This is a genomic window from Algoriphagus vanfongensis DSM 17529 (genome assembly GCF_000429465.1).
In the GTDB taxonomy this organism is placed as follows: domain Bacteria; phylum Bacteroidota; class Bacteroidia; order Cytophagales; family Cyclobacteriaceae; genus Algoriphagus; species Algoriphagus vanfongensis.
In genome coordinates this window covers 1-57,671 of sequence record NZ_AUBX01000017.1, presented here as the reverse complement: position 1 = coordinate 57,671, position 57,671 = coordinate 1, and the positions used below count along the sequence as shown (strand labels likewise).

Annotated in this window: 49 protein-coding genes and 1 rRNA gene (1 of these 50 running past the window's edge); 26 read left to right on the top strand and 24 right to left on the bottom strand. The window is 43.0% G+C overall.

All coding sequences use genetic code 11. From position 1 onward, the window contains the following. The 4 genes from G460_RS22075 to G460_RS0117425 all read left to right on the top strand — a co-directional run. On the top strand, window positions 1-225 hold the 3' portion of the coding sequence (locus tag G460_RS22075; protein WP_051316096.1) for a hypothetical protein. It extends 156 nt beyond the left edge of the window; 225 of the gene's 381 nt are visible here — the last part of the coding sequence; its start codon lies beyond the left edge, outside the window; its stop codon occupies window positions 223-225. Between the two features lie 63 nt (window positions 226-288). Further along, window positions 289-1,827, top strand: a complete 1,539-nt coding sequence (locus G460_RS0117435) for a YifB family Mg chelatase-like AAA ATPase (RefSeq protein WP_026956566.1) — start codon at window positions 289-291, stop codon at window positions 1,825-1,827. A 129-nt stretch (window positions 1,828-1,956) separates the two neighbouring features. Continuing rightward, a complete protein-coding gene (locus tag G460_RS0117430) occupies window positions 1,957-3,045 on the top strand; it encodes a type I restriction enzyme HsdR N-terminal domain-containing protein (RefSeq protein WP_026956565.1) in 1,089 nt (362 codons plus the stop codon). Between the two features lie 83 nt (window positions 3,046-3,128). Beyond that, entirely contained in the window at window positions 3,129-3,869 is a 741-nt protein-coding gene (locus G460_RS0117425) for an MBL fold metallo-hydrolase (protein ID WP_026956564.1), read from the top strand. Here G460_RS0117425 and G460_RS0117420 read toward each other — a convergent pair. Both G460_RS0117420 and G460_RS0117415 read right to left on the bottom strand, forming a co-directional pair. Then, window positions 3,866-4,699, bottom strand: coding sequence for an MBL fold metallo-hydrolase (locus tag G460_RS0117420; protein WP_026956563.1), 834 nt, complete (start codon window positions 4,697-4,699; stop codon window positions 3,866-3,868). The two genes, G460_RS0117425 and G460_RS0117420, sit on opposite strands and share 4 nt — an antisense overlap. After that, window positions 4,696-5,091, bottom strand: coding sequence for a transcriptional regulator (locus G460_RS0117415; protein ID WP_026956562.1), 396 nt, complete (start codon window positions 5,089-5,091; stop codon window positions 4,696-4,698). The genes G460_RS0117420 and G460_RS0117415 overlap by 4 nt, the downstream gene beginning before the upstream one ends. Before the next feature lie 211 nt (window positions 5,092-5,302). Here G460_RS0117415 and G460_RS22070 point away from each other — a divergent pair, with 211 nt between their 5' ends. Then, window positions 5,303-5,722 (top strand): rhodanese-like domain-containing protein, encoded by a 420-nt coding sequence (locus tag G460_RS22070; protein ID WP_051316095.1) that lies wholly within the window; start codon window positions 5,303-5,305, stop codon window positions 5,720-5,722. On the opposite strand, the gene G460_RS0117405 is transcribed toward G460_RS22070, so the two are convergent. Then, entirely contained in the window at window positions 5,719-6,828 is a 1,110-nt protein-coding gene (locus G460_RS0117405) for a trans-sulfuration enzyme family protein (protein WP_026956561.1), read from the bottom strand. The two genes, G460_RS22070 and G460_RS0117405, sit on opposite strands and share 4 nt — an antisense overlap. Before the next feature lie 138 nt (window positions 6,829-6,966). Here G460_RS0117405 and G460_RS0117400 point away from each other — a divergent pair, with 138 nt between their 5' ends. The 3 genes from G460_RS0117400 to G460_RS0117390 are packed head-to-tail and all read left to right on the top strand — an operon-like array spanning window position 6,967 to window position 8,952. Next, complete coding sequence (locus G460_RS0117400) at window positions 6,967-7,497, top strand: RNA polymerase sigma factor (protein ID WP_026956560.1); 531 nt, start codon at window positions 6,967-6,969, stop codon at window positions 7,495-7,497. After that, the gene (locus G460_RS0117395) at window positions 7,494-8,168 is read left to right on the top strand and encodes a hypothetical protein (protein WP_026956559.1); all 675 of its coding nucleotides are present in this window, start codon (window positions 7,494-7,496) and stop codon (window positions 8,166-8,168) included. The genes G460_RS0117400 and G460_RS0117395 overlap by 4 nt, the downstream gene beginning before the upstream one ends. Window positions 8,169-8,196: 28 nt before the next feature. Then, window positions 8,197-8,952 carry a hypothetical protein gene (locus tag G460_RS0117390; RefSeq protein WP_026956558.1) on the top strand — a complete coding sequence of 252 codons (756 nt, stop codon included), beginning with the start codon at window positions 8,197-8,199 and terminating at the stop codon, window positions 8,950-8,952. A 68-nt stretch (window positions 8,953-9,020) separates the two neighbouring features. Here G460_RS0117390 and G460_RS0117385 read toward each other — a convergent pair whose 3' ends face one another. Further along, on the bottom strand, window positions 9,021-9,503 hold the full coding sequence (locus G460_RS0117385; RefSeq protein WP_026956557.1) for a DUF4293 domain-containing protein: 483 nt from the start codon (window positions 9,501-9,503) through the stop codon (window positions 9,021-9,023). A 103-nt stretch (window positions 9,504-9,606) separates the two neighbouring features. On the opposite strand from G460_RS0117385, the gene truA reads away from it, so the two are divergent. The 6 genes from truA (at window position 9,607) to hemE (ending at window position 15,033) form a co-directional block, all read left to right on the top strand. Continuing rightward, window positions 9,607-10,365: a tRNA pseudouridine(38-40) synthase TruA gene (gene truA / locus G460_RS0117380; protein WP_026956556.1), complete on the top strand. Its 759-nt coding sequence runs from the start codon at window positions 9,607-9,609 to the stop codon at window positions 10,363-10,365. A 6-nt stretch (window positions 10,366-10,371) separates the two neighbouring features. After that, the gene (locus G460_RS0117375; protein WP_026956555.1) at window positions 10,372-12,144 is read left to right on the top strand and encodes an ABC transporter ATP-binding protein; all 1,773 of its coding nucleotides are present in this window, start codon (window positions 10,372-10,374) and stop codon (window positions 12,142-12,144) included. 45 nt (window positions 12,145-12,189) lie between these two features. Next, window positions 12,190-12,774: a hypothetical protein gene (locus G460_RS0117370; protein ID WP_026956554.1), complete on the top strand. Its 585-nt coding sequence runs from the start codon at window positions 12,190-12,192 to the stop codon at window positions 12,772-12,774. Window positions 12,775-12,778: 4 nt separating this feature from the next. Further along, a complete protein-coding gene (locus G460_RS0117365; RefSeq protein ID WP_026956553.1) occupies window positions 12,779-13,294 on the top strand; it encodes a hypothetical protein in 516 nt (171 codons plus the stop codon). Window positions 13,295-13,374: 80 nt separating this feature from the next. Beyond that, window positions 13,375-13,896 (top strand): hypothetical protein, encoded by a 522-nt coding sequence (locus tag G460_RS0117360; RefSeq protein WP_026956552.1) that lies wholly within the window; start codon window positions 13,375-13,377, stop codon window positions 13,894-13,896. A 114-nt stretch (window positions 13,897-14,010) separates the two neighbouring features. Further along, entirely contained in the window at window positions 14,011-15,033 is a 1,023-nt protein-coding gene (gene hemE / locus G460_RS0117355; RefSeq protein WP_026956551.1) for a uroporphyrinogen decarboxylase, read from the top strand. Between the two features lie 17 nt (window positions 15,034-15,050). Here the strand turns inward: hemE and G460_RS0117350 are convergent, their stop codons facing one another. Beyond that, window positions 15,051-15,875 (bottom strand): MOSC domain-containing protein, encoded by an 825-nt coding sequence (locus G460_RS0117350; protein WP_026956550.1) that lies wholly within the window; start codon window positions 15,873-15,875, stop codon window positions 15,051-15,053. 49 nt (window positions 15,876-15,924) lie between these two features. Beyond that, on the bottom strand, window positions 15,925-16,089 hold the full coding sequence (locus G460_RS23230) for a hypothetical protein (RefSeq protein WP_157366955.1): 165 nt from the start codon (window positions 16,087-16,089) through the stop codon (window positions 15,925-15,927). Window positions 16,090-16,329: 240 nt separating this feature from the next. Between G460_RS23230 and dnaK the strand changes: the two genes are divergently transcribed. Then, the gene (gene dnaK, locus G460_RS0117335; protein ID WP_026956549.1) at window positions 16,330-18,249 is read left to right on the top strand and encodes a molecular chaperone DnaK; all 1,920 of its coding nucleotides are present in this window, start codon (window positions 16,330-16,332) and stop codon (window positions 18,247-18,249) included. Window positions 18,250-18,372: 123 nt separating this feature from the next. Next, on the top strand, window positions 18,373-18,747 hold the full coding sequence (locus G460_RS0117330; RefSeq protein WP_026956548.1) for a co-chaperone GroES: 375 nt from the start codon (window positions 18,373-18,375) through the stop codon (window positions 18,745-18,747). Window positions 18,748-18,794: 47 nt separating this feature from the next. Here the strand turns inward: G460_RS0117330 and G460_RS0117325 are convergent, their stop codons facing one another. The 4 genes from G460_RS0117325 to hemB form a co-directional block, all read right to left on the bottom strand. After that, the gene (locus tag G460_RS0117325) at window positions 18,795-19,157 is read right to left on the bottom strand and encodes a hypothetical protein (RefSeq protein ID WP_026956547.1); all 363 of its coding nucleotides are present in this window, start codon (window positions 19,155-19,157) and stop codon (window positions 18,795-18,797) included. A gap of 291 nt (window positions 19,158-19,448) precedes the next feature. Beyond that, a complete protein-coding gene (locus G460_RS0117320) occupies window positions 19,449-20,621 on the bottom strand; it encodes a porin (RefSeq protein WP_026956546.1) in 1,173 nt (390 codons plus the stop codon). A gap of 96 nt (window positions 20,622-20,717) precedes the next feature. Continuing rightward, window positions 20,718-22,013, bottom strand: coding sequence for an ammonium transporter (locus G460_RS0117315; protein WP_026956545.1), 1,296 nt, complete (start codon window positions 22,011-22,013; stop codon window positions 20,718-20,720). 514 nt (window positions 22,014-22,527) lie between these two features. Next, a complete protein-coding gene (gene hemB / locus G460_RS0117305; protein WP_026956544.1) occupies window positions 22,528-23,496 on the bottom strand; it encodes a porphobilinogen synthase in 969 nt (322 codons plus the stop codon). 124 nt (window positions 23,497-23,620) lie between these two features. Here hemB and G460_RS22735 point away from each other — a divergent pair, with 124 nt between their 5' ends. Beyond that, window positions 23,621-24,601, top strand: coding sequence for a tRNA 2-selenouridine(34) synthase MnmH (locus G460_RS22735; RefSeq protein WP_051316092.1), 981 nt, complete (start codon window positions 23,621-23,623; stop codon window positions 24,599-24,601). 188 nt (window positions 24,602-24,789) lie between these two features. On the opposite strand, the gene G460_RS0117295 is transcribed toward G460_RS22735, so the two are convergent. The 7 genes from G460_RS0117295 to rocD form a co-directional block, all read right to left on the bottom strand. Next, entirely contained in the window at window positions 24,790-26,718 is a 1,929-nt protein-coding gene (locus G460_RS0117295) for a hypothetical protein (RefSeq protein WP_026956543.1), read from the bottom strand. Beyond that, window positions 26,715-33,104 (bottom strand): hypothetical protein, encoded by a 6,390-nt coding sequence (locus G460_RS0117290; RefSeq protein ID WP_157366954.1) that lies wholly within the window; start codon window positions 33,102-33,104, stop codon window positions 26,715-26,717. The genes G460_RS0117295 and G460_RS0117290 overlap by 4 nt, the downstream gene beginning before the upstream one ends. Before the next feature lie 130 nt (window positions 33,105-33,234). Next, a complete protein-coding gene (locus G460_RS0117285) occupies window positions 33,235-36,471 on the bottom strand; it encodes a hypothetical protein (RefSeq protein WP_026956541.1) in 3,237 nt (1,078 codons plus the stop codon). Window positions 36,472-36,474: 3 nt separating this feature from the next. Continuing rightward, window positions 36,475-43,077, bottom strand: a complete 6,603-nt coding sequence (locus G460_RS22730) for a DUF6603 domain-containing protein (protein ID WP_026956540.1) — start codon at window positions 43,075-43,077, stop codon at window positions 36,475-36,477. Between the two features lie 264 nt (window positions 43,078-43,341). After that, window positions 43,342-44,547, bottom strand: a complete 1,206-nt coding sequence (locus G460_RS0117275; protein WP_026956539.1) for a porin — start codon at window positions 44,545-44,547, stop codon at window positions 43,342-43,344. Between the two features lie 262 nt (window positions 44,548-44,809). After that, window positions 44,810-45,463, bottom strand: coding sequence for an HAD family hydrolase (locus G460_RS0117270; protein WP_026956538.1), 654 nt, complete (start codon window positions 45,461-45,463; stop codon window positions 44,810-44,812). Window positions 45,464-45,534: 71 nt separating this feature from the next. Next, window positions 45,535-46,773 (bottom strand): ornithine--oxo-acid transaminase, encoded by a 1,239-nt coding sequence (gene rocD / locus G460_RS0117265; protein WP_026956537.1) that lies wholly within the window; start codon window positions 46,771-46,773, stop codon window positions 45,535-45,537. A 72-nt stretch (window positions 46,774-46,845) separates the two neighbouring features. Between rocD and G460_RS23350 the strand changes: the two genes are divergently transcribed. From G460_RS23350 to G460_RS23090, 8 genes are all read left to right on the top strand, one after another. Continuing rightward, window positions 46,846-47,001 (top strand): C1orf53 family protein, encoded by a 156-nt coding sequence (locus tag G460_RS23350; protein ID WP_169817526.1) that lies wholly within the window; start codon window positions 46,846-46,848, stop codon window positions 46,999-47,001. 104 nt (window positions 47,002-47,105) lie between these two features. Further along, the gene (gene rpmB / locus G460_RS0117255) at window positions 47,106-47,348 is read left to right on the top strand and encodes a 50S ribosomal protein L28 (protein ID WP_026956535.1); all 243 of its coding nucleotides are present in this window, start codon (window positions 47,106-47,108) and stop codon (window positions 47,346-47,348) included. Between the two features lie 32 nt (window positions 47,349-47,380). After that, window positions 47,381-47,563, top strand: a complete 183-nt coding sequence (rpmG, locus tag G460_RS0117250; RefSeq protein ID WP_014020702.1) for a 50S ribosomal protein L33 — start codon at window positions 47,381-47,383, stop codon at window positions 47,561-47,563. Between the two features lie 37 nt (window positions 47,564-47,600). After that, window positions 47,601-47,753: a DUF4295 domain-containing protein gene (locus G460_RS23095; RefSeq protein ID WP_084421393.1), complete on the top strand. Its 153-nt coding sequence runs from the start codon at window positions 47,601-47,603 to the stop codon at window positions 47,751-47,753. A gap of 91 nt (window positions 47,754-47,844) precedes the next feature. After that, complete coding sequence (gene ftsY / locus G460_RS0117240; RefSeq protein ID WP_026956534.1) at window positions 47,845-48,804, top strand: signal recognition particle-docking protein FtsY; 960 nt, start codon at window positions 47,845-47,847, stop codon at window positions 48,802-48,804. 116 nt (window positions 48,805-48,920) lie between these two features. Next, on the top strand, window positions 48,921-49,769 hold the full coding sequence (locus G460_RS0117235; protein WP_026956533.1) for an SPFH domain-containing protein: 849 nt from the start codon (window positions 48,921-48,923) through the stop codon (window positions 49,767-49,769). 2 nt (window positions 49,770-49,771) lie between these two features. Further along, a complete protein-coding gene (locus tag G460_RS0117230) occupies window positions 49,772-50,263 on the top strand; it encodes a hypothetical protein (RefSeq protein ID WP_157366953.1) in 492 nt (163 codons plus the stop codon). A gap of 3 nt (window positions 50,264-50,266) precedes the next feature. Beyond that, window positions 50,267-50,419 (top strand): type II toxin-antitoxin system antitoxin, encoded by a 153-nt coding sequence (locus G460_RS23090; RefSeq protein ID WP_084421390.1) that lies wholly within the window; start codon window positions 50,267-50,269, stop codon window positions 50,417-50,419. Window positions 50,420-50,421: 2 nt separating this feature from the next. Here G460_RS23090 and G460_RS0117220 read toward each other — a convergent pair whose 3' ends face one another. After that, the gene (locus tag G460_RS0117220; RefSeq protein ID WP_245578747.1) at window positions 50,422-51,837 is read right to left on the bottom strand and encodes a TolC family protein; all 1,416 of its coding nucleotides are present in this window, start codon (window positions 51,835-51,837) and stop codon (window positions 50,422-50,424) included. A gap of 242 nt (window positions 51,838-52,079) precedes the next feature. On the opposite strand from G460_RS0117220, the gene G460_RS0117215 reads away from it, so the two are divergent. Next, a complete protein-coding gene (locus G460_RS0117215) occupies window positions 52,080-52,844 on the top strand; it encodes a class I SAM-dependent methyltransferase (protein WP_026956530.1) in 765 nt (254 codons plus the stop codon). Here G460_RS0117215 and G460_RS0117210 read toward each other — a convergent pair. The 6 genes from G460_RS0117210 to rrf all read right to left on the bottom strand — a co-directional run bounded on the left by G460_RS0117210 (window position 52,841) and on the right by rrf (window position 57,503). Then, a complete protein-coding gene (locus G460_RS0117210) occupies window positions 52,841-53,797 on the bottom strand; it encodes a glycosyltransferase family 2 protein (RefSeq protein ID WP_026956529.1) in 957 nt (318 codons plus the stop codon). The genes G460_RS0117215 and G460_RS0117210 overlap by 4 nt on opposite strands. Continuing rightward, window positions 53,797-54,759, bottom strand: coding sequence for a glycosyltransferase family 2 protein (locus G460_RS0117205; RefSeq protein ID WP_026956528.1), 963 nt, complete (start codon window positions 54,757-54,759; stop codon window positions 53,797-53,799). The genes G460_RS0117210 and G460_RS0117205 overlap by 1 nt, the downstream gene beginning before the upstream one ends. 1 nt (window position 54,760) lies before the next feature. Next, on the bottom strand, window positions 54,761-55,309 hold the full coding sequence (locus G460_RS0117200) for a DUF4199 domain-containing protein (protein ID WP_026956527.1): 549 nt from the start codon (window positions 55,307-55,309) through the stop codon (window positions 54,761-54,763). 7 nt (window positions 55,310-55,316) lie between these two features. Beyond that, window positions 55,317-55,829 (bottom strand): DUF4199 domain-containing protein, encoded by a 513-nt coding sequence (locus tag G460_RS0117195; protein ID WP_026956526.1) that lies wholly within the window; start codon window positions 55,827-55,829, stop codon window positions 55,317-55,319. Further along, a complete protein-coding gene (locus tag G460_RS0117190; protein ID WP_026956525.1) occupies window positions 55,822-57,063 on the bottom strand; it encodes a dihydroorotase in 1,242 nt (413 codons plus the stop codon). Before G460_RS0117190 ends, G460_RS0117195 begins: the two co-directional genes overlap by 8 nt. A gap of 328 nt (window positions 57,064-57,391) precedes the next feature. Then, a 5S ribosomal RNA gene (gene rrf / locus G460_RS0117185) occupies window positions 57,392-57,503 on the bottom strand. Between the last annotated feature and the right edge of the window lie 168 nt (window positions 57,504-57,671).

Sequence of the window (57,671 nt, the reverse complement as noted above, 5' to 3'; positions counted from 1 at the left end):
ATTTTCTTGGTAGCTTGGCTGACTGGCAAAGGAGCTTTTTCCTCACTCAACTCCAAGATCACCAAAATGGACAATGAGATGAACAGACTCAAAGCCAAAATCTATGACTTTGAGCATCCGCAGACTCCTGCAAGCTCTAAGCCAAGTGCACCAAAACAAACCCCTCCCAAAACACCGGAAAGTGATGGTGGCAACTTGCCTCCACGTCAAAATTTCACGGACTGATGAAGACAAAAAGTCAAACTAACAGTATATTGAGGAAGCCAAACGGTTTCCTTTTTTATTGATATGGTAGCAAAAACTTTTGGAAGCGCTGTCTCAGGGGTAGATGCCAACCTGATCACAATCGAAGTCAACGTAGGACAAGGCACTAGTTTCTTTATGGTAGGTCTTCCCGATTCTGCTGTCAAAGAATCTCAACAGCGGGTAGAATCTGCTTTGAAATATTTTGGCTTCCGCATGCCGAGACAAAAAGTAGTGATCAACCTCGCACCTGCTGATATTCGCAAAGAAGGCTCAGCCTATGACTTACCCATTGCCATGGGAATCCTGCAAGCTTCCGAGCAGGTGGATTTTCCCGAGCTGGATCGCTATGTGATCATGGGAGAGCTTTCGCTTGATGGAAATCTCCGCCCGATCAAAGGCGTTTTGCCCATTGCCATAGAAGCCAGAAAAAAGGGATTTAAGGGTTTTATCCTTCCTGTAGAAAATGCCAAAGAGGCTTCCATCGTCAACAATCTGGACATCATCCCGGTAGAGACACTCCAGCAAGCCGCCAATTTCCTGATGGGCGAATTGGACATTGAGCCTCTGGTCACAGACACCAGGGAGATTTTTTATCATTCATTGGATGATATCGAGTTTGACTTTGCAGATGTGCAAGGCCAGGAAAACATCAAACGAGCCATGGAAATCGCCGCTGCCGGTGGACACAATGTGATCATGATAGGTCCTCCCGGAGCAGGTAAAACTATGCTTGCCAAAAGGCTCCCTTCGATTTTGCCACCGCTTTCTCTTCAGGAAGCGCTGGAAGCCACCAAGATCCATTCGGTCGCTGGAAAGCTTGGAAAAAACGCTTCTCTTCTAGCCAATCGCCCTTTTCGCAGTCCACATCACACCATTTCTGATGTGGCTTTGGTAGGCGGCGGAGGCAATCCCCAACCGGGAGAAATTTCATTGGCGCATAACGGAGTGCTTTTTCTGGACGAACTCCCAGAGTTCAAACGCACCGTCTTGGAAGTCATGCGTCAGCCATTGGAAGAAAGAAAAGTCACGATCTCAAGGGCCAAAGTTTCGGTGGACTATCCTGCCAACTTTATGCTGATCGCGAGCATGAACCCTTGCCCCTGTGGCTACTACAATCATCCTGAGAAGGAATGCGTCTGTGGGCCCGGTATCGTACAGCGATATCTCAATAAGGTCAGCGGACCCTTGCTTGACCGAATAGACCTGCATGTGGAAGTCACGCCTGTGAAATTTGACGAGATGACCTCGACCCGCAAAAGCGAATCCAGCAAATCCATCCGGGAGCGTGTGATCCAAGGGAGAGAAAGACAAAAAGATCGCTTCCAAAACAATCCTGAAGTCTATTGCAATGCGATGATGCCTTCCCATATGGTCAAGGAAGTCTGTCAAATCAATGATGCCGGAAAAATCCTACTCAAAACTGCGATGGAGCGACTGGGCCTTTCAGCAAGAGCCTATGACCGCATCCTGAAAGTCGCCCGAACGATCGCCGATATCGCCGACTCGGAAGAGATCAAAGTCGAGCATCTGGCAGAAGCGATCCAATATCGAAGCTTGGATAGAGAAGGCTGGGCGGGATAGCGAATTGAGAATGATGAATTAAAAAATTTAAAACCCGTGACTATCTCACCTTTTCTTGGACAGCTAGTCACTAGAAACAGGTAACTATAAAGAAGTTATCAACAAGCTGAAAAAACGAGAAAACCGAGAATGAACAACGAAAAATGGAATGAGGTCTGCTTTTTATTATCCGACAATATCCAGACTGATATCAGTGAAAGGGATTTTGAGCAAAATGTAATTCAAGCATTGAGAGTGTTGGACTGGAAAGAATTTTTGGGAGACCTACAAATTCGACCTTCATTTCAAATTGGAGCCTCTAATAGAATAACGCCTGATTTTGTGGTCAACTCAACAGAAAAGAAAAATCTCTTTGTCATTGAAATAAAACAACCGAGCATTCCATTAAGAATTAATTTCCAGCAACAACTTTTTTCTTATATGCGCCAGTTAAGACTTCAATACGGAGTTTTAATTGGACAAGCAGTCCAGATTTTCTACGATGGGGATTTGACTGACCATGACGACCCTGTTTTAATTGAAACTATTGAGTTTGAGCGAGACTCTGCGAAAGGATTGAAATTTGTAGAATTGTTTTCGAAACAAAGTTTTAGTTATGAAGCGCTAAAAACATTTACTTTAAACTCGCTCAAAAAAATCAATCGAAAAGCTGACCAAAAAAAATTGCAACAGAAAATCTTATCTGACGAATACCGAACAGAACTTTTGGAATTGATTAAACAAGATTTTCTAAACAACTACGATGCGGATCTGATTGACAATGTTCTTAAAGAGATCTCAATCAATATTCAGCTAAAGGCTCAACCAACAACCGAAAAACCAGCAATTCAAGCCTACGTTTCGACCCAATCCGAAAATAAAAACACAAGAGACAAAACCAAATACATAATAAACGGAACAAGTGCGAGACTTCCGAAAAACAGGTTTGTTTTGGAATTTGTAAAAGCATATTTGCAAAAGTATCCGACCGGCTTTTCATCACTAAAACGCTTTTTTAAAGATGACTATCAAGGTTCGACTGGTGTAATCAACAAATTGGACTTTGTAGAAACAAAATATGCAAACAAATCAAACAAAAGACACTTTACTGGAAACGATGAGATTCTGACAAGCGCTGACAATATTCAATTTGTAGTTTCAACCGAATGGGGAAAGGACAATATTAAAAACATTGTGGACTTGGCAAGAGAAAACGGATTTGAAATTCAAGAAGTATAATGGAAAAAGCTAGTTGCGAACAATGGCTACAAATACCTTATATTATTGATTTAAAGTATTTTGAAAAATTTAAAGACTAACCCATGAAACCCTTATTCGCATTTATTTTGATTTGCCTGACTAGCTTTGTAAAGGCTCAAGATTTGATCCCGGCAAAAAGTGGAGATGTCAAAATCACTCCTATTCATCATGGTTCGCTTGTTTTGGATTATAAAGATATGACCGTTTACGTGGATCCCTATGGAGGAGCCAGTCGCTATTCGGCACAGAATATCGCTGACATCGTATTGATCACGGACATCCATGGCGATCATCACAATCAGGAGACTTTGGACGGATTGGATCTGTCTCAAGCCATAATCGTGGCGCCTAAAGCTGTGGCCGACAAACTGCCTGCTGAAAAGTACAAAAGCATTATCATCCTTAACAATGGGGATTCTGAAAATATTTTAGGCAGCCTCGTCGAAGCCATTCCCATGTACAATCTTCCAGAAACAGACGACAGCCGCCATCCAAAGGGAAGAGGAAACGGCTATGTGATGGAACTCGGTGGCAAAAGCTTTTATTTCTCCGGAGATACGGAAGACATTCAAGAGATGAGAGAGCTGAAAAATATTGATGTCGCCTTTGTCTGCATGAATCTGCCTTTTACCATGGATGTGGAGCAGGCTGCGTCGGCAGTTTCGGAATTTCAGCCTACTGTCGTCTATCCCTATCACTACAGAGGTCCAGATGGGCTGAGTGATGTGGAAAAATTCAAAAAACTCGTCAATGAAAACGCTCCGGATGTAGAGGTCAGGCTTAAAAACTGGTACGCGGACTAAAATTCATAGACTGAGCCTTCCTTGCACATTTCGATTTCGAAACCAAAAGTTTTTCCTTCTACATTTCGCCGAAGTATCTCATCCAGCTGCTCATCGGTATTGGTGGGTTCGTGATGAAAAATGGATAGCTTTTTCACCTGACAAAGTTGAGCAAACTGAATCGTATCCCGGACGGCACTATGTCCCCAACCTACTTTTTGCTCATACTGACTGAAAGAATAGGCTCCGTCATGAAACAGTAAATCAGCCTTTACTGCGATTTCGAATCCGGATGTCCATTCCGGATCCAATGGAAAATTGGCCGAGCCCAACTGCAATTCATGATCAGGCATATAGGCCAAAACGTTTGCTCCATGTTGAATTCTATAACCAAGAGTCGGACCGGGATGACAGATGAATTCTGATTTGATTCGAAATGGACCAATTTCAAACTCACTCTGATCGAGTTCGTGGATTACAGGATGATTGGGAAGATCTGCCAATCTTACAGGAAACAAAGGCGCTGAAAAATACTTTCTGATTCTGTTCAACAAAGATTCCGAACTGGAACTAGGCCCGTATAGATGCACTTCCACATCAGGATTGTACAAGGGTGCAAAAAAGCCCAAGCCCATCGTATGGTCTATATGCAAATGGGTCAGCAATATGTGAATGACCTTAACTTTTTTGTCCAAAAATCTACCTAGTCGCTGAATCCCAGAACCTGCGTCTAGAACCAAAAGCGTGTCTCCGTCCCGGATTTCGAGGCAAGAAGTATTCCCTCCATAGCTTATATTTTCTGGGCCAGGTGCCGGCAGCGAGCCTCTACATCCCCAAACTTTGACTTTCATGGCAATTCACTTTTCCAAAACATGGCCATGGCTCCCAAATATCGATCCGGCCTACCGATGATAGGAAATGCCGTGACTGTAATGCGGATTCTTTCCCTGTTGAGATTATTGATATACATGGAGCCATGCGCTGGTATTTTGGATTGAAGTGTCTGTACCAAAGGCAATGACTCGGGAGGCAGAAGTTTTCCCTGAGCATCCATCGGTGTGAAAATGGTAGCCCACTCCTCTACTCTCATACCACCGGTCTCACCAAATTTCAAACCGAAAACCTCTTCCGCAGACTCATTGTAAAACAACAAGTTGCCTTCCGTATCCACCAAAAATCCGGGAATACTCAGACTGTCCATAAACTGTCTACCCAAGATGAGTTCGAGAGATTGTGCAGGCATAGCGCAGGGTCTTTAATGAAAAGTTTAAGTAATTTACAAAAAATCGATTAGAAATCGTCTTTTGATCAAATTATCCAAATTTTATTCCTAGCAAGACTGCATTTATTCAGTTTTGTTTTAAAATCAATCCAAATATTCCCCTTCTTATTCCTAGGAGGTGTTTGTGATCTCAGTCACGAAGCATTTCTATCCGAATCCCTATTTTTATCAAATGAAAAAATCTATCCTTCTTTTCTTTCTTTTGGCAGGCCTCTACTCCTGTGGCGAGCCCAAGCAGCAGACATCTCAAGAGATCGACTCTTCCCAGGAAATCGCTCCAATTCAAGTCTTAACTGCAGCTGAATTTAAATCCCAAGTAGATCATAAAGCAGGAATCTTAATCGATGTGCGCACTCCCGGAGAAGTAGCACAAGGAAAGATCGCAGGAGCAACAAACTTGGACATCAACAGCCCGGAATTTGAACAAGAAATCCTTCAACTCCCAAAAAATCAGGACATCTACCTCTACTGCAGCGCGGGCATCCGAAGCCAAAAAGCTGCTGATCTCTTGCTCAAAAATGGATACAAGCAGGTTTTTCACTTAGACGGCGGGCTTGCTTCTTGGATCGAGGCCGGCTATCTGACGGATTAAAGCTGCGCAAAAGCCTGATCCAAATCTTCCAATAAATCATCTGTATGCTCGAGTCCTACAGAAACCCGGATGAGATTGGGTGGCGTGGTCGTATCAGGCCCTTCGACCGCAGCTCTTCGCTCGATGATACTTTCTACCCCTCCCAAGCTGGTCGCATTGACAAAAAGCTTCAACATAGAGATCAGCAGATCAGCTTCTTTGGCCCCTCCGTTCACTTCAAATGAAACCACCCCGCCAAAGCCAGTCATTTGACTTGCAGCGATCTCATGCCCTGGATGAGACTTGAGACCGGGATAGTGCACCCGGTCAACTTTTGGATGCGAGTAAAGGTATTCTGCAAGAATCATCGCATGAGCCGCATGGCCTTTCATCCGATAGGCCAAGGTCCGCAGACTCCTGCATAGCAGATAGCAATCCATCGCAGCTGGGACAGCTCCTCCGACCTTTTGAACAGTCAAGATTTTTTCCCAGAACTCATTTTTCAGCTTGCTGACCAAAATCCCCCCGAGAATATCACTATGCCCTCCAAAATACTTGGTACTGCTATGCATCACCATATCTGCTCCCAAGAGAAGTGGATTTTGGAATACGGGAGTTGCAAAGGTATTATCACAGACCAAAAGCGCATTTGCCTGATGAGCAATCTCGGCGACTTTCCTGATATCGGTGACTTTTAGCAGAGGATTGCTGGGCGTCTCTATCCAAATGATTCTAGTAGAAGGTCTGACAGCCTTTTGCACAGCTTCCAAATCACTCATATCCACAAAAGTCACTTCATGAATTCCTTTGAAAAGTGTGACCATGGATTGATGCAAACCATGATACATGTCATGAGGTGCAATGATATGAGAGCCCGCTTCCAATGCCTGAAAAACCGCAGTTCCCGCAGCGTTTCCTGATGAAAAAGCAGCCGCACATTCTCCCTGCTCTAGTGCCGCAACCAATTCCTCCAACGAATTTCTATTCGGGTTGGACGCTCGAGTATAAAGACTTCCGCCATCATTGCCATGGGTAAAAGTCGTACTCAAAGTGATAGGCTGCACCACAGGCTGATGTGCATCTGTGATCCTATTCCCTTTATGTATTGCTAGCGTTTCAAATTTCATAACATCCAAGATTTTGGGGAAATTAAGAAAGTAATACCGAAGTGGGAAGAACTGACTGGACTTGAGCTTTTAAAAATTAGCATCTTCATTCCAACCTTTTTAGCTTGAGACTGCTCTTTAGATCAGAAAGACTTCTACATGAACCAAATCCAACTAGACAGTGAATTGATCGAGCGAGTCATCGCTCAGGATCGAAAAGCCCAGTTTCAGCTTTTCGAACAGACCAAGCGGATGGTCTATTCACTGGCCTTTCGGATGCTCGATGACGAAGACTTGGCGCATGATGTATTGCAGGACACTTATGTTCAGGTTTTCCAACAAATCAGAAACCTGAAGCATCCTGAGGCACTCTTGTCGTGGATGCGAACGATAGCAGCTCGCAATGCTATCAGAAAGGGTAAAAAGCAGTTTCAATTTGAAAAATTGGACCAAGTTGCTGAGGTCGGAGAAGACCAATTTGAAGCTTGGTTTGATGGAGAGCTACTGGACCAAGCGATCAGAAGCCTTCCTGCAGGAGCAAGAGCTGTCTTCATGCTGGTGGCGGTGGAAGGACATCCGCACCAAGAAGCTGCCAAGCTGCTGGGAGTGAGTGAAAGTACCTCCAAGTCTCAACTGAGCTATGCTAAGAAATTACTAAAAACAAGAATCAAAACTCTGCTGCAAGCATGAAAAGTCTTCCATCACATAGCCCAAAAAGCGAGAGCTGGGAAAAAATTTTGCAACAGCAGGATTTCGAATCGCAGCTCAACAAAGCAAGCGATGACCTTCCGCTTTTTGAGCCCAAGACCAATGCTTGGGAGGCTATCACCGCTCAACTTGAAACAGAGAAGCCGATTATTCCTATTTGGCAAAAATTGGCAGCTGCCATGGTTTTGGCACTGGCGATAGCCTGCGCCTGGTTGCTTTTGGGCCAAAAGCATACGACGACACTTGACACTGATCTAGTCACGGAGATAAAGAATGTTTCTATTCCATTGGAGGTAGAAAAACCAATCATCGAGAAAAAAGGCGGTACTGTCGACACTGCACCTCATGCTCCACCTGCCAAGGATCCCACCCCTGTGCAAATCAACTTGGGCATAGCAGAGGTAGATGCCCCAAGCATTGCCCTGCCTGATATTGAAATACCTAGACAGGATTTTGGGAAGATATCCAATCCAAATCAAGTCACTGCTTCTACTCAAATCAAAAGCAGACATGAAGTGGACATTTCTTGGGGATTGGACAGGAGTAAACTAAAATTCAAAACCAATTTTGGAAAGCCGAGTCCAGACTTAGAAGCAGTCCCAAAGTCTCATACAGCCTCTTCCAAAACCATTCAAATCAGATTTAAAAACTAATTCCATCACATCTTAAAACCTCTACAAAATGAAAAGATATTTTCTTCTCACAGGAATTACTATGCTTTTTTCGATCTCCCTTTTTGCTCAGGAGGTAGAAAACCAGCTAAGCAAAATAAACCAAAGTATCATCAATGAACGATCTCCCATCACGGATACACTTATATTCAATCTTCCAAATGAAGGCACATTTTTACTCTATTTTAATAATCAAGAACACAGTGTAGAATCGCTCCAGGAGATTTTTCAGCCTCTAATGGAAAGCGCTACAAAATTCCCGGAATTTGAATCGCAAGGCTATAGAATTGCAGAAAGTTTCTCAGCCACTAAACTAGAGGCTGTAAAATATGAAGTGGAAAACAGGTACGTCCAGCACTTGGATAGTCTGGAATTCTCATTTCCGGTCGGCTTGGATTTTACGGGAGGTGATTTCACTCCAGTAGTAGGGTTTAGAACCCATCTAAACCTTAGAAATTTCAGTTTTGGAGGATCAATCACCAATCACATTTATTTCCCCCCAAGAATTGAGAATAACATCAAAGTCAATAGCAGTTGGTTTGTCAATGCAGAGTTTGGCTGGGAAAAATACTCCAGAGACAACAAGAAAAACACAGTGGGAATTGGACTACTACTAAATGACTCTCAAAGTGATTTGTTTTCTGGAACAACCATTCGAGCTTTCTACAAACACCAGCTCAATAAAAATCTAGCAATTGAGGTCGGAGTAGTAGGTACCGAAAATCTAAAAACCTTTTACCCTACTATCGGAATTCGATTTTGGTAACCAAAACAAAAAACGCCAGCACCTTGCTGGCGTTTTTTGTTTTGATCACTAGACATTCTGCCTAGATTCTATCTGATTCTATCTACCGACCTTACCAAAGCCTCATCTTTTTTGATGAAGCGGTTGGCCAGCATATTGAAGACCATCGCTGCCAAGACCACCCAAAAACCGATTTGGTATGTTCCAGATGTGGTAGCGTTGAGAGCAGAATTGATTCCATTGGTGGTCAAAAATACCGCCACGACCAGACCTACCATCACGAGGCTATTAATCATATTGAACATCATCTGACGCGTTCTATTTTTATATTGGAAGATCGCAATCAAAGCCAGCAAGCCAGCAAACGATGCCAATGCGGCCAGATACCATTTGGAAGAAGATTGAACCACTTCTCCAGATGCGTCTAGATTGGTCAGCATAAATGCCGACAACTCCCAAGAGTCTCCTGAGCCAGAACCGGTCTGAGTTTGCACCCAAAGAGTCGAGCCGATGGTCACCCCCATACAGATCACCACTAGCAATAGAAATATCGTTTGAACTCGCTGAATCATTTTTTTATAAATTTTTGGCAAATAAAGGCCCAATTAGCCGCTTTCACAAGGATTGTCAAAAACTCTCCCATGGATTTGACGGGGAATTGTATCTTTGCGGGATATGAGCGGAACTCAGCGATATTTTCTGGAATTGAGCTACCATGGAGGCCCATTTCACGGTTGGCAAAAACAGAAAAACTCCCACACCGTCCAGCAAGAGATCGAATCGGCCCTTTCGATTTACCTCCAAGAAGAAGTCACCATCATGGGAAGCGGGAGAACCGACACGGGAGTTCACGCTGCCATGCAAGTGTGCCATTTTGACTATGGAGGTGATTTTGACAAAGAAAAGCTCCTGAGGGGCCTCAATGGAATATTGCCCAAGCAAGTCGCCATCCACCGGATCAGACAAGTTTATCCAGACGCACATGCCAGATTTGATGCCGAAGAGCGCTCCTATTTCTATCGGATTTTGCTTCGCAAAGACCCTTTCCAGGATGATTTGGCCTGGATTTCATTTTTCAATCCTGACTTGCAAAAAATGAATCTGGCCGCCCAAAGCCTGTTGAGACATGAAGATTTCGAATGCTTCAGCAAGGTGAAAACCGAAGTGAACCATTTTCGCTGTCAAATTAAATCCGCCTATTGGGAACAAAATGGAGATGAATTGTTATTCCATATAACTGCCAACCGTTTTTTACGTGGAATGGTACGTGCCATTGTGGGAACACTGGTGGAAATCGGCCTGTCAAAAAAAACGGTTTCGTCCATGGATCAGATCATCGAGTCCAGAGATAGAGCTTCTGCCGGAAAATCAGCACCAGCCAAGGGCTTGTTTTTATCCAAAATCGTCTATCCCGCAAAAATTTATTTAGATTAGTAGGCTTTGAGTTTAGAAAAAGAAAAAGGATCCTCCGGCGAAATCGTCGACACCAAAGTATTGAAGCAGCTGTATCGCTATGTACAGCCTTACAAGTTCCAATTTTACTTTTTGGTGTTTTTGACCATTGCCTTGGCCGTATTGGCCCCGACGCGGCCCTATTTCATCCAAGTAGCCATCGATGACCATATCGCTATCGGCGACAGCGAGGGACTGATCAAGACGATCTATATTCTCGTCGGGTTGATGATTTTACAGGCTGTGGTGCAGTGGGCTCACACCTATTATTCGGGCTGGATAGGACAGGTGATCATCCGGGACATTCGTGTTCGACTTTATGATCATTTGCTAAAACTAAAGCTGAAATTCTTTGACAACACCCCGATCGGAAGACTGGTCACCCGAAATATATCGGATATAGAAACTCTCGCGGATGTATTCAGTGAGGGACTTGCTGCTATCATTGGTGATTTGCTCCAATTGGTGACGATTTTGGGAGTGATGTTTTATATAGACTGGAAGCTCACGCTGGTCAGTTTGAGTACGCTGCCACTGATGATTATTTCCACTTATATCTTCAAGGAAAAAATCAAAGTCACCTTCAATGATGTCCGCAATGCCGTCTCGAACCTCAACACTTTCCTTCAGGAGCACATCACCGGAATGAACATTGTGCAGATTTTCAATCGGGAAAAAAGGGAGTTTGACAAGTTTAAAGAAATCAACAAAGAACATCGCTCGGCCCACATTCGGTCTGTACTGTACTACTCGATCTACTTCCCAGTAGCAGAGATCATCCAGGCCATCGGAATCGGCCTTGTCGTATGGTATGGGGCAGTGGGAGTCTTGGGAATGGAGCTGCAAGTCGGTGTCCTGATCTCATTTATCATGTATCTGCAGCTGTTTTTCAGACCTATCCGAATGATCGCCGACCGCTTCAATACACTACAAATGGGCGTAGTTAGTTCTTCTAGAATCTTCAAATTGCTAGACAGCACAGAGCACATTGCCAATGAGGGTGATTTTAAGCCAGAAAAAGTAAAAGGACATATAGAAATTAAAGATTTGTGGTTTGCGTATGTCGACGAGGAGTATGTGTTGAAAAACATCAATTTCGAAGTCAAACCAGGTCAAACCGTAGCGCTCGTCGGCGCCACTGGAGCGGGAAAATCCTCTACCATCAATCTCCTTTCCAGATTCTACGAAATCAATCAAGGGTCCATCTCTATCGATGGCACGGATATCAGAGATTTTGAGCTGAGTGTTTTGAGAAAGCACATTGGCGTAGTCTTGCAGGATGTCTTCCTTTTCAGTAATACGATCTATTACAATATCACGCTCGGCAACCCATCTATCAGTCGTGAGCAAGTGCTGGAAGCAGCCGAAATGGTAGGAGCTCGTAAGTTCATCGAGAAACTACCGGGAGGTCTGGATTACAATGTGATGGAGCGAGGAGCCACACTTTCGGTGGGACAAAGACAGCTCATCTCCTTTGTAAGAGCAATGGTATATAACCCTGAAATCATCATCCTAGATGAAGCGACTTCCTCCGTAGATACGGAGACAGAAGAGCTGATCCAAGAATCGATCGAAAAAATGATGAAAGGCAGAACCTCAATCGTGATCGCTCACAGGCTATCCACTATCCAAAAAGCCGATCAGATCATTGTCCTACACAAAGGAGAAATCGTCGAAACCGGCACTCATGACTCACTGCTCGAGCAGGATGGATATTATTCCCAATTGCATCAAATGCAACTCAAGACCATGGCAATCTAGCCTGGAATTTGCTACAAGCATCGTACTAACTAAAATTAAACCAACGTGAAATTCAGATTATTTGCGCTCGTATTCCTATTCCCTTTGATGACCATTGCACAAGAAAGAGGAGTAGGGATCCGAATCGGAGAACCATTTAGCATTACTTACAAAGACTTTTTTGACGACTACTTTTCCTGGGAAGTGATGCTGGGAAGCGGTGGCGTCAATGGAGGGAACTACTATCAGCGAGATTTTGAAAACAATCCTCCTGCCTCCAATGCATTCTACGTGAGCAATAGTGCAAAAAAAGGAGTTTCAATTCATGGACGAGTTGCCTATCATGACGATTTCACGGACATGTTTGATATATCGCAAGGCTACCTTTTGGGCTATGTGGGAGCGGGAGTGCAACTGCGATCTACCCGAGTCACCTACACCTACACGCAAGGACAAGTAGGAAGCGGCGCCACGATGTCCGAAGAGCGAAATAATATTGACTTTGGTCCGGAAATCTACGGCGGAGGGGAATACTACTTCGATGAGGTACCGATCTCCGTATTTGCCGAAATTGGCTTTTTTCTCGAGCTACTCGATCGTGTAGGGCATATCAAAGGACAGGGAGGTATTGGCGTCAGGTATCTTTTCTAAAAAAATGAAAAACAAATTAGGAATCATATTGGTGGCGGTAGTGGTACTCACTACTGCAGCCTATATTCTCTTCAATAAATTGGGAGGTGAAAAACCCATAGAGCTTTCTTTGGAGACCTCTAGACCAGAGCCGCTCTCAGGCCTCTACTACGTCGGCACTCCTCAAGACGATAAACTTGGCGCTGTATTTCAGCAAATCGAAGCTCAGAAAAACCTGCACCCGGGGACCTTTCTACATACCATCTACGAAGTGGAGCCGGCAGGTAAGCTAGACACCATGAAGGTGTTTGTGGGAATCAATCAATCATTGGGGGGAGAATTTGAAGCTCGTATATTTTCGGAATCTCGCTACATACTGGCAAAAATCAAATCCAACCGTTGGGTGATGCCCGGACCTGAAAAGGTAAAAGAGAGCATTCAGTCCTTTGCTGATTCAGAGCAGATTCAATTGTCCGGAATATTTATAGACAAAATAATCTCTGAAAATGAGGTACATGTGATCGCTCCGGTGCAAGATTAATCTCAAATTAAGATTTTTTAAATAACCCAACTTTATCTTTTTCCGTGTAAGAAATTATCTCATTCACCAAATATTATTTTATGAAAAGATTTACAGCAATACTTGGTTTGATCGGCATCATGGCATTTCAAGCCTGCGAAGGACCTGCAGGACCTCCGGGAATCGACGGGGAAGATGGAATTACGATCGTAGGAGAAGCTTTTGAAGTGGAAGTAGACTTTACCGCTGCCAACGACTTTAAAGAAGTATTTCAGTTTGATCCTGAAATCCTTGACAGCGATGTAGTCCTTGTCTATCTCCAATGGGAGCAGGATAATGGCACGCCAATCTGGAGACCATTACCTCAAACTGTATTTTTTGAGGAAGGCGTCTTGATGTACAATTATGATTTCACTCGATTTGACTTCAGTGTATTTCTAGATGGCCCTCTTGATTATTCCCTATTGGGCAGTGACTGGACTCAAAACCAGCTATATCGTGTCGTCATCGTCCCTGCTGACTTTGCCAGTGCGAGAATCGATTATTCTGACTACGAGGCAGTCACCAAAATGCTGGGATTGGATGAGGATGACTTTATCAGACTAGAGCCAAAAAGCAATTAAAAAACTATACTAAACCAACTTCTACTGCAAACAGGATTGAGGCAATGCTACGATCCTGTTTTTTTATGTCATGAATTTTCCTGCCATACAAAATTTGGCTCTTATCTTTGCAACATGCAGTTAAAAAACGACCTTCTTCTCCGCGCAGCCAAAGGCGAATCTGTCGAACGAACGCCAGTATGGCTGATGCGACAGGCAGGGAGAATCCTCCCCGAATATAGAAAAGTACGTGAAAGTGTCAGTGGATTTATCGAACTGGCCCAGACGCCAGACTTGGCCGCTGAGGTGACCATCCAGCCAGTAGACCTTTTGGGAGTGGATGCTGCCATTATTTTCTCTGATATCTTGGTGATCCCCGAAGCTATGGGACTGCCTTACGAAATGGTAGAAAAAAGAGGCCCATTGTTCCCTGAGACAGTTCGCTCAGAGGCTGATTTGAAAAAACTTCATGTATCAGACGGGTCTGAACTTCGCTATGTGACTGATGCAATCCATATCACCAAAAAAGCACTAAATGGCCGGGTTCCATTGATCGGTTTTGCAGGTGCTCCGTGGACGATTTTTGCATATATGGTAGAAGGACATGGAAGCAAGACTTTTTCCAAAGCCCGGGAAATGCTCTATACACAGCCTGTGTTTTCGCACAAACTGCTTCAGATGATCACGGACAGTACGATCAACTATCTTAAAGCACAAATCGAATCCGGAGCACAGCTGATTCAGCTATTTGACAGCTGGGCTGGAATCCTAGGTCCAGATCAATACGAAGAATTTTCACTTCGCTACATCTCTCAGATATGCGATGCCATCGATACAGTTCCAAAGACTGTTTTTGCAAAAGGAGCCTTTTTTGCCAGAGAAGCAATGAGCTCTTTGTCCTGTGAAACTATCGGACTCGACTGGAACATGGGGATCGCAGAGTCAAGAAGGCTTATCGGCGACTCCAAAACTTTGCAGGGCAACCTGGATCCAGCAGCTCTATATGGCACGCCAGAGCAAGTAGCTGTCGCCGCCACTCGAATGATGGACGAGTTCAAGGGATCTCGACACATCGCCAATCTCGGACACGGAGTCTATCCGGATATAGATCCGGAAAAGGTGAAGGTCTTCATAGAGACCGTAAAAAACTATCGCTAAGAATACGAAAAGGAGCTCTACGCTCCTTTTTTGTTTGAATCAAATGTCACCTCATCCCCTACTTTGATTTTTCCCAAAGTAAGAGCCACCACATTTTGACCGAATAATATTTTATTTCCACGCTGCCTGTAGGTTGCCAAGGTTTTGAGAGGCTCTTTCCCTTTGGCACCTGTTTCCTGATCCACAGTAGTCATTACACACCTTGCACATAATTTTATTCCTTGAAAATCCACCTTACCTATGCTGAACCTTCCGACTTCATCCTCCTGAAATGGCTCCATCCCGGCAAAAACCAAATTGGGACGAAATCGATTCATTGGTATTTTTTCATCCAATTTCGCATTAAGGTCATCCAATGAAGCCTGACTGATCAATAAGTATGGCATCCCGTCTGCAAAACTGACAGATTCCTCATTAACAGCATAGTTCGGATCTACCTTTCTTTGGGTAGTTTCAGGCATTTTCACCAACCGAACATCAAAATCCAAAAAGTCTGAAAACCAGTCATCCAATTCAGTAGAAAGATGCAAGGCGTCAAACTGGTCATCCCAGACCGACACCGAAATCCCCCCGACACCCTTCATCTTATAAGGGATAATAATGCGCATATCTGCTTTTTGAGTGTTGACCACCTCAAGACCATCCTGCTGCAAATGAACATGTAGGAGAGCTAGCTGAGGATATTTCCTTTGCGAAACAAATGTACCATTCTGATCTACCAGCATCCATCTTCGGTCATACCGGAGACCTTTCTCCTCCACTTGCGACTCATTCAGCCTGATACCTCCGAGCGATTTGATAGGGTAGATATAGATATCTTGTAAAAAGATAGATGGACTCATGACTTTTGGGATTAGATCCCAAGTTAAGATTCGTCGATCAAAAAATCTCCTAGGCGATCAAATATGTGAGATTGGGAACCATAGAGTAAAAAAAACACCAAAAAGAAGGCAATACTTCAAACTGCTCAATGCCATAGATCAGCGCCTCTCCGAGGAGGAGTACTGCAAGCCATCGCAGTTTTTCCTTTTTATTTCTGTGAAAAAATCCCTTCATACTACAGTTAAGATGAGTCTCTTTGGAAAAAGGTTGCAAACACCGTCAAAAAAACTTGCTAAACCTGTCAGGAATTCAGCCCGAAATGAAAGACGCTGTGTCAAAAACTGAAAAATCGGAAAAATCCTGAAGCCAATTTCTGCCAATCTGACACAAAACCGCTGAAAACATGGGCTGGCATACGCATTGAAGAATGGGACTTGTATTCAAAAAAAGCAACTCAAATAAAAATTTATAATCATGGGAAAAATTATAGGCATTGACTTAGGTACCACCAACTCCTGCGTAGCCGTAATGGAGGGAAATGAGCCCGTAGTCATCCAAAATAGCGAAGGTAGAAGAACGACTCCTTCCATTGTGGCTTTTCTCGACAATGGAAACGGAGAGCGCAAAGTAGGTGATCCAGCCAAACGTCAGGCAATCACCAACCCTGCCAATACAATTTCTTCTGTCAAAAGATTTATGGGCAAGAAATTCTCTGAAGTTTCTGCAGAGAAAAAACATGCCTCTTATAAAGTAGAGCAAGGATCCAATGACACCGTAGCAATCAAAATCGGTGACAGATCTTATACTCCTCAGGAGCTTTCTGCTATGATTCTTCAGAAAATGAAGAGTACAGCTGAAGACTTCTTGGGTCAAGAAGTGACTGAAGCAGTCATCACTGTGCCTGCTTACTTCAATGATGCAGAGCGCCAAGCGACCAAGGAAGCTGGACAAATCGCCGGTCTGGAAGTGAAGCGTATCATCAACGAGCCAACCGCAGCGGCTTTGGCTTATGGAATGGACAAGAAAAATCAGGACATGAAAATCGCAGTGTATGACCTTGGTGGTGGTACATTCGATATCTCTATTCTTGAATTGGGAGATGGTGTCTTCGAAGTAAAATCTACCAATGGTGACGTGCATTTGGGCGGTGACGACTTTGACCAAGTGATCATCAACTGGCTAGCTGAAGAATTCCAAGCTGAAGAGCAAATCGACTTAAGACAAGACCCGATGGCACTTCAAAGATTGAAAGAGGCAGCTGAAAAAGCGAAAATCGAACTTTCTAGCTCTTCATCCACTGAAATCAATCTTCCATACATCACTGCTACTCAGTCAGGTCCTAAGCACTTGGTGAGAAACTTGAGCAGATCTAAGTTTGAGCAGCTATCTGAGGATTTGGTAAGAAGATCTATGGAACCATGTAAGAAAGCTTTGGCTGATGCAGGCATGAGTCCATCTGATATTGACGAAGTAATCTTGGTCGGTGGATCTACCAGAATCCCAAGAATTCAGGAAGAAGTTGAGAAATTCTTTGGCAAGAAACCTTCTAAAGGTGTCAACCCGGATGAGGTAGTAGCCATTGGTGCTGCGATACAGGGTGGCGTATTGACAGGAGAAGTGAAAGACGTGCTATTGCTTGACGTGACTCCACTTTCTTTGGGTATTGAGACGATGGGCGGCGTATTTACCAAGCTGATCGAATCCAACACGACCATCCCTACCAAGAAGTCTGAAGTATTCTCTACTGCGGCAGACAATCAGCCGGCTGTGGACATCCACGTACTTCAAGGCGAGAGATCCATGGCCAAAGACAATAAGACTATCGGTAGATTCCAACTTTCTGACATTCCACCTGCACAACGAGGTGTACCTCAGATCGAAGTGACATTTGACATCGATGCCAATGGTATCCTGAATGTATCTGCAAAGGATAAAGGAACCGGCAAAGAGCAAAAGATCAAAATCGAAGCTTCCTCTGGTCTATCTCAGGAAGAAATCGACCGCATGAAAAAAGAAGCTGAAGCAAACGCTGCTTCTGACAAAGCGGAAAAAGAGAAAATCGACAAGCTCAACCAAGCGGACAGCCTAGTGTTCCAGACAGAGAAGCAATTGAAAGAGTATGGAGACAAGCTTTCCGAAGGAAATAAAACTGCCATCTCTTCAGCTTTAGAAACTCTGAAAGCTGCTCATCAATCCCAAAATATGGAGGGAATCGATGCAGCAATGGAAGGACTCAACAAAGCATGGGAAGCTGCTTCACAGGAGATGTACAATGCAACTCAGGGAGCTGGAGCTCAGCCAGGTGCTGAAGCTGGAGCTGCCGAAGGTGCAGAAGCATCTGGTGACGGTGTATCCGATGTAGACTACGAAGAAGTCAACGAAGACAAAAAATAAGTCACACTAGACCAACAATGCGGCATCTGAAATCAATCAGATGCCGTTCTATTTCTAAAGCCAAGAACCGAGAATCGCATCAAGGGGCTTGGCTTTTGTCTATCGCACCAAAACCTAGCGATTATGCAACTGACATCTGACAATAAATTAAAAAAACTCATCATCGTAGGAGATCGCGTACTCGTACGACTCAAAAAGCCAAACGAAAAAACCAGCTCTGGACTTTATCTACCTCCTGGAGTACAGGAAAAAGAAAGGGTACAACAGGGATACATCATCAAAATTGGTCCAGGATATCCCATTCCTATGCCGACGGAAGACCATGAACCGTGGATGGATCAGGATGAAAAAGTAAAATATGTCCCACTCCAAGCCAAAGAAGGGGATCTTGCTATATTCCTTCTTTCAGGTGCTCATGAGGTGATCTATGAAGGAGAAAAATACTACATCGTCTCCCAGAATTCGATTTTGATGTTGGAGAGAGAGCAGGAGTTATAAAAAAAAGCTCGGAAATTCCGAGCTTTTATACTTTTTAGAAAGTTAGATTAATGCCACCAAAACCTTCTCTTTTTCATTGATTTAGGCATGATGTAAGATGCATTACTATTTACTTTCATTCGGGAAGACTCTTCCCATACTTTTCTATTTTTAGCATCCAACCCTTTCGGATTATCAATTTCTCTCCTAGTCTGGATGAGCAATTTAGATGATTCAGAATTCCAAGTTTTAAATTGCTTAGCCTCAGCGCCAGTCACGGTCTCAGGGCTAGACTGGAATGCTACTGGAACCGTCTTCTTATTCGAATTCCAGACTTTGGCATTCTTTGCTTTAGGACCAGTTTCAAAGGTCTGAGCTTGGGTGACACCGAGTGCCAACACTGCCGTAATCATTAAAAGGGACTTTTTCATATCTCTCAAGTAAGGGTACACAAAGATATACAGTTCCCAAAGTAAAAGGTTACAAGAAATCAGTCTTTTTTACATGCTTTTTGATAAATGATAAAATTATATTTTAAATAAATTCTAAAAACTTATTATTTATCGGTTTTAAAAACACCCATTTTAGACAAAAACATGCATCAACTTTCATCAAATCACCTTCAAACCAAACATCATTTGGATGATTTTACCCTACAAAATAAAAAACCGAGGTGAAAATCACCCCGGCTTTCCTTACAACAATAGACCCTGTTTATTATCTTAAAATGCGAATACCGCTGCCAATAAAAATGATGAAAGGTTTTTGGTAGCCGCCAAATCTTTATTCATAAAGTAATCATTTCCCATCGTATCGAGTCGTAGTTCTGGAATGATGGTTAAGTTATTTCCGATTTTGGCATTTCCAGAAAGCGTCACCGCAAACACATTCCCATCACCGTTATCATCCAAACCTACTACTCCATCCAGCCCGTCATTGAAGACATTAAAATACTCTCCCCTCAGTCCCACTGCAAATTTTTCAGAAGCAGTAGCCTGAAGATAGCCAGCAAATCCGTAAAATCCATAACCATCTCCATCCAAATCTTGAATATCAGTACCACTAAATTCCTCTCCGGATGAAGTGGTGTTATATGTAGTATTGACTCCAAGATAAAGAGCATCGCTCACATTAAAGCCGGTAGTCAAATCCACTTGAAAAGTATTTCCCCCTGAAGTTTGCCCAGGAACCAAGCCGCCATCATTGGACAACTTACCATCCTGATCACCATAGATAAAGTTAAGGTAAGTACTTCCTGCATCTGTCGAATACCCTAACTGAGCCCCCATTGTGTAGGTCCCCATTAGATTGAATTCCGTCATATCTGTAGGGTTCATCACTGCGGCCATGAAGGAAAACTTATCAGACAAGGCTATATCAGCTTTCAAACCGGTGTGAGAAAATGGTCCATAGGAAAACATATAGGACGTGGAGTAATTAAAATTACCAGTTGGAGAGATCACCTCATAGCCCAAAAAAGTATTGAAATTTCCAATCGTGAATATCACCTTATCCGAAGCATTCCAGTACACATAAAGTTGATTTAGGATTTGGGAGCTACCGGCCATTCCTCCTGCATATAAAGGAGAGCCAAATACAGCATCCTCTCCTCTCGGACCAAAAACCAAGTCAACTACAGCTCCGACTTTATCCCCTTCATAGGTAGCAATGATATTCGCCATACCTAGCGAAAATCCCGGAAGATTGCCAAATGAAGTAGCAGGCGCCATAGCATTCTCTCCTTTGTTGGGAGCATTGAAGTTGGTTCTAAAATAGGCATCCACAGAACCTGAGAGTGTCAAAGCAGAGACTTTCTCTTCAGCTTCTTCTTGTGCCAGTACTACACTACCTGTAGCTATAGTTATACCAATAAATAGTAGAATTACTTTTTTCATTTTAATTTTGAGTGTTGGTGAATGTAAGAGTTGACCAATAGGCCCCGTCCCTTGAAAGAGAGTCGCATTTTTTTCGAAGGGAGGGGCTTCCTTTTTTTATTCGTCGTATACGATAGTATAACCTCGGATTCCATGCTCATGCGAATCCAAACCAGTTCTTTCGTGCTCTTCCGAAACTCTGATTCCCACAGTAGCTTTCAGTGCAAAAAAGATTACAAAAGCAGATATAAAAGCTGTAGCGCCACAAATGGCCACACCGATCAGCTGCGTGAAAAAGGAGTGATCTGGATTGGTAGAAAACAAGCCAACCGCCAAAGTACCCCATACGCCACAAGTAAGGTGAACCGAAACTGCACCTACCACATCATCCAGTTTTAACTTATCCAAGACAATAGCGGAAATCACTACGAGAATTCCTCCAATAAACCCGACTAAAACTGCCGTACCAGGATTGATAACATCAGCGCCAGCAGTGATGGACACGAGGCCTGCAAGTATTCCATTTAGCACCATTCCTAGATCCAGTCTTTTGAAAGCAAAGTAAGCCGCCAAGAAACCACCCAAACCACCAGCACATGCTGCAAGTGAAGTAGTCACCAAGACAAAAGACACCAATCCCGGATCAGCAGAAAGCACAGAGCCGCCATTGAATCCAAACCAACCTAACCACAACAAGAAAACACCGATAACAGCCAAAGGAACACTGGATCCAGGCTTTTCAACAGTCTTTCCATTGACATACTTACCCAATCGAGGTCCTACCAAAATCACTCCTGCCAAAGCTCCCCATCCACCTACTGAGTGAACCAAAGTACTTCCAGCAAAATCATAAAAGCCCATATCATCCAAAGCTCCCCCTCCCCATTTCCAACTTCCGATAATCGGATACACAATACCAACAAAGAACAAAGTGAAAATCAGATATGCTCCCAACTTAACCCTCTCGGCAATAGCCCCAGACACAATAGTAGCCGCTGTGGCTGCAAACATAGCCTGAAACAAAAAGTCCGTCCAATAAGTATACCCCCCATCTGCATACCCAGCAGTCACATCCGCATCCGCTGGAGAAAACCAAAACATACTCCAACCAGCACCATCAAATCCAAACCATCCTGGCACATCAAAACCAGGATACATCAAATAGAAGCCCACCACGGCATAGGTCATCACACCGAGAATAGGCGTAATGGTGTTTTTAAACAAAATGTTTACGGTGTTTTTGGCCTGACCAAAACCAGCCTCCACTCCAGCAAACCCTAAGTGCATAATAAACACCAAGGCCGTCGAGAGCATCATCCATACATTATTTGTAGTGAGGAGGTTGTTTGCGACCTCTGCAGAGAGATCTACCGCCGCCATATCATTAGCCAACGGAAACACGAAATACTTCATAGGTTTTCTTTTAAAATTTTAATTTTTTCAAAATTTACTATAGGTATAAAAGCAATTACTTTCGTCTAATGTAATTTAATTTAAGGCTAAAAAACAAATCACTTTTTCATCAAAAAGCATATTTTTAACTCCATTATGCATTTTTTCCAGCCAAAAATTACGAATTCTACAATTTATTCAGAATTTCAAGTGCTTTTAGGACAGATCCATTAGAAAAAATAAAATTCTGATTCCCTCTATAAAATTCTTTGAAATGGATTCCGAAAATCACCAATCAAAACTTCTTGAATAAAAAATAAATCAATTCCAAATATAATTCCGAAAATAGACTATTTTATTAAAATTTAATCAAAAGCTTGAAATTATAAATACTATAAAAATTCGGGTAAAACAGATTTTTTTTAGAGCATAACAGAAAAAGAATACACATTCTTTTAAAAAAGGACTTAAAAAACACACCACATATAACAAAAAAAGCCCGATTACTCGGGCATTAACTTATAATTAGCACCACTTATCGAGAAAGTAGCGCAAACTCCTTTGCAAAATATGTCAGAATAATCTTTGCCCCAGACCTCTTAATACTAAGCAATGACTCTAGCATTGCCCGATCATTGTCCAGCCAACCTTTTTGGGCCGATGCTTTGATCATGGAATATTCTCCAGACACATTATATGCCGCTATCGGCAGAGGATAGTTTTCATTCAAAAGCTTAATAATATCCAAATAAGCCAAAGCAGGCTTCACCATTAAAAAATCTGCGCCTTCCTCTATATCAAGATCCGCCTCTATTAAGGCTTCTTGTGAATTGGCTGGGTTCATTTGATAGGTTTTCTTATCACCGAACTTAGGAGCTGAGTCTAGCGCATCTCTAAACGGACCATAGAATGCACTTGCATATTTGGCTGTATAGGACATGATCGATGTTTCGGTGAACCCATTCTCATCCAACTCATCCCTCAAATACCCCACTCGTCCATCCATCATATCTGAAGGCCCTAATATATCTACTCCGGCATCCGCCTGAGCTAAGGCCATTTTGCTAAGAATGGCTAACGTCTCATCATTTAAAATTTTACCGTTTTGGACGAGCCCATCGTGTCCATCGCTGCTATATGGATCCATTGCCACATCTGACATCAGACATAGTTCCGGAAAATTCTTTTTGATCTCTCGAAGACCTTTGAGGTAAAATGTTTCGGGATTGTAACTCTCAGATGCCACAGAATCTTTCAACTCCTCAGGATAAGCCGGAAAAACGTCAAAGGATTTGACACCAAGCTTCATACAAGACTCAATTTCCTCTAGCATTTTATCAATCGAAAAACGATAAATACCAGGCATAGAATCCACTTCGACTTTTTTCTTTTCTCCAGGAATCAAAAACAAAGGGAAAATTAAGTCATTGACCGAGAGGGTTGTTTCTTCTACCAAGTTTCTCACTACTTCGGACTTCCTATTTCTTCTGGGTCTTCTGTTCATAGATATTAGATTTGATTACAAAGTTACTCTTCAAAACTTCCCTGTGAAACAACAACAGATATTATCCATTTTTTACTCCAAAAATGAACCCCAAAAACGTAACTTAAGAATTAAATAGCCCTTCATGAATTCAAGCAAATACACTTATTCAATTTTTGACTTCTGGGACAAACCACAAAAAATCCTAGACACCAGAGCTATCGAAAGCAAATCGAACTCCCCAATTCCATTTGCAGAAAAAATTCTTTCTTATACCTCCCGTGATCTTAAAAAGATCAAATCCAAAGGTTTCCCCTGCTCAGAAGGCATAGAACTAATGCACCAAGTCCAGCAATATCAGAAGTTTTTTGACACGAATGAAACGATAATATTGATAGATGAAGCTCCCTATTTGATTTCTCTGGCTGTTTGGCAACACTACCGCCCCACCTCCAATGTCCTTATATACCAAGGTGGCACTAAAAGACTAAATCAAGAGTCTATTGACTTTATGAAAAGACCATTTTCTTTTGTCACACTATTCGGAAAGACTGGAGCGGGAAAAACGGAGCTTTTGAGAATACTGGAATCCAAAGGAGCACAGACACTTGATCTTGAAAGTATTGCCCGACATAAGGGTTCCGTTTTTGGTAATCTCGAAGAAAAAGAACAACTCTCTCAGGACTCATTTATTTGGTCGCTAGCTCACAAACTTGCCTCGATGGATCTCAATAAAGTGATTTTCGTAGAAGCTGAAAAATTCAATTTGGGGAAAAACATGATTCCTTTGCCTCTTTTGGATCATATGGAAAACGCTAAGAAAATCAAACTCAATCTACCAAAACCAGCCCGAATACATCGGATTATTCAGCAGTATGCAAAGGTCAACGATCCAAAACTCGCGTCTGGAATAGAAAAACTAAAATTCAAACTAGGCAAATCAATTGCAGATCAGGCGCTACAATATCTAAGAGAAAAAAACTACGAAGAACTGATGGGAATTCTTGTGGACTATTTTGACCAATCCGAGTCCTACAATACCTTAGATACTATTAATTTTGATTGCGAATTGGACAATCAAGACATGGATCAAGCAGCTGACTTATTGATCAGAAAATTCTACTAAGGACATAAAAAAAGCGTCAACCGTAGGAGACGCCACTGTGCTGCAGAAAGTCATTGTATTACTCTTCGTTATACTGTTACTCAAGATTCAATTCCCTGTTTTTCTTCCTTACTTGCTCAGATTCCGACACCGAAGTGCGATATTTTTAGTGTTTTTAAGTCATATATTGATGAATTCAATTTAGGTAATTATCGTTTATTTTCCAATACCAAATCAAATCTAAGTCCGCTACTTCCTTCCCCTCTACCGGTTCGTTTCCTCCTGCCATACCAAGACACAATCTTCCCATTGTACCAGCGAGTTCTCTGATAAGTCCCTGTCAATTTAACTCCGGCTCGGGGTATCTCCTCCTCATTGATATAAAGCGGAGTATTCTGCTTATCATCTTCATCTATTCCCTCTCTTAGTAGCGGAGTTCTTGGCCTGATCGCATGTGCATCAAACAAGTCCATGATTCTGGGCATAGACGCTCTTTGAAAGTGAATTTCTCTATTTGAGCCATTTTGATGAACTGCTATAAAAGGAATCCAGTTTTCACTCACGCTATTTCCCAGTTGATATTTCAACTGTGGCTTATACGTAGAAGCCTTACTTTCCACTGCCTGAGGATTAGTAGCAGGCAGCACCAAGTTCAAAGGAGCACTTTCTTCCTGGATCAGCCGGTCAAATTCTTCTTTTAGATTTTTAGCAGCCTCATAACCATCCAGTCCGCCTCCCAACCCATCTGGTATTCGTGTTTCGATCCCCCAGACCATATTTGCCATCTCATCTCTGATGAATTTAACTTCCTCAATCGCCTCACTCTCGATTGTTTTCACAGTAGATGGAGGCAATAACACTCTTTTATCAAAGGAGTCTTGAGCAAACTCTCCAGTATCCACAGACAAGGCATACATATTCCATTCATTCCAACTCTCTCCCTCGTGATGTGCTGCGTTGACAAAAAAGTTTTGACCAAATGTATCCCTGACCAGAATCCCTTCTACCTCCACAAAGCTCCCTGTAGAAATATCATAGGGAATCGCCAGCCAGTCATTGCTATATTGTAACGCATACTGGGTCACCAAAATTTTTGCAATATCCGTATCCGAGGCCTTTAGATTCCCCAGATCGATTGATCCATCTTCCATCTCCCACCATCGAGAATTAGGCATTCCGGCAAAACTCGCTTCGGCTGGAATCACGGTCAACACCTCTCTTTTTTTGATATTGGCATCTATAGCCCCAGCCCCATTTTGCTTTTCTTTGGCGACATCAAACGAATACCAATCCAAATGCCCTTGAAAATATTCAGTAGCTTGAAGCTCAGTTTCTGATGAATCACCTTCATCGATGCTGGTTTTGAAAGCATACTCCAGCCTTTCTGACAACCATGAATCATCCTGATCATTTTCGGGCAAATTCAATTCATTTTTAACATACTCAACCCAACGATTCGCTGCATTTTGAACGGCAGTTTTATGCTTGGATTGAATAAACTTTTCCGCTGTAGCTGATTGGTTTGCTGCCAAAACAATTGCTCCAATAGCTGAAGTATCACTGTTTAGAATCTCCCAAAGGAGTCTTCCATTAACCGCTCTGCCTGCCATAGTTCTCAAAAATGAAGAGGCTTGTTGCAAACTCAGGGCTCTTGCCTTTGAAGCAGAAAGCTGTGCGGTATCACTATCGCTAATTTCCGGCACTTCAAAAGGGAACCTACGAACCAACAATTCCTGATACATTCCTACGCTATAACCTTGACTAGCCGGCAAGCCACCCCCTTCTTCATCTAGAAGTTTTGAAAACTTCTTCCCAAACCTCACCGCCTGCTTCAAATCAATAGATGGAATCAAGCGCTCTACTCTCGCCTCCATCGGAATATCTTCCGAATAGGGGATTTTTTGCCCATTTGCTCCAGTGAAGGAGCTCATTCTTACGGTATTGATAGCCGCTTTGGCAAAAATAGCAGAGCCCGCATCCTCTCCTTTCAATTCTCCAAATTGGAACTGACGCGAAATCATCCATAAAGGATCGTGAATTTTCGCTGCTAAAGAATCATCCAGTTCTTCTTCTCTAGGCCTACCTTCTATCCTATTATAGGCTCGAAATGGCTCACATGGATCATATAATTTTATCATGTTAGTTCATCTGGTTCAAATCCCTCATTCACTCCTGTATAATCTATAAAATATCCCAACTTTTGCTCATCGCCTGGTTGCGCGTCATTCGTATCATCCTCATCGATTCCTGCCAAGATCTGAGCAAATTTAGTATCTCCAAATGCCAGAGTGGCTGTCGCCGGCAATAGCTGAGCAAACATGGAAGAATCAATCTGATCCGGTTCGACAGCTCTTAGCTTAGCCAAATTGAAAGCTTCTTCCACACAAAGTCCCAGCTCTTCGAAATCCCAGGTTCCTCTTTTCTCAGGAGGTACTGCCAATAGCAAACTTTGAGGAGCTCTGGAGTCTGGCTGATTGAAATGAAAAGCTATTCCCGTCGTTTCTTTGGCATCAGGGATGATCTCCATCCACTCGTCCAAAATCAGTCCGCAACTCTGCGATTGAAGATGCTCTTGGCCAAAAATCAATAATGACAGCTTGTCTCCATCAGGATTGTGATCTGAAGGAAACTCCGCTCCCAGCCAATAGTCACGCTCGCTGAGAGGAGGCAGATTATTCATATCCCACGGCAATTGTACTGGCTTCAGCCCAATGGCATTACCGTGCAATACTTCCCCTACCATAGATACTGTTTCGAGATAGCTCAGCCTATTTCTTACCAAAGAAATACTGGACCACCAATCTTCCATCAAACTTTCCGGATGATGTCTCAAGGGGCTTTCCGCCCATGAAATACCCAATTGCCCTGATATATCTGTTTCATTACTGATGCTGGTTTTGGGAATCATTTTGAAGCCACTTCCAAAAAATTTTGAAGAAAAATCTGTGAGAAAGCTGAGCCATTTACCCTGATCAATTTCCAACTCTAGTTCAGCAAACTTCGCTTGTGCAAAACCAATATTTTCTACCATCCTTGCTTTTGCTGAAATGATTCGCTGAGCCATCGCCAGTACATCTTCCTCAAGATTAATTGGATAAAAGCCTGCAAACCCAACTTGAGTCAAAGCCACTAATGAATCTACCGCCAGCTTTTTCTCTCCCACTGAGTAGGACGTTTTAGCCCCTTCAAAGGGAGACAAGCTATCCAACAATGCCTGATAATCAGCCACTGCAGCTGACATTCGGCTCATGAGCTCTTCAGTATCAATTCCTGGAGCGGTCGGACCAAAATTGGCTTCATCTTCCGCAATCCTATAATCTCTGGCGTCTGCTGGTCTAGAAGAGCCAATCACTTTTCCTAAATGTTGTATCAAGGAAACGATTTCACCAAAACTTAAATCCTCAGCCCCTGCCGCCTCATTAAATTTGATTTGAATATCATCATTCGGTAGCGCACCATTGGCATGCAAATGCGTAATACATCTAGCTTGTAGTTCACTTTGACTTTCATCACCTCCAGTAGTAATCAGCATGACCAAATCCAATGGCTGCATACCCAAATCCAAAAGGTTCATACTGGATTCCGTCTCCCCAAACTGCACTTTCCAAGCTACTTTTTCGGGGTCTCCGATCTGGGCCGCAATCCAGTGATTCAAAGATGGCTCTGCTTTACTTTTAGGACTTACTGCGACTCCAGACCAAGGTGAATTAGAGTTTGCCACCACAGGAACCTGAAGAATTGCCCTTTGTGTAACCATCACACCCTGCCTCATACTTCGGATTATTTCCGGATCCAATGGCACTTTCCCCTCCGAGATCGCATTCAAAACTGCCGTTGCGCGGACATGATTTCCTCTGACCAGTTGGTATACTCCTTCTGCAGTGACCAAATCACCAAGTGAATCGATCGCATCAGCCATATTATCTAGTTCATGGACTATAGCCCTGATTTTCTTTTCTTCAAGAGATTTGGATGAGCCGGTTGGAGGAATGAGAGGATTGGGCAATTGACTCTGAAGCCCCCAAGGAAAACCCCTGAAGGTAAATTGCCCTCCGCTTTTCTGGATAATGTTATCCACGTAAGTTTTTTCGTCATTCCAGAGTTTTTTAGTCTCCATATCCTCTTTGATATGGTCTAGCAATGCCAGCCCATCCACCACATTGGCAGCTTTGATGGCCTCCAGTTGATTGGTATTTGTCGGATCGATCGAGGTATCTGAATAGGTAGGAAATTTCCTTCTCAGCCGATAAATGTGTACATCCATCTCCAAAGGCGCCCCTAAACCATTGTCATATTTTTCATGTAGAGCTCTTTCAAACATATAACCAAGCAAAGCTCCAGTCTCTTGTCCATTCCCTACTCCTTCTAAGAGGTGAAGTGCCATCCTAACTCTCCTAGATGTCAAATTGATAGAGAGGGCATTACTAGCACCTTCTTTGGCTTTGATAGAGTTATAACCAGCCCGCAGGACTGCGGCAGTCACCGCATGATTCATACTAGGTCCATGAATAAATCCCTGACTGTCTGGCAACACCTTCACATCCTGCCCATTGGAAGATTCTAGCCCCTCTGGCAACGAGGATACGGAATCAATAGGATCTGGAGCCCTACGCAGATCATGCACAAACCCATAGGCCCCGAGATAAGTCCCTGCTTTTTTATTTTTTCGAAGTTCCTTGAGTCTAAAATCTGATAATCCTGTCAGCCATGCATCAAGCCTATAGCTGACCAAATCAATATGTGAAGACAATAATCTCTCAAGAGTACTGACGTCCAAGTCTTTTAGTTTGTTGACAGCCCTTTTGGCGTAGATCCCATGATCATATACTAAAGAGCCTCTGAGCATTGCCATCAACACGGAATATTGCGTCTGATTTTCACCTTCGACAGAGACTTTAGGTAGATCTGAATATTTTAACTCAGTAAGACCGGTAAGACTATTCAATCCATGGAGCCATTCAATATAATTTGTCCCCTTGTCTGTAATTGCCAATGCATCTTTGCCTAATGCGGGATCTTGTACCAAATTCCCCAAAATGAAATTTCCTTCCGTGAATCGGTTTTTGTAAATATTGGACTTGGAAATAGCATTGGTCTGAGTGGATGTAGATGTATGTCCCAGCCCTTTTAGCAGCAGGTTGTAATTATAGGCGACCTCACTCGGGCTGAATTTCTCAGTTATATGATCCCAATTGACATTAAAACCAAGCCCTTCCCCATCAGGATCTTGCCAGCGATTGGCGGCATTGACTCCAAATCTGAAGAAAAACTCTTTTGAAAAAGGCTCAAGACCCAAAATCTTCAGAAACTCAGACTGCGGGTTAGAAGTATAAGCTGCACTGTTGATATGTATCGGATTTGCATTGATTTGATCAAACGCTGCCTTAGTCTGCTTCAGGAATAAAGTCAGATTCTTGATATAGCTTGATTCAGTGCCTTTTTTAGCTGATCCTTGCGACTTAAACAATTTGACCGGCGAAACAGGCAAAACTCCATATGGCTGATTATCCACTCTGAAGACAGGTAAATTCCCCGTACCGGAAACATGGTGAAGCATGAAAAGCATGGTCTGATCGATATCAAAATCCCCCAATAGATTCTTGAGCATGACTTTGAAATAATACTTCAAGGTGGCATTGAATAAAGACCTGTTCATTGCCCTGCCGTGAGCTATCTCCATTTTCTCCCGATATCGGATATTATCAGCTAAGTCTTTGGGTATCCCAAGGGCCTCTTTGAAAAACTGTCCATCAGAGATCTCCAGCTCATGGGCATCCGCATAGCTATCCAGGTATTGCGGTGATTCCTCTGCAAAAAACAAATCAAAAGCACCATCCAGATCATTGTCCAGACTACGATAGGGAGACTTGACGTTTTCAGTATTATTCGTAGCAGTGGCTGTAGGGAGATATTCCAAGCCCCCATCGCTATATAAGTGATTGGTGAATAGTTTATCGACGAGTTTCTGGCTTTCCTGAGCATCTTTATTCTGCACCCCATAGGCCATGACCAACTCAAAACCTTTGTCCCAATCATCATTATCCAGCGGTATTTTCACTCCCAACCCCGCCTCCACAGCAGCGTCAAAATCAAACATCCAAGATAATTCCTCCGGGACCTGAAGATCTCCGTTTGGCAGATGGGTGAAATGCTCAGATTGATCAGCACTGGGATCCAAACTCACCGGCAATGGGTTTTGAACAGTCTTTCCTGTGACGACATGCTGATAATCGCCTCTTTTGGTCACGACCACAAATCTATTTGGCATAGCTTCAGTATATCCCGCTCTATCCCAGCTTTTGGATTTCTTTTCGACATTTGGGAAAGTCAATTCCGGACGAAAAGGCAAATTCAACTGCTCAATATTAGTTTTGTAATATTCGTAAACCAGCTTACCGCTTTCATTAATCAAGCTAGCCAACTTCTCAATTTGTGCCTTTTGATCAGCAGAAGTGCGATTGGTCACCCAGCTAGATAGTAAATCTATCAATTGTCGAAAATCAGAAATCGCCTTATCCAAAGTCCCCTTAGTCTCGACGCAGGCGGTAAAATTGGATTTACTCAGCATCTTTTTGATGGTGACGGGAGCTTCTGCAAAAGCCTGCAAAAGCTTTTCTATCCTCGCATCACTTTTGGTTTTGCCAATACCTCTCCCCTCAAAACCCAAGTTTTTGCGAAGGTATTCCTCTAGGGAATTTTGTATGGTTGTGATTTTACCATTAGTAAGCTCTTTGGGAGAAAGTATCTTAATGGCGTATGCAGCTCTTCGCACACCCAGACTGGCAGCTGCCGCTCTCCAAGCCCCCAATTTGGCAGCTTGTCTATCTTTTTCAATTTTGCTGTAGACCTCATAGTAAAAATCCTTGGCTATGGTCTCCTCCTCATCTGTCAGCCTTTCATCATGATTATCAATTGCGATATCGTCAGGAAAAATACGTACCCAGAGTTCTTTGACTTCCACAGATTGCACTGTGAAAACCACCCTCCCTTTCATCTCCTCATAAAAACGATCTCGGGGATCATTGACATCGGTCAGTTGATCTAAAATTTGGTTTTCTATAGCGACGAGTACCTTATCTGTTTCTTCTCTGGTCGCATTGGCCTCAGGGAGTGGATTTGCCGCCAAGACATTGTTTACCTGATCTCGCAGACTGAAATAGGCACTTTTAAGATTATTATATTCACTTCGCGGCAATAGAATTGTACTGGAAGCGGTCGCTTTGATTTTTTGCTGAAGCTCGGTCAGTTGCTTAGTCAGCTCAGTCAGCGTTTGCTGAGGAGTCTTCACGGTACTTACGCGAATGGCATCTCGGGCAGTCAAGATACTACCTCGTGTAGCCACGGCCGATAGAGTACTGGTTTTGATCTTATTTTCAGCTAGGATTTGGTTTTCGACTTTTTTAAAACCGGGCTCCAACTCTTTTACCGCATCCATAAATTGCCCCAGCTGTGTGCCAAGACGAGTAATTCCTGATTTTTCAATCGAAGTGGTAGGCCTGATTTTTTTGGAATTTGTCAAGAACGAATCCAGCAACTTCTTCAGGTTGGCATAGCTTGACTTAAGCTGATTGATGTCCGCAAGTTCTCCATCTAGCGGTAGCTGAGCATTGCTTTGAATTTCTTTGAGCTGTACCAGCAGTTCCTTCTGAGTTGCTGCCAGCGTTTTATAATTCTTGATACCAATCCTCAGTCTAGAGGTAAGAAAAGAGGAAGCCTTTACAATTTGACTATTAAGTTGCTTGATCGGAAAGGTCTGAATCGTCTCCCGAAATCGAACCACCGGCACGGTTTCGGCATCTATTTTTTTCTTTAGTTCATTGATCTTGCCACGCAGATCATATTCTTCTTTTTTGAGATCTTTTTGCCCAGTATAGCCGATTTTGAAATTGGTCAGCCGGACATTTCCACTTTTATGCTGACGTTTGATATAGGAAATTTTACTCTGGATCTGCTGGATCATTTCTTCCGTAGCGCGAAAATCAGGCGCATCCGCCAACTCATCCAGTTCTGCCAATTGTTTATCAATCGCCGCAAGTTCTTTTTCGAGCGACGCTGCATTTATTTTTTCCGAGACAAAAATCGCATCGATACTTTTGTTCAGCTTCTCGAGACCCTCCAGGTATAGCTTCCCTTTTTGATAGATATCCAGTGAAGGAGTTTTGATCCGCTCCACAGCATTCTTCAGTTCATCTATGCTTGTGAGCAATTCTCCCTTATATTTCGCCACTGAAGCAGCTACCTGAATCGGAGACATCACCGTCAATATATCTCCTGCAGCATCTCTCAATACCAACTTATCTGCTCTGGGAGCTTCGGTGATTTTATTGACAAGATCGGCAAGCTTGTCTACTCCCGCGCGATATCCTTCGAGCGCTTTCCCTATTTCAGCGACTTTCGCACTTTTGATATTTTCAGGCGCAAAAAATATCTGAATTTGAGAAATCAACTTATAAGCGTTTTGAACAATCGTATTGACTCCGCCACGGGAAGATGTGGATGGTTTTACCAATCGTGAGTAGTTCATAAACTTTGTTTCCAGCCTGACTGGAAGCATCAATACAGGAAAATCGTCACTCCTTTGATTAAAAGCGATTTTTATTTGGTGAAAATTCGGGTCATTATACTTACCTACAAGGTGTGGAATAGTCATAACATCAGTCGTTTAGCATGGTGGAAGCATGACGTGCAAAAAGAATAGGAGACTGGTAAAGAATATAAGCCATATCACTGCTGCTTGCTCCCCATTGAGCAGCTCTTGGACCTGTGCCATTAGGACTGAGGCTGAAATTCACCCCATTAACTTTCAAATAAGGTGGTTGGCTGGATGCATTGCCCGTGAGATGCTCCCACGTGACTTGGTTCCAGTTATCAGGAGTCATATCCAAAGCTCCATCTAAGTCATCCAATCCGAAGCTGACTTGACCAGGTCTTTCGCGAAGGACAAAAAACCATCCTGGATTATTGGTTCTGTTTCCATTCGCTTCCTCCTGAGAGAGCTCAAAGCCAAAGAAATATACATCCGGTTCAATACTACCACTTACGATAGGCCACTTGACATTACCTGGACTATCATAATCATCCATTTGTCTGGGAGCAGTTTTATTGCCCGGTTGAAATTTCGCCTTTTGAGCATAGACGAGCGTATTCGGGTATTTTCTGAGTAGGTCACCCTTGATCAGAAGCACCAGATCCGGCCCTGGTTTTTCTTCATTTGCTCCCAAAGCTTTATTCCACTTGTGGATCTCCTTGATATCTGCTCTGGCATTTTGATTGGCAAGCATCTCTTGGACATACACATCGTAATCATCACCAAGTTCCACCTGATTCATGGGATCATTATCATATTCCCAAAAGTGCCTGAAGTAGCTTCCCCTCATGTCGGTAGGAAATTCTCTCCACAGCAGCTCTCTGGAGAATTCATGGTTCATCCCCATCAAAAAGGATTCGATAAATTCTCTATTCGTCTCCATCAAGGTGATGGTATTAGGTTCGATTTCGGAAATATTGGGGATGATGTAATCAGGAGAAATCTCTTTGAGATAGTCATACATCGGAATAGGAAACCGTGGATAAGCCATGATAGGCTTGTTGACATTGGTGTAGTTTGCCCGAAAAAAGGACGACAATTTCCTCTTGAAATTAAAAACCGGGTTTAGCTTGGCAATAATTTTCTCCTGCAAATCCGTCTGAAGGAGAGCCTTCACAGGTCTTTGATAAGCTGTAAACTTATTAGCACCTCCTACTTTTGTCACAAATTTGGTAGAGAAACTTGTCAGATAATTGGCTCTATTTTCAATAATCTTCGCATGATCGAATTGTACGGGGATGATTGGGTTGTTTTCTCCTTTGACAAACTTCACTTTCGCCGCTGTTCCATACAGACCCTGATCAAAAGAATGACTGATCTTATCTTCAAATACTTTTTTGTCTATTGTGAAAACCCTGACTCCATCTTCCACTTTCCTACCATCAATCCCATCCAAAATTGTTTTCGCTCTGGCTTTTTGAGACTCTTTATCATTCCCTACAAAAACTGTCTCCAGCTTTGACATCACCTGGTTTGTAGTGAAAGTCGTACTGGGAAAACTCAAAATCGCCTGAGTCAAATGCTCCATAAATGAAATGGGAGGATTTTCCACGACGCTTGATATCATGGAGTAGGCTGAGGCAGCCTTCAAAAGCATCAACGGTTCTTCTTTGGGAGGGGCAGCAGACAGTTTCCCATCTGCATTTTTTGCTTTATTCAGATTATTGAAAAAAGTCTTGTTCAGAATCTTCAGAGCGCCATCCTCTCCATTATTCATCAATGCAGTCGGAGTGAAATTATTGGCAACTTTGAGAAATGTCCCGGATCTAATGGCTGTTGGCACAACTGATTTTTTGATGGCATGTTTGATTGTAGCTCCAGGTTCCAGCTTCATCATTTCAAAGGCTTTCCCCGTTGCGTTGACCAGATCGAATTTATCCAGTTTAAACACCTTCTTTTGCGCCAATGAAAGTGTAGCCCTTTTCATCAATTCATTTTCCCTGATCTTTTGGTTGGCCTCGTTGATCTCTCCAATCTGCTCCCAAGCCATTTCCATAAATTTCTCCTGATTCTTTTGCACGACTTGTACTCCCAATCCTGCCGCTGACCGATTGCTGGGGTGAAGGTTCATACGGTGAATCCAATCAGTGGAATTGGCAGTCAACTTTGTAAGTCCCTTATGCCATTTGCCATAAGTGGGCGGAGTGATGATCGGATCATCCTCCACTGCAGGTGAATAGAAAAAACTCTCATTGATAGTAGGTACGGTGTCCTGTAGATCAAAAGAAAGGTTCAAAACTTTCAGGAGTTCTGCTTTGAGCTGCAAGTCACTGAGTGGCCATGGTGCAGTCTGATAGTCAGGGTGTCGCATGGCTCCTTCTACAAAACCCACAGCATCATCCCCTACAGGCTGAATGCCAAACCCCATATCACTCATATCCATCTCCCGCTTCCCTATATTATCCGGAAGCTCACGAGCTTCCAATAGCTGCGCAAGACTTTCGAAATCTCCTCCCTCATCTACCTTGAATGACCAGGTGAAATAATAGGGATAGCTGGATGGATTTGTCCCTCCGTTGAGATCTGCTCGTGTCCAGGAACTCTTTTGTGCAGGAACGCCATCTGTCTCCAATCCAAGACCTGCCAGTCTTCCTGTCTCAAATGCAGGAATCAGAAAGGCATGGTACACATTGGGATCATAATCCATCGCAGGAGATGGAGCTGTATATTCAAGCTTCCTTGGGCACAAGACTCTTGACAGTGCCAAATCAGGATTCTTGTCTAGCTTGGAAGACAATAACCCGGCGGATTCACTTGCATTGTCCCCCAAATCCTCCAATACATGTACATGGGCCAATGCATAAGTATCTTTCTCATTGCAGAAAACCTTGGAAAGAGCTGCATTGTCAATAGTGATAAATGGTGTAGGTGTACCTCCTGTACTTTTTTCAAATTCATTTTCCCTCAAAACAATCAGTGCCAACCACGGTCTCAACTTATTCCCAACTGGACGTGCCGGAGTAAATCTCCAAGGAAGATCTTCTTCATAAAACTCTACATAGCAGAGGTTGTTGGTTTCGAAATTGTGCACACCTTTTTTGGGATGCACTCTGATGATGGACTTTGAATTGATACCCAACACATCGCCAGGACCTTGCACCTTCACTATCTTGGTTACATTGTGGCTTTGGCTAAGTTCCTCTTTGGTGGCCTTGACTTTGGCGGTCACAGAGATCTCCGGCCTTTCCACAGTGGCATTATTGGGCAGGGCATTTCCTAAAAAATCCGACTCTATGATCTCATTCCCCAAACCTTGTCTGACCCAAGGTAAAAATGAATATCTGGCTAAAACTGAATCTGACATATCTTAAAGAGCTAAAACATCACTTGCTACTACTTGTACACTTTGCTTTCCGATGATGGATGATTTTTTGGCGATCTGCACGGCCTCCATATAGCTGAGTTTTTGTGCTTCACCGACTACTGCCAAATCATCCGTCCCCACGACTGCATACTCTGGCTTTTTGAGTTGGACTTTGGAAGGGTTGACTACTCTGTTTTGGTACGCTGAAAGTGCCGATCTACCGACAGCTCCGGTTTTACTGAAGAAGGAGCTTTCTTTTTGCTGGAACACTGCTCTGACCAAAGGCCTTGAGATGTGTTCTTCATCCATGATCAGCTGCTCATACTCAACCTCCCGATCGACCACGCCTCCAGACTCGAGGGCATCGGTGCCACTGAGTTTCACTCCGGAGTTTTGCTCTTGGAATGATGGCAAACTCAGCTTTTCATTGTCTTTGACAACTAAAAAGTTAGCTGGCGCAAAAGCTTCCTGGATATAGGTATAAGTCGCACCCGAATCTCCAATCAATACTTCTTCTATCTCAAATTCGGTAAAATCAGATGGTTTAAACTGACCAAACTTGGAGATTTCTACTTTGAGTGGTACTATTTTCTGACTGATCTCTATCGAGCCATTTGGAGTCAAAATCAACTCATCTTCTGTGGCAAGATTTTTCATCCGCAATCCCGGAGAATTTGGATTGGAAAGCACACTTCTCCAATTTTGGACATCCTCCATAGCCTCGGTGAGGAGCGGGAATACTGCAATATCCGGAAGACTCGTATCTCTTTTGTCCCCCCACGTGACGTCAAATTTGACTTTGACAGAGAAGAACAGGATTTTGAATTTCGCAGTACCCTTGGCTCTCCATGGAGTAGGCCCTTCCAAACTAAACTCCAAGGAAAGACTGAGTAGCGTAGCACTTCCAGCCTTGACCGCCAATCTTGCTCTGGCATCCGCAATAAAGCGGAATGGCGAAAATTGGAAAAGTACGTCAAAGCCAAACTCTCCTACGACTTTGAATCCTGCAACTCCAAAATAAAAGTCTATCCCTGCCCCAAATTGTACCGTATTGGAAGTAACCGCAAAGTAGCAGGTCAAGGTCAATCGAGGGTTTCCGGAGAGAATTTTTAAAGTTAACCGCTTCATCGGAGGAATCTGCAAGTGGGTAGGTGGATCAAACCGTGGATGAAACCCTCCGACAGACAAGACAAAATCCGGTTTGGCTCCCCAACTGATCCGCAACACCATATCCCCTTCCAACCCAAAAGTCAAAACTTTGGAATCGAAAAGACTGGCATCAAAGCTCAGCATGCCTTTTTCAAAATCAATCATCCCCAAGAAGGCGACCTGAATTTTGATCAATGCGGCATTTTCATCTGGCAAAATCACCCTCAAAACTCCCAAAATCCCAAATCTTACCGGGTTGGCAAACTCAATGGCAACTCCCAAATCCACTCTCAGGATGGTAGGTACCCCCCAAGTAATAGCAGCCATTGGGCCCAAGACAAACTGGTCTCGCTTAACAGGGAATACCTCTTTGATGTCAGTCAATATCTTATTGATATTGGCAATGATATCTTTTGGAAAAAGAATATTTTGGATCGTGCCGGTTCGAACTCCGTCCCGAAGCCTTTCTACCTGAATCGTCCTGTGTATTCCCAAAATCCCCCCCAAGCCTGAGATAAAGAATCCAAAACCCAAGGCGATTCCTGTTCCAAATTCCACAGAAACAATGAAAAGCACAGAAGTTCCCGTTTTCCCATCAGGCATTTTGCTGTTGATAATACCGATAGCGGATACGGCAAAAAGATTCATAAATGAAAGCTCCACCGCACCGGCATACTCACCTTTATCCTTATCAAAGAACAAATAACCACCTCCACTAAATACAGGCGTATCGAGAGAAACACCCAGCCCTGTAGGCGGCTTAAATTTGATATCGATATTGACTATCCCAAAATTGGAATTTCCTTGCGGCAAACCATTACTGAAGCTAGCCTTAGTCAATGTTGCCTCTATTCCTAGACCTTCTACTGAGGCTGCCACCGGACCTAGAGTGATACTTGCTCCCGAAAAGGAGATTCCCAAGTCTACTCCTCCACTTCCTTTATCTTTATAGGTGATTTTCAGTGCATCCAGACTCACAGCATTTCCGAACTTGCCATTCACTGGGATCAAAGCCTCACTTTGGGCACCTCCAAAAGAAATACTCAAGCCTGAAGGCCATCGCACATCTAGGTCAATATCGAATGTGTTCCCAAACTTTAAATCTTTAAGGTTGATCTGACTTGGAAGCAAGTCGTCCATGCCTGGGATCACTATTTGGTTTTCAATCAATCCGCCCAGACTAAAATCCCACTGATTGGACTGAGAGCGGCTCAGTCCGATTTTGCTGAGGTAAATTCTGATGACACTAGGGACATCTAGTACTTTCACCGCTGGACTGGCCTCACCTAAGACGCTGAAAGCGCCCTGATTATCCACCATGATATCCACGCTGATAGCTGTACTACCTTCGGAATCACCCAGGCCATCGATCTCCAGTGTACCAGCTAATTCTACTGTGATTTCATCGCCATTTTTAGAAACTGAAATTTCTGAAATGGTGATCTTGATAGCTCCAAGGTGAAAAACCGCAGTACTACCGATGGATGCGGAAAAATTACCAGCAGAAGGAATCGTGAAACTAACATCCACTTTTGCCTGCTGGTCGGATTCATCTTTTAGGCCAGGAATTTCCAACTCTCCTACAAAGGAAAAAGGATAGGTCAATTGACTCGGAGTGAAGGAAAGCTGCAGTTCGTTGATCGTAAAAGCAAATCCTCCAACCTTGATTTTTTGGTTTTGTGAAAGACCAATAGAATATTTTTGTTCCGCTTTGGCGTAGCTGAAATCAATTCCTATCTCAGCAGGGTCAGAGCTGTTTTCCTCTTCAAATCCCGAAAAGCCTAGCGCTGCTCCCGCAGTGATGCTTTCCAAATCTCCGTTGAGAATTTCTAAGTCAAACTGCTCTATAAAAAGGCTGACATCACCCAGCTTCAGTTCGGTTCTTCCACCTCCTGGATTCGCCTGGATTGTATAGTTATTGCCATCAGTAAGGCTAAAATTAAAGCCCAAAGAATTATGGGTATCATCACATGCAGGGATCGTCAATTCTCCTGCAAAATTTGCGTCTGTCAAATTGCCATTTTGGATCGCAAACCCAAACTGAGAAAAATCAAAAGTCAAGCCGCCAATAGAAAAGGATGGCAAATCATTGGCTGAAAAACTCAATTTATTTTGTGGTGAATTGTAGGAAACTGCCACATCCACAAATTCATCTCCTCCGGGAAGCTTAAATTTGCTAGCTCCCGAGATGGACTGAAAGCTGCCATTACTGACCACCAGAGACAAATTAATATCCTTTACCTCCAGACCACTCCCTTCCAGAGTACCGGTGGAAGTAATAAGTACGGTGTAGCTATTCCCACCATTAGCGACAGAGAAAGAAAAATTCAAACCACCTCCATCAGTGAAAAAAGGCATAGTCAGAGAGCCATCCAGATTTCCGGATTCAAAGGCTCCATTTCTGATCAAAAATGAAAGCTGACTGATGGTTAAGGTGAAAATTGCCAACTCAACGGCCGGAAGATTTTGAGCGGTCAGTTCAAAATCCTCAGCTCCATTTTTGGAGTAGTTTACTGCCACTCCGAATGGGTTATTTGCCTCAGTTAATTCTGGAATATGAAATCCCGCTGATCCATTTGCTTGGGTGACAGCCCCATTTTCCACATCCAAACTGAATACTACATTGCTGAGGACAAACATCCCAAAATTGGAGCTCTGCCCGGTACCGTCAATTTGGATGGAATAATTATTCCCAGTCCCTACAGACACGTCAAAACCTATGGGATTCCCATCAAATAAAGGAAGAGTCACCTCGCCATTGACATCAGCCTGAAAGGAAACATCTTTTTGACTCTCTATCCTGATCTGATCAAAATGCAGGCTGAAACTATCCAAATCAGCGTTGACATCATTGATCTGAATGATATATAAAGGAGTGGCGCCTGAATTGTCCACCGTGATACCAAAAGTAAAGGGCTGACTAAGACCAGGAAACTGTAAGGAACCTGCTCCAGAGAGGGATTGCAAATCTCCGTTTTGAACGGTCATCAAAAAGCTCTGAAACTGTAAAACCACAGGTCCAAACTCAAGGGTATTTTGATCCGGATTTCCTGTAAGATTCAGAGAATAGTCATTACCTGAATTTCCGACTGTAAGTTCATACTGGATTCCAGCACCTCCAGTAGAATCTGGAAGCTTAAATGTCCCAGTAGCTTCACCACTTTCAAAGGATCCATTTCGAATCTCAAAGTCTAGAGAAGCCATTGTCAGCTGTCCTCCAAACAACTCCACATCCAAGGGATTCTGAAGATTGATCAGGTATTGATCCTGAACTTGGGTATAATTGATAGAAACAGACGAAGGGGTACCAAATCCAGGGATCTGAAGGTTTGCTGAACCGCTGAAATTTTGGACGATTCCTGCCTCCACCTCAATTGCAAACTGAACCTGATTCAGCTCAAAGTCTCCAAACCGGACAAATTGAGACCCGCTATTTACCGCTATTTCATAATCATCTCCTGTCCCAAACGTAAACTCAAAGTCCAGACTTCCTTCGTCATCAAAAACCGGCAAAGTCAAACTCCCGTTGGCTCCGGCAGTATAGGGCCCAGATTTCTGACATGAAAAATTGATTTGAGTAAAGGTCAGATTAAACCCGCCTATTTCAGCGACTACGTTGGCTATTTGAAAGGCATACGTGGTATTTTCCCCATTGACTGTCACATCAAAGCTGAACACAAAAGCCTCACTCAAACCCGGAATCTGGAGGGTACCGCTCCCTTCAACTGATTGAAGCTGCGTATTGGCAACTATCAATTCAAAGTCATCCACTTGCAATGCCAAAGGACCAAATTCCAGCGTGTTGTTTTGAGGAGCTCCTGTTAGTTGAATTGTGTAATCATCACCTTGATTGGAAAAATTCAAGTCGAAAGAAATCCCTGCTCCATCCGTGGCATCAGGCAGTTTTATCTTTCCCTTAATCAAACTTGTCGAAAAGCTCCCATTCAAAAACTGAAATTGAAGCTGAGAAAATTCAAGCTGACATCCTGCCAATTCGGGTGTTCCAAAATCAGAAGCAGACAGAATCAGATTTTCATTGCTATTGACTTTGTTATACTGAATGCCCAACTGGATCGGAGTGCCGGTAGTCACCACCGGAATTGTCAATGCGCCATTGCCGGTAATATCCTGCAGGCTGCCATTTTCGTAGAGCATCTCATATTGCTGCAGATCAAGTACAAACCCTCCATGCGCAAGTGGATGACTTGTGGACAGTTCGAGTTTCAATCGGTCAGTTTGCTCATCTTCAAACACAACCTCGAATTCGATCTGACCGTCCGAAAATAGTGGAATGCCGAGATCTCCTACCCAAGTACTCTCCACCAGACTCCCGTCTTTGTGGATTCTTAGAAAAACAGAATCAAAAGTAGCTGTACCAAACCCAACGGGTATCGGAATAAAATCCGTTCCGGTAAATTCAAAGTGAGGGTCAGCATAGCTAAAGGAGAAAGTTGTTTTGGCTGGCTGCTGGGTAGAAGAATCCACTACTCCAGCCATCTCTGCCCAGCCATTAATAGCTATGTCTGTGGGAGCTGCAGAATGGGTTGTGATCTCTATTTGTTCAAAAAATATAGAAATACTTCCTTTTTTGAGCTCTTGGCCTTCTGGATTTTGAGCTTGATATTGCACATCTCCATCATTGAGAAGAGATATTGAAAATTCGATTTTCCCCGGACCACTCGCTCCATCATCTAAAAAATCAAATACAAGCTCTCCACTGATCGCTGTCCCAGACTGAAAATCCCCATTCTCTATGACCAATGTCAACTCATCAATGGTAGCCTGAAATCCCTGCAATCTAGCAGCGGGTATATTTCCAGCTGTACCCGTGAAAACTCCGTTGCCATATTCTATATCAAGCGTTAGCTCATGCGGTCCAGATCCATCCTCATTTTGCAATTCAGGCAGGAGTACTTTTACAGAAATCTGCAATGCAGTCAGCTCGGAAGCCGTGAACGATAAAGAGGAACTGAGCAGCTCAAGTTCCACTCCATGCAATTTTGACTCTATAGGTCCTGTTTGGGTAATAAAAAACTCCTTGGCCCCATTGGCATCCCGGATACCGACCGTGTACGGTATTTTGGAAAGCTCATCAGTTACGCGGTCTTTTAAAGACTGCAACTGCGTCTCCCCTTCCATCAAGACATTTTCTACTTGGGTCGCAGTATCATTGAGTACGATTTGAAAACTATTCAAGACCGACTCCAGTTCGTGGAGAAAAAAGTCCTGACTGTTATTAAGCAAATTTTCTTTTGCTTCTATAATGTATTGATCTAATTCATTTTTGGAAACAGTCACAGGAAGCTCCAGCGGAGCGTCTAGGTGATCCTTGAGATGCTCAAAAACCATCTCGGCCGTATCAGCAGGATTTGCCAGCAATTGATCCAGCTGATCTTTCAACTGTCCTAGTCCTGTATCAGAAAGTAACGATTCAAAAGGTAATCCTACATTAGCCATAAAAAATCTGGATCTAAAAATTAACTAAACAACAACAGTCTGAATGTAAGCATTTTACATAAAAAATAAAAAAGATTCATTGAGCACCTTTCAACAAAAAAATTAGTCAATCTTTCAAAAAATCACATCAAAAAGCAAAATTCTACAATTTCACTATTCCAAAAATTCTATGAATCTAAAATGAGTTTAACACCATTTTTTATTCCTTATAAAACAAAAAAAGCAGAACCAAAAGATTCTGCTTTCTACTAAAATTCTATTTTTTTAAAAATTCACCTGAGCCTGAAGGCGTAGTAGCCTTCCCCTTTGCCTATTATCCGGATTGAGTGAATTCTCGAATGTCCGGTCTGAGAAAGTATACATCGTCACGAGTTCGAAGCTTTTATTGAACTGCCACTCTACACCCAGCTCCAACTCCTTGACACGATGCTTCGTTGCATCCATTTCAAACTTTTTCCCTCCTTTATAATATTGGAATCTGGTAAAAGGAATAAACCTCTTTTCCCCAGAGACAATGTGATAATTGATCATCATATAGCCACCACTCAATGGAGCATCTTTGACATCGTTGGTTTCGGGATCATACTCCGGACCTCTTCCCCAATTGTATTCCGCTTGGAAACCAAATGGCTGAGGATAAACCACTAGCGTAGTGGCGACGCGATACTCCCCAAACTCAGTCTGATCAAAGTCAGTAAGTGGATTTCTGGTGATGACGTATTTCCCGCCATACCCTTGGATGGAAGCCTCTACGATCTGCCCTGACTCAAACAGATATGGATAGGTAAATCTCCCTACCATGTGGAAGCTGTCATTTTTGTCAGGGTTATTGGGTCCCTGTCCATTGAATACTCCGAATCCAAACATCCCATAGTCACCGGATCCTTTCAGTCCAGTAGCTCTCAAATGCCCAAATCTTTCTCTGATTTCAGTAGGCGCATAGTAAAACATCACGCCCAAATCCCGCTCGTTGGGCATACCTGAATTAAGCGCGTCATTTCGATCCAAAGGCAATCGATTGGAACTAGACTGCAGGTTTTCATATCCAAATGGAATTTTGGACTGACCGATCCTCAATCTAAACTCATTCTTGGGATCCAGTCCCACATCAAAATACGCATCTCGTATTTGGCCCATATTAGCACCAAGCGATGCAAAGTCTGGCTGGATATAAAAGAATACCCGTGGGTGAATCTGTCCTGAAAATACCAGACGTATCCTCCTAAAGGTAAATCCAGAATTTCCTCCCCAGGATTTATCACATTGACTACACGACAGATCCGGGTTGGTCTGTAGCCCATTGTATCTCAGCTGAGCATATCCGCGCAGACGGATATTCTCAAACCACCCTTTGGCTTTGGCCACAGGAGGTTCGGTAGATGGCAGTGAATCTGTCTGCTCGCCCCTTGCAAAAGCGGAAGACAAACTCATCCCCACAGTAAGGAGGACTGCCGCGAACAAAATTCGCATGACAAGAAGATGAATAAGGTGTTAATTAATTGTACAGCGGTGCAAAAGTGAGGTTAAAAAATGTCCTTATTGCTTCCCTAATGTTATCAAATTGTTTCCTTCCCTAATGATTTAATAAAAGGAACTGAAGCCCACTATTTTGGAAATATTTAAAAAACAGCAGATTAAATCGACAAAACAGACAAAACCCCATATTATCACTAAATGACGTTCAGCCGATTGTTAAGAATTGTTTTCCTAAATATGAAGCCCATCAGCGCTTTTAACCCAAGAGTTCTTTCACTTTTTCAACGGAAATCTCCCTGTAATCCTGAATGTAATAGTGGCTTTCCGGTAATTCATCCTTGGTATGAGAAGACAAAACAGCCACGACTTTCATGCCTGCATTCAGTCCTGCAGTCACACCCGAAAAAGAATCTTCGAATACCAAGCAGTCCTGAGGTGCTACTTGCAAATTATGCGCGGACTTGAGATACACTTCAGGATCCGGCTTATGTTTGGACACATTTTCGCTGGCCATCACCGAACCAAAATGAGGAAACAAATCCAGTCTACCAGCAATCAGATCCAAATTGGCCCGAGGAGCTGACGTTGCCACTCCTGTCTTGAGCCCAGCTACTTTGAGACTTTTGAAAAACTCCAAAAAACCCGGAATGGGATCGATATGATGCTGATAAATCTCCCGAAACAACCCTTCTTTTTCATCCTCTAAGTCCAGTAATTCCTGCCCCTCTATCTTTCTCTGAAAAAAATGACTCATAATATAAGAGTTACTTTTCCCGTACATATGAGCTGCAAACTCCTCTTCGGAAGGCTGCATATCTCTCTTTGAAAAAAATTCTTTAAATGCTAGTGAATGAAACGGATTGGTGTGACAGATCACCCCGTCCATATCGAAAATTACTGCTTGACTCATGGTGTAGGTTTAAATAAAAAGATCGCTTTCCGCACAAAACAGAAAGCGACCCGAAATCAGTTCATTGAATTTTATTTTTTATCAAATTCGGCTATCACCTTTTCGATGATATCGCAGCACTCGTGAATCTGCTCCTCAGTCATGACCAATGGCGGTGCAAAACGGATGATATTCCCATGGGTAGGTTTTGCCAAAAGCCCAAGCTCAGCTAGTCGCACACAGATATCCCAGGCAGTAGAGCTTTCTTCAGCATCATTGATCACTACGGCATTTAGCAGACCTTTGCCTCTTACCAACTTAGCAATAGGATATTTATCCACTACTTTTTGCATCCGTGTCCTGAAGATGGCTCCAAGATACTCAGCGTTTTCAGCCAATTTCTCATCTTTGATCACATCCAATGCGGCCATAGCCACTTTGGCGCCGAGCGGATTACCTCCAAAAGTAGACCCATGCTGACCTGGCTGGATCACATCCATCACATCCTTATCCGCTAGCACAGCTGACACCGGGTAAAAACCACCAGAAATAGCTTTGCCCAAAATCAACATATCAGGCTTTACATTTTCATGATCTACTGCCAAAAGTTTACCGGTACGTGCAATCCCGGTTTGGATTTCGTCAGCTATAAACAAAACCTGACTATCCTTACACAATTGATTTGCCTTACTCAGATATCCTTCATCTGGCACATAGACTCCTGCCTCTCCCTGAATCGGCTCTACCAAAAAGCCCACAACTCCGGGTAGCTTCAATGCTTCTTCCAATGCATCTACATCATTATAAGGTATCTTTACAAACCCATTGGTATAAGGTCCAAAATTCTTCCGCGCTACCGGATCATTGGAAAATGAAATGATAGTGGTAGTACGCCCGTGAAAATTATTTTCAGCTACGATGATTTTCGCTTCGTTTTCAGCCACGCCTTTTCTTTCATAGCCCCATTTTCTGGCGATCTTAATAGCTGTTTCCACTCCTTCAGCACCGGTGTTCATAGGGAGGACTTTGTCAAACCCGAAATATTCGGTCACATACTTTTCGAAGGGTCCTAAAACATCATTATAAAAGGCTCTTGAGGTCAAAGTCAAGGTGCCAGCTTGCTCGATTAGAGCATTTTTGATTCTTGGATGGCAATGCCCCTGATTGACGGCCGAATAGGCCGAAAGGAAGTCATAGTACTTTTTCCCCTCTACATCCCACAAGAATACTCCTTCCCCACGAGTCAAGACAACGGGCAAAGGGTGATAATTGTGCGCTCCGTACTGGTCTTCGAGGGCGATTGCTTGCTTGCTAGAAGTGATGGTCTCCATGTTTTTTTGTAATTTTGGTTTCTAAAATGATTCCACTGTCACAAATATAAGAATTGCGCTAGCGGCAAAAGAATGAAACCCGAAAAGAAGAGCAGCTTACCGACTTTGGAATCCGGAGACTATTATATCAATGAGCAAGGGCTCATGGTCTTCACTGCCAAATATCACCTTAAAAGGGGCTATTGCTGTGGAAATGGATGCAAACACTGCCCCTATTCCAAGGATTGAAAAAGTATTTCGAATATTTTTAAATCCCTTTGTTGCTAATTCCCAAAAAGTTCCGATATTTGCAGACTCATTACAGAAACGCATTCAAATTACGATAAAGAATCATGGCAAAAGTTTGTGACATTACCGGAAAAAGACCTCGAGTAGGTAACAACGTGTCCCATGCAAACAACAAGACCAAGCGTAGATTTTACCCAAATCTTCATAAGAAGACATTCTACGTTCCTGAAGAAGACGCATGGATCACTTTGAAAGTGTGCTCTAAAGCATTGAAGACGATCAACAAGAAAGGTATCACTGCAGTATTGAAAGATGCTCAGGATAAAGGAATGATTGTAATCAGATAATCAAAGTCACGACGATATAAACGAATAGAAAGATGGCTAAGAAAGGAAATAGAGTACAAGTGATTTTGGAATGCACAGAGCATAAGACCTCTGGCATGCCTGGTACTTCTCGATACATCACTACCAAGAACAGAAAGAACACTACTGAAAGATTGGAGTTGAAAAAATTCAACCCTATCTTGAAAAAAGTTACTGTTCATAAAGAAATCAAGTAATAATTTCGGAGCTAGCCTCCGATAAAACAACAAAGATATGGCTAAGAAAGTAGTAGCAACCCTAAAAAAAGAAGGTGGCGTATCTTACTCCAAAGTGATCAGAGCCGTAAAGTCTGACAAAACTGGCGCATATACCTTCAGAGAAGAGATGGTTCCTTCCACTGCGGTGCAGGATACCTTGAAAAAATAATTTGCCAAAAGCATCGTAATGATTTTCAGTCCCTCTGTCCATCGGTCAGCAGGGACTTTTTCATTATATTCCACTTTTAAAAAACTGTAGTATGGGTATTTTCGGTTTTTTCTCCAAAGACAAAAAAGAAAGTCTGGATCAAGGGCTCCAAAAGTCCAACGAAAACATATTCTCCAAACTGAGCAAAGCCGTAGTCGGCAAATCCAAGGTAGATGAAGAGATTCTCGATGAACTCGAAGAGATCCTGATTACTTCAGACGTGGGCGTCGACACTACGATCAAGATCATCAATAGGATCGAAGAGCGGGTTGCACGGGACAAATACCTCAATACTCAAGAACTGGATCTAGTCCTCAAAGAAGAAATTGCTGCTCTTCTAGAAGAAAACAATTCGCAGGACTTTTTGGATTTTGATATTCCTGAAGGCAAGAAGCCCTATGTCATCATGGTGGTAGGTGTCAATGGAGTTGGAAAAACTACTACCATAGGCAAACTGGCGAATCTCTTCAAAAATGCTGGCAAAAATGTAATCCTGGGCGCCGCAGATACTTTTCGAGCTGCCGCTGTCGATCAGCTGATCCTCTGGGGCAATCGCGTAGGCGTACCAGTCATCTCGCATGGTATGAACACAGACCCCGCTTCCGTAGCCTTCGATGCTGTCAAGCAGGGAGTCGAGCAAAAAGCCGACGTCGTCATCGTGGATACAGCCGGAAGACTGCATACCAAAGTAAACTTGATGAACGAGCTCAGCAAAATCAAACGGGTCATGCAGAAATTCATCCCAGATGCACCGCATGAGATTCTACTGGTACTCGATGGCTCTACAGGACAGAACGCTTTCATTCAGGCAAAAGAATTCACTAAAGCCACCGAAATCACCTCTTTGGCGATCACCAAACTAGATGGCACCGCCAAAGGTGGAGTGGTCATCGGCATCAGTGATCAGTTCAAAATCCCTGTCAAATACATCGGAGTTGGCGAAAAAATGACTGATCTTCAGATATTTAACAGAAAAGAATTTGTAGATTCTTTATTTACAAAGAAGTCCTAACTCGAAATAAATCATTGCAAGCCTCGAACAATTCGGGGCTTTTTTTTTGCATTTTTTTGAACATTCCAATTTTTATAACGTAATTCAATATGATATCATTTTAACATCATAATAAAATGGAAAAAATAATCAAACCCAGTTCTGGCTATGTCATGATATTGATCATCTTGGCCGCGATAGCCTTCGGAATATTCATGCTACTCAATGGAAATCCAATAGTCGGAGCCCCCCTATTGATCATCGCTCTCTTTTGCATTCCAGGATTCTTTATTGTAGAACCCAACAAGGCCATGGTTCTCTTGCTTTTTGGCGATTACAAAGGAACCGTAAAAGCAAATGGTTTCTTTTGGGTAAATCCTTTTATGACCAAAAAGAAAATTTCCCTTCGAGTAAGAAACTTTGAAAACAAACCCCTCAAAGTCAATGACAAAATAGGGAATCCCGTGATGGTCGGAACAATCGTCGTCTGGCAAGTAGAGGACACATTCAAAGCGACATTCGATGTGGATGACTATGAAAACTTTGTTCATCTCCAGTCTGACGCAGCTGTACGAAAAATGGCTGGCTCTTATCCCTATGATAATTTTGAAGATGAGGACGCTGAAGTCACACTCAGATCCGGAGTAGAGGAAGTCAACCACTCTTTAGAAGCAGAAATCGTCGACCGCCTGAATCATGCGGGAATCAAAGTAATCGAAGCTAGAATCTCTCACTTGGCTTATGCGTCTGAAATCGCATCAGCTATGCTTCAGAGACAGCAAGCTACGGCCATCGTGGCAGCCAGACAGAAAATCGTCGAAGGCGCCGTAGGCATGGTAGAGATGGCTCTGGAAGATTTGAAGGGGAAAGAAATCATTGAGTTTGATGAGGAAAAAAAGGCCACGATGATTTCCAACCTGATGGTTGTCCTTTGCTCTGACAAAAGTGCCAGTCCTGTACTCAATGTAGGTACACTACACCAGTAAAGATGGGCTACCAGGTTTTCAACGAAACCCAAAATTACAGGGGGTCTTGGGTCATGTACTTGATTCTCATGACCGAGATCCCTATGCTTATTTTGGTTTTGGTTTTAGTATTGAACTCCGAAGAAGAGGCGAGCAAATCGTATCTACATCTCATAATCGTTCTCGTCATCATGGCAGCAGCCTTTCTGCTGTTGATGAATATTCAGTTAAAGACTAGAATTGATTCTAAAGGGATTCATTTCAAATTTTCCCCCTTTATCAACAAGTGGAGAATCATCGCAAAGAGCCAAATAAAATCCGTAAAGGTCATCAACTACAGCCCGATTAGCGATTATGGGGGTTGGGGCCTCAAGGGAAACCGAACTACCAAAGCTTACAGCATCTTAGGCGATGAAGGCATACTCATCGATGTAGGAGAAAAAAAGAAAATCATGTTGGGAACCAAAAAAGGCAAAGAATTGAAGGCCTTTTTGAGAGACTGGGAGGAGGATTAGATTATGGCAAAGAAGAAAGCTTTTGCACTGAGAATAGACGAAGAAACCATGAAGGCCATCGAAAAATGGGCTTCAGATGAATTTCGCAGCACCAATGGCCAGCTGGAATGGATCATTCGGGAAGCGCTCAAGAAAGCCGGTCGGCTTCCCAAATAATATCAAGACTCTGTATCAGAAAGCTCCGGCACATAAAGCAGCTCTCTGTTTTCGAAATCATATAAGGTCAATGATCTTAGCTCATAGTAAGCCAACCAAAACTCCTGCAAGGCAGTGAAATATGCACGGCGATTGGTATCTTTTTCGGATTGCGCGATATTGAGATCTGTGATGGTGACATTGCCAGTCTGATAGCGTTTGAGTGCAATCTCATATCTTCTCTGAGCTACATCATCGGAAGTTTTGGTCACATGCAGGCGCTCGCGGATCATCAGAAAATTTTTGACTTTGGTGAAAATCTCTTGCTCAAAATTGATCAAATCCTGCTGCACCGTATATTCCACCAATTGCTGATTTGCATTTGCCTGAGCCATTCTGGCTTTATTTCTACCCCAGTCCAAGATCGGTACCGACAATCCCAAACTGACTAATGCCTGCGTATTGGGATTTTGGTAAATATCAGCCCAATTGAATGCTGCATTGTTATAGCCATAGCTAGCGTTCAGCTGCATAGTTAGACGCTCCCCCTTTGCCTGAGCTACTAAAGCTTCAGCCTCCAGTTTTCTCCGATCAAAGCCAAGTGCATCTGCCCGATTTTGGAAGGCCAGTAAAATTGCTTCCTCTACATCGACCTCAAACTCGGGAATATCTTCTGGAGAAAGCAATCTAATCTGGGTATTGGGATCCAAACCGATAAATGAATTCACCGCAAGAGCGGAGCTTTCCAGATCCAATTTGGCCTGGGCCTGATCCTGCTGGGCCTGCAATACCTGTAGCTCTATTTGTAAAAGTTTATCTTCGAAAGTCGTCCCCAACTCATACCTCTTTTTCTCGATTGAAAAAATCTCCTCCGAATTGATCAGGTTTTGCTGGGCTATTTCAAGGTTGACTTGGGAAATCAGGTATGTAAAAAACAATTGCGTCACATTCATGGACACTTCTTCCATTTCCTGCACAAATTCTCTTTTGCTTTCTTCAAAAACAAGCGGTTGGATTTTCTTATCCCACTTGTAAGCATTGTATGCAAAGAGCGGCTGCGAAAGCCTCACATTGATCGGAACGCCGGAATATTGAGTCTGTACGTCATTGGGTCCAGCCAGAAAATCATCAAATCGATTGGTAGAAGTATTGACAGATATCGTACCACCCGTTGGCGAAATCACCTGCTGCAAACCCAACTCTAAGTCCATCAAATTTTGCTGTACTTCCAAAAATTCAATCGAACCATCGGGTTGAGTAATACTATTGAAGGCCTGGGAATAGCTGGGAATAGTCCCATTTAATCGCAATTGAGGGTTATAGTTAGATTTGAAAAGCCTGTATTGCCAATATAAGTTTTCGCGTTTTGTAGCAGCGCGTAAAGCTGCAGGAGAGCGATCTTTTGCCTGCTGTACCATTTCCGCCAGAGAATAAGTCATGGATTCTTGTGCAAAAGAATACTTGCAAAAAAAGGCGGCACCAAAAAACACAATGAGAAAAAAGAACCTTCGAGCGATCATAGAGTCTGCTATTATTTTAAAAGAGTTCAACTAAAATAATGATAGTTACCTCATTTGCAAATCCCTCATCCGAGAGAGTTTCTTAAAAATCCTAAATGAGTCATTTTCCATTTTCTCCTCTGACTCCATCAGGAATCCTTATCTTGCGGCCTGAAAACGCTATGAAAAAAATCATCAGTTTTGTCATCCGATACATCCCTAGACCGATTCTACAGCGAATCAGTCCTTTGGCGATGAAAGTTCTCGCAGTGTCAAATCAAGGCAAGGGAGTGCAATGTTCTGTTTGCCTCAAAGAGTATAAAAAGTTTTTGCCATATGGTCGAGTGGCCAGAGAAAATGCCCTTTGTCCCAACTGTCTTTCTCTGGAGAGACATCGCCTGATGTGGCTTTTTCTAAAGGAAAAAACTGAGTTTTTCACAGCGCCTTTGAAGGTTCTTCATGTAGCTCCGGAGCATTGCTTTATTGAAAGATTTGAAGCTTTGCCCAATCTTGACTATATCACAGCAGACATTGAATCCCCTCTGGCAAAAGTCAAAATGGATGTTCATGACATTCCTTTTCCTGACAACTCTTTCGACGTGGTCTTTTGCAATCATGTCTTGGAGCATGTAGAAAGTGATATTAAGGCCTGTCAGGAGTTTAACCGCGTTTTAAAACCCAATGGCTGGGGAATACTCCAATCGCCGGTATATGACCTTCCTGAAACCTTGGAAGACAATACGATCACAGACCCTGCAGAGCGTGAACGGATATTTGGGCAAAGAGACCATGTACGAAAATATGGGAACGACTATGCCGCTAGACTTCGAAAATCTGGAATCGCGATAGAAGAGAATAAATTTGTAAAAGAACTTCCCCAAGAGCAAGTTTCGAAATTCTCACTTCCTCCCAACGAAGTCATCTTTGTTTGTAGCAAAGGAAACTAAGCGTAAAGAGTCTTTCTGACAAGCTCAACAAGAAGTCCCAATCCGTAGCTGCAGAGCTGAATAACAGAACAGAGCAAAGCAAGAAAACCAGTCCATAGCGAGTGAGTTTGAGATATAGCGCTCAGAAGTATCATCCCGCCCCAAAAAGCCAGTAGAAATCTCTGAAATACTAGTGTGCTCGGCAAATAGCCTACTAATGTAAGCAGCAAAAAGATCAGAAATAGACTAGGGAACAAGTGAACCAGCTTGATCGCTCCAGGATGAAATCGGGAAACATTGACCCTGTTTTGGCCAAACGAAAAAGCCTGTTTTGCAAAACTCTGAATTGTGTTTTTCCTTTTGTGGTAGACAAAAGCCTCTTCCACCAATTCAAGCTTATATCCGGTTTTTTTAATACGAATACTCCATTCGATATCTTCACCTCTATTCGGATCGACAAAGCCTCCCAAATCCTCAAATACAGAACGGGATACTCCCATATTAAAACCTCTGGCCTGATATTTTCCTGGGTCTTTCATTTTCCCGCGAATGCCACCAGTCGTCCAAAATGAAGTCATCGCATAGTCCATCGCTTTTTGCAGTGGAGAAAAATCCTCCTTGGCAGCATCCGGACCGCCAAATGCATCCAGGTTTCGATTATTGATGGCTTCATTCAATTTCTCTAAATAAAAGTCCGGCAAAATCACATCCGAATCGATGATGACAAAAAAATCACCTTTGGCCTGCTCCATCCCATGATTTCTCGCAAAGCCCTGCCCCGAATTCTCTTGATAAATGTAGTGCAGGTTCAACCTATCCTGAAAGCTCTCCGCTACAGACTGGGACGATTGTGACGAACCATCTTCGACAATAATGACTTCAAACTGAGAGTAAGTCTGCCCAAGCAAACTCGTCAGCAATTCACGAAGCTCCTCAGGCCGATTGTAAACCGGTATGATAACCGAAAACAGCATCAAAAATCAAAATTCAGCTCTTCATCGATTTTGTACTCCGCTTCTTTGGATTGATTGGAGGTCATCAACTCAGCGATAAATCCGGTTACAAAAAGTTGAACTCCAATAATCAATGCAACCAAAGCAAGGAAAAAGAGTGGCTGATCTACGATTTCACGCACCTTCATACCTTGGCTAAGTCCATATACTTTTTCAAAAATAAGCCAGCAGGTGATCACAAATCCCGTCAAAAATGAGATTGACCCCAATAGCCCAAAGAAGTGCATTGGCTTTTTCTTATATCGATGCACAAAGGAAACCGAGATCAGATCCAAGAAACCATTGAGGAAACGTTCTATCCCAAATTTCGAATCACCGTATTTTCTTGCCTGATGCTGTACTACTTTTTCACCGATCTTCCCAAAGCCATTCCATTTGGCCAGAAGTGGAATATAGCGGTGCATCTCACCATAGACTTGAATATTCTTTACCACCTTCAGACGGTAAGCTTTGAGCCCACAATTAAAATCATGAAGCTTGATACCGGAGATATATCTCGTGACAGCATTGAAAAATTTTGACGGGATGGTCTTGGTTATCGGGTCATGACGCTCCTTTTTCCATCCAGAGATCACATCAAAACCACCTTCAGTGATCATCGCATAGAGTGCTGGGATCTCCTCAGGACTATCCTGAAGATCTGCATCCAGAGTCACGACCACTTTCCCTTGGGCTTTTTGAAAACCAGCATCCAAAGCTGCGGATTTACCATAATTACGGGTAAAATTTACCCCCTTCACATTCCCATTCGTCTTGCTGAGATGCTGTATCACATGCCAGGATTGATCCGTGCTGCCGTCATTGATAAAAATGATCTCATAAGAAAAGCCGTGGTCATGCATGACCCGGCTGATCCATTGAGTTAATTCTGGTAAAGATTCTTCCTCGTTGTAAACAGGAACGACGGCGGAAATTTGAAGCATTTTAATAATCTAGAGACTTGTCTCTTTTTTTGAGTATAGCTCCCAAAATTAAGGCGATAATCGCATAAATGACCAAACCAAAGCCAAAGTTTTTGATTTGACCTACTAATGTAAAGTTACCTTCCGTAGCAGCCTTCATTTCATCCAATTGCTCGGTAGGGATATCATCCGGGTTTGCTCCAAAGCTCTCCATCATTTCCATCGAAGACTTCAGGGCAGCATCTGCCAACACATCCGGTAGAGACGGGTCAATCACATGGAACAATAGAATCTGACCAATCAGTCCTACCAGACCTGAAATAATCATGGTTATGAAACTGAAATTAAAGGCCGTACCAAAGCTCATAAAGCCCCCTAGTTCTGCTCTGTATTGTCTACCAAAGAAAATAATCAAAACAAAAAACACCACAATTGCGATCAATCCAAACCAGCCAGATGCCAGTAGAGAGGAATCAATAAAATAAGCTACATAAGTCAAAGCCATTGAGATCAGACCAATGGTCAACCCAGGCTTGATTGCAGCTTTAAAAGGAGATTGTTGCTCTTCCATAAATAATTTAATTAGGATTTTTTCTTAAAATAATAGAAATAATAATGCTAAAAAACAGACCGGGGATGATTTTCCATAAGCCGTCATTCAATCCGATGTCAAATGGCACCATTGCCTGAACGCTACTGAGGGTATTTTCAAAGGATTCTTCCCCTACTTGAGACACTATAGTGTCTTTGCTGGTAAGCAACACTTCAATTTTTGATGCTTTAATCGCTTCGAAAAATTCGGGAAATAGCAACAAGATGATCCAAATCCCCATACAGGAAATCACCGCTATCAACAAATAGGTCACGAAGCCTACCGACATTCCCTCGGCAAAGGAAAGAAAGCCTTGATTGGTATAATCCTTGAAATATTTCAAAGCTAAAAACAAGGAGACTGGAGTAAGAATGTATCCAAAAATCAAATTGAGATTTGTGGGATCCGGCTGCAACCAAGCTAAAATTCCGAAAGCCATAAGACTCAAGATCCCTCCCAAAGTTCCAAACTGATATGCAGAAGTAAAGTATTTACCCATCGATTCCGATCAATTGACCTTTTTGGATCACATATTTCACTTTGCCTTGCAATTCCTGACCAAACCATGGGTGATTTGAAGCCAAGGATTTATTGGCGCTGGAGTCATACTTCCACTTTTCACTTGGATCAAATATCGTCCAGGTTTCTGGTCCTTTCAATTGCAAAACATCTGCAGGACCTTTCGTGATTTTCTCCAGAAGCAACTCCCAGCCCAGCTCTGATTCCAATTGAACAAGTCCAGGCAAAAAAGCCTGCAAGCCTGCCATTCCAAAGCTTGCCAAATCAAATTCCATAAATTTGGCATCAAAGTCTTGAGGCTGGTGATTGGAAACAATAGCGTCGATAGTCCCATCCTGAAGTCCTGCCAATAACGCAAGTCTATCTTCCTCACCTCTGAATGGCGGCTTCACCTTGTAGTTCGGGTCAAAATCAGCCAAATCTGAATCTGTAAACAAAAGTTGGTAAAGAGACACATCGGAAGTGACGGAAAGCCCTTCAGCTTTCGCTTGTCGAATCAGTTCCACGCCCTTTATAGTACTGAGGGTTTGAAAATGTACTCTTCCCCCTGCGTATCGGATCAATTCAAGATTTTTATGAATAGCGACTTCTTCAGCCATGCTAGGGATCCCCTTCATGCCAAGATGAGTGGATATTTCCCCCTCATGCATTTGACCAAAAATAGCTAATAGAGGATCATAAGAATGATCAAATAAAATCCCATCAAATTTCTGAAGGTATTGGATTGCTTTAAGAAATCTATCACTATTAGAAAGTGGGACGATACCATCGCCAAACACCTTTACACCAGACTGATAGTGCATATCTAAGATCTCAGTGAAGTCTTCTCCATGTGTATCCTTGGTGACAGCTCCTTGGACAATAAGTTCAGGCGTAAACCGAGCACTTTTTGATTTCACAAAATCCACATCAGTTTTGGATTGAATGGTAGGCTCTGTATTAGGCAGCAATACTGCATGTGAAAAGCCTCCATACGCCAATGCCTCCGATAGCGTCTCAAGAGTTTCTTTATACTCAAGCCCTGGCTCACCAGCCATCACCCTAAGATCTATCCAACCACTACTGGCATGCCAGCCATCAGCTTGGATTTCGACTTCTATAGTGTCTTTTAAAGAGTCATGAAAGGGCTTCAAGATGCCTTGATCAAAAACAAAATCCCCTTGTGTGGATTTTCCTGAAGCGTAAAGGTTAAGACCTTTGAAGAGTACAGCCATTATTCTTGATTTGATGCAAAACTGCAACAATATTCTAAAAATGAAAAGTAAACTATTGTCTAGAATTCACTAGAATCCAAAAAAAGAACATCACGGTGCAAGTTTGTGGGAAAGAACTTTAAACAACAAAAGCCCTCTGGGATCAACCAAAGGGCTTAAAATTATACGGCAGTGATCCCGATGCTCGGGACAGGTTCCCGATATTCGGGACAGGTTCCCGATGCTCGGGACAGGTTCCCGATATTCGGGACAAGTTCTACGCTACTGCTCCGGAATGGAAAAAGCCCTAAAACACAAAAACCCCAGTCGCTAGACTGAGGTTTGAATAATGTGGCGGCGACCTACTCTCCCGGGTGTAACCCCAGTACCATCGGCGCGGCAGGGCTTAACTTCTCTGTTCGGGATGGGAAGAGGTGGGACCCCTGCGCTAGGCCGCCTAAATCTTGATACCTGTTCGGTATGTAATATTTTATTGTTCTTGGTACCTTGTACATCGTACTTGGTACTATCCCGATTCCTATCGGGATAACATATATCGTAGAAACTGTAACACAGCGTAGGTAAGCTTTCGGGCAATTAGTACTGCTCAGCTATGACATTACTGCCTT

What these genes read in the sequence shown, in the direction of transcription:
- rocD (WP_026956537.1), bottom strand. Translation starts at nt 46,773, where the DNA reads ATGGAGACCATCACTTCTAGCAAGCAAGCAATCGCCCTCGAAGACCAG.
- G460_RS0117190 (WP_026956525.1), bottom strand. Translation starts at nt 57,063, where the DNA reads ATGGCTGTACTCTTCAAAGGTCTTAACCTTTACGCTTCAGGAAAATCC.
- G460_RS0117210 (WP_026956529.1), bottom strand. Translation starts at nt 53,797, where the DNA reads ATGCTGTTTTCGGTTATCATACCGGTTTACAATCGGCCTGAGGAGCTT.
- G460_RS23350 (WP_169817526.1), top strand. Translation starts at nt 46,846, where the DNA reads ATGAAACCCGAAAAGAAGAGCAGCTTACCGACTTTGGAATCCGGAGAC.
- G460_RS0117400 (WP_026956560.1), top strand. Translation starts at nt 6,967, where the DNA reads ATGAACCAAATCCAACTAGACAGTGAATTGATCGAGCGAGTCATCGCT.
- G460_RS0117285 (WP_026956541.1), bottom strand. Translation starts at nt 36,471, where the DNA reads ATGTCAGATTCAGTTTTAGCCAGATATTCATTTTTACCTTGGGTCAGA.
- G460_RS0117235 (WP_026956533.1), top strand. Translation starts at nt 48,921, where the DNA reads ATGGAAAAAATAATCAAACCCAGTTCTGGCTATGTCATGATATTGATC.
- G460_RS0117350 (WP_026956550.1), bottom strand. Translation starts at nt 15,875, where the DNA reads ATGAGTCCATCTATCTTTTTACAAGATATCTATATCTACCCTATCAAA.
- rpmB (WP_026956535.1), top strand. Translation starts at nt 47,106, where the DNA reads ATGGCAAAAGTTTGTGACATTACCGGAAAAAGACCTCGAGTAGGTAAC.
- G460_RS23090 (WP_084421390.1), top strand. Translation starts at nt 50,267, where the DNA reads ATGGCAAAGAAGAAAGCTTTTGCACTGAGAATAGACGAAGAAACCATG.
- G460_RS0117295 (WP_026956543.1), bottom strand. Translation starts at nt 26,718, where the DNA reads ATGATAAAATTATATGATCCATGTGAGCCATTTCGAGCCTATAATAGG.
- hemE (WP_026956551.1), top strand. Translation starts at nt 14,011, where the DNA reads ATGCAGTTAAAAAACGACCTTCTTCTCCGCGCAGCCAAAGGCGAATCT.
- G460_RS0117330 (WP_026956548.1), top strand. Translation starts at nt 18,373, where the DNA reads ATGCAACTGACATCTGACAATAAATTAAAAAAACTCATCATCGTAGGA.
- G460_RS0117205 (WP_026956528.1), bottom strand. Translation starts at nt 54,759, where the DNA reads ATGCTTCAAATTTCCGCCGTCGTTCCTGTTTACAACGAGGAAGAATCT.
- G460_RS0117315 (WP_026956545.1), bottom strand. Translation starts at nt 22,013, where the DNA reads ATGAAGTATTTCGTGTTTCCGTTGGCTAATGATATGGCGGCGGTAGAT.
- G460_RS0117270 (WP_026956538.1), bottom strand. Translation starts at nt 45,463, where the DNA reads ATGAGTCAAGCAGTAATTTTCGATATGGACGGGGTGATCTGTCACACC.
- dnaK (WP_026956549.1), top strand. Translation starts at nt 16,330, where the DNA reads ATGGGAAAAATTATAGGCATTGACTTAGGTACCACCAACTCCTGCGTA.
- G460_RS23095 (WP_084421393.1), top strand. Translation starts at nt 47,601, where the DNA reads ATGGCTAAGAAAGTAGTAGCAACCCTAAAAAAAGAAGGTGGCGTATCT.
- G460_RS0117195 (WP_026956526.1), bottom strand. Translation starts at nt 55,829, where the DNA reads ATGGGTAAATACTTTACTTCTGCATATCAGTTTGGAACTTTGGGAGGG.
- G460_RS0117430 (WP_026956565.1), top strand. Translation starts at nt 1,957, where the DNA reads ATGAACAACGAAAAATGGAATGAGGTCTGCTTTTTATTATCCGACAAT.
- G460_RS0117230 (WP_157366953.1), top strand. Translation starts at nt 49,772, where the DNA reads ATGGGCTACCAGGTTTTCAACGAAACCCAAAATTACAGGGGGTCTTGG.
- G460_RS0117220 (WP_245578747.1), bottom strand. Translation starts at nt 51,837, where the DNA reads ATGACTTATTCTCTGGCGGAAATGGTACAGCAGGCAAAAGATCGCTCT.
- G460_RS0117365 (WP_026956553.1), top strand. Translation starts at nt 12,779, where the DNA reads ATGAAAAACAAATTAGGAATCATATTGGTGGCGGTAGTGGTACTCACT.
- G460_RS0117360 (WP_026956552.1), top strand. Translation starts at nt 13,375, where the DNA reads ATGAAAAGATTTACAGCAATACTTGGTTTGATCGGCATCATGGCATTT.
- G460_RS22735 (WP_051316092.1), top strand. Translation starts at nt 23,621, where the DNA reads ATGAATTCAAGCAAATACACTTATTCAATTTTTGACTTCTGGGACAAA.
- ftsY (WP_026956534.1), top strand. Translation starts at nt 47,845, where the DNA reads ATGGGTATTTTCGGTTTTTTCTCCAAAGACAAAAAAGAAAGTCTGGAT.
- G460_RS0117320 (WP_026956546.1), bottom strand. Translation starts at nt 20,621, where the DNA reads ATGAAAAAAGTAATTCTACTATTTATTGGTATAACTATAGCTACAGGT.
- G460_RS0117420 (WP_026956563.1), bottom strand. Translation starts at nt 4,699, where the DNA reads ATGAAAGTCAAAGTTTGGGGATGTAGAGGCTCGCTGCCGGCACCTGGC.
- G460_RS0117200 (WP_026956527.1), bottom strand. Translation starts at nt 55,309, where the DNA reads ATGGAAGAGCAACAATCTCCTTTTAAAGCTGCAATCAAGCCTGGGTTG.
- G460_RS23230 (WP_157366955.1), bottom strand. Translation starts at nt 16,089, where the DNA reads ATGAAGGGATTTTTTCACAGAAATAAAAAGGAAAAACTGCGATGGCTT.
- G460_RS0117215 (WP_026956530.1), top strand. Translation starts at nt 52,080, where the DNA reads ATGAAAAAAATCATCAGTTTTGTCATCCGATACATCCCTAGACCGATT.
- truA (WP_026956556.1), top strand. Translation starts at nt 9,607, where the DNA reads ATGAGCGGAACTCAGCGATATTTTCTGGAATTGAGCTACCATGGAGGC.
- G460_RS0117390 (WP_026956558.1), top strand. Translation starts at nt 8,197, where the DNA reads ATGAAAAGATATTTTCTTCTCACAGGAATTACTATGCTTTTTTCGATC.
- G460_RS22730 (WP_026956540.1), bottom strand. Translation starts at nt 43,077, where the DNA reads ATGGCTAATGTAGGATTACCTTTTGAATCGTTACTTTCTGATACAGGA.
- G460_RS0117395 (WP_026956559.1), top strand. Translation starts at nt 7,494, where the DNA reads ATGAAAAGTCTTCCATCACATAGCCCAAAAAGCGAGAGCTGGGAAAAA.
- G460_RS0117415 (WP_026956562.1), bottom strand. Translation starts at nt 5,091, where the DNA reads ATGCCTGCACAATCTCTCGAACTCATCTTGGGTAGACAGTTTATGGAC.
- rpmG (WP_014020702.1), top strand. Translation starts at nt 47,381, where the DNA reads ATGGCTAAGAAAGGAAATAGAGTACAAGTGATTTTGGAATGCACAGAG.
- G460_RS22070 (WP_051316095.1), top strand. Translation starts at nt 5,303, where the DNA reads ATGAAAAAATCTATCCTTCTTTTCTTTCTTTTGGCAGGCCTCTACTCC.
- G460_RS0117275 (WP_026956539.1), bottom strand. Translation starts at nt 44,547, where the DNA reads ATGCGAATTTTGTTCGCGGCAGTCCTCCTTACTGTGGGGATGAGTTTG.
- G460_RS0117325 (WP_026956547.1), bottom strand. Translation starts at nt 19,157, where the DNA reads ATGAAAAAGTCCCTTTTAATGATTACGGCAGTGTTGGCACTCGGTGTC.
- G460_RS0117405 (WP_026956561.1), bottom strand. Translation starts at nt 6,828, where the DNA reads ATGAAATTTGAAACGCTAGCAATACATAAAGGGAATAGGATCACAGAT.
- G460_RS0117425 (WP_026956564.1), top strand. Translation starts at nt 3,129, where the DNA reads ATGAAACCCTTATTCGCATTTATTTTGATTTGCCTGACTAGCTTTGTA.
- G460_RS0117290 (WP_157366954.1), bottom strand. Translation starts at nt 33,104, where the DNA reads ATGAACTACTCACGATTGGTAAAACCATCCACATCTTCCCGTGGCGGA.
- hemB (WP_026956544.1), bottom strand. Translation starts at nt 23,496, where the DNA reads ATGAACAGAAGACCCAGAAGAAATAGGAAGTCCGAAGTAGTGAGAAAC.
- G460_RS0117435 (WP_026956566.1), top strand. Translation starts at nt 289, where the DNA reads ATGGTAGCAAAAACTTTTGGAAGCGCTGTCTCAGGGGTAGATGCCAAC.
- G460_RS0117385 (WP_026956557.1), bottom strand. Translation starts at nt 9,503, where the DNA reads ATGATTCAGCGAGTTCAAACGATATTTCTATTGCTAGTGGTGATCTGT.